General features: G+C 36.0%; 54 protein-coding genes and 1 riboswitch (2 of these 55 only partly in view). Of the genes, 29 read left to right on the top strand and 25 right to left on the bottom strand.

All coding sequences use genetic code 11. The features are described 5' to 3' along the window. Positions 1-320 carry the start of a DNA polymerase III subunit delta' gene (locus tag M2372_RS03420; RefSeq protein ID WP_115971157.1) on the bottom strand. It extends 799 nt beyond the left edge of the window, so 320 of the gene's 1119 nt are visible here — the first part of the coding sequence; the start codon lies at positions 318-320; its stop codon lies off the left edge, out of view. A 377-nt stretch (positions 321-697) separates the two neighbouring features. Here M2372_RS03420 and M2372_RS03425 point away from each other — a divergent pair, with 377 nt between their 5' ends. Genes M2372_RS03425 through M2372_RS03435 form a run of 3 tightly spaced genes read left to right on the top strand, consistent with a single transcriptional unit; the run spans position 698 to position 3645 of the window. Next, positions 698-1999: a hypothetical protein gene (locus M2372_RS03425; protein ID WP_123318337.1), complete on the top strand. Its 1302-nt coding sequence runs from the start codon at positions 698-700 to the stop codon at positions 1997-1999. A 1-nt stretch (position 2000) separates the two neighbouring features. Further along, positions 2001-2591, top strand: coding sequence for an LPS export ABC transporter periplasmic protein LptC (lptC, locus tag M2372_RS03430; RefSeq protein WP_115971155.1), 591 nt, complete (start codon positions 2001-2003; stop codon positions 2589-2591). Positions 2592-2601: 10 nt separating this feature from the next. After that, a complete protein-coding gene (locus M2372_RS03435) occupies positions 2602-3645 on the top strand; it encodes an anhydro-N-acetylmuramic acid kinase (protein ID WP_123318336.1) in 1044 nt (347 codons plus the stop codon). Between the two features lie 373 nt (positions 3646-4018). On the opposite strand, the gene M2372_RS03440 is transcribed toward M2372_RS03435, so the two are convergent. Next, positions 4019-4408, bottom strand: coding sequence for an SRPBCC family protein (locus M2372_RS03440; RefSeq protein WP_115971153.1), 390 nt, complete (start codon positions 4406-4408; stop codon positions 4019-4021). Between the two features lie 526 nt (positions 4409-4934). Between M2372_RS03440 and M2372_RS03445 the strand changes: the two genes are divergently transcribed. Next, on the top strand, positions 4935-5546 hold the full coding sequence (locus M2372_RS03445; protein ID WP_123318333.1) for an NUDIX hydrolase: 612 nt from the start codon (positions 4935-4937) through the stop codon (positions 5544-5546). Here the strand turns inward: M2372_RS03445 and murF are convergent. Next, complete coding sequence (gene murF / locus M2372_RS03450) at positions 5539-6810, bottom strand: UDP-N-acetylmuramoyl-tripeptide--D-alanyl-D-alanine ligase (RefSeq protein ID WP_123318332.1); 1272 nt, start codon at positions 6808-6810, stop codon at positions 5539-5541. The genes M2372_RS03445 and murF overlap by 8 nt on opposite strands. A gap of 143 nt (positions 6811-6953) precedes the next feature. Then, positions 6954-8555: a gliding motility lipoprotein GldJ gene (gene gldJ / locus M2372_RS03455; RefSeq protein ID WP_115971150.1), complete on the bottom strand. Its 1602-nt coding sequence runs from the start codon at positions 8553-8555 to the stop codon at positions 6954-6956. Between the two features lie 165 nt (positions 8556-8720). Here gldJ and porU point away from each other — a divergent pair, with 165 nt between their 5' ends. The 4 genes from porU (at position 8721) to M2372_RS03475 (ending at position 17130) form a co-directional block, all read left to right on the top strand. Continuing rightward, positions 8721-12617, top strand: a complete 3897-nt coding sequence (gene porU / locus M2372_RS03460; protein WP_123318331.1) for a type IX secretion system sortase PorU — start codon at positions 8721-8723, stop codon at positions 12615-12617. Between the two features lie 59 nt (positions 12618-12676). After that, the gene (porV, locus tag M2372_RS03465) at positions 12677-13825 is read left to right on the top strand and encodes a type IX secretion system outer membrane channel protein PorV (protein ID WP_115971148.1); all 1149 of its coding nucleotides are present in this window, start codon (positions 12677-12679) and stop codon (positions 13823-13825) included. Between the two features lie 247 nt (positions 13826-14072). Next, entirely contained in the window at positions 14073-16328 is a 2256-nt protein-coding gene (locus M2372_RS03470) for an FUSC family membrane protein (RefSeq protein ID WP_123318330.1), read from the top strand. Between the two features lie 73 nt (positions 16329-16401). Continuing rightward, a complete protein-coding gene (locus M2372_RS03475; protein ID WP_123318329.1) occupies positions 16402-17130 on the top strand; it encodes a hypothetical protein in 729 nt (242 codons plus the stop codon). On the opposite strand, the gene M2372_RS03480 is transcribed toward M2372_RS03475, so the two are convergent. Continuing rightward, positions 17111-17725: a 4'-phosphopantetheinyl transferase family protein gene (locus tag M2372_RS03480; protein WP_115971145.1), complete on the bottom strand. Its 615-nt coding sequence runs from the start codon at positions 17723-17725 to the stop codon at positions 17111-17113. The two genes, M2372_RS03475 and M2372_RS03480, sit on opposite strands and share 20 nt — an antisense overlap. A 143-nt stretch (positions 17726-17868) precedes the next feature. Between M2372_RS03480 and M2372_RS03485 the strand changes: the two genes are divergently transcribed. Beyond that, a complete protein-coding gene (locus M2372_RS03485) occupies positions 17869-19287 on the top strand; it encodes an aspartate/glutamate racemase family protein (protein ID WP_228455635.1) in 1419 nt (472 codons plus the stop codon). A gap of 94 nt (positions 19288-19381) precedes the next feature. On the opposite strand, the gene M2372_RS03490 is transcribed toward M2372_RS03485, so the two are convergent. Further along, on the bottom strand, positions 19382-19897 hold the full coding sequence (locus M2372_RS03490) for a pyridoxamine 5'-phosphate oxidase family protein (protein ID WP_123318327.1): 516 nt from the start codon (positions 19895-19897) through the stop codon (positions 19382-19384). Between the two features lie 166 nt (positions 19898-20063). Between M2372_RS03490 and ahcY the strand changes: the two genes are divergently transcribed. The 6 genes from ahcY to M2372_RS03520 all read left to right on the top strand — a co-directional run bounded on the left by ahcY (position 20064) and on the right by M2372_RS03520 (position 27073). Further along, positions 20064-21377, top strand: coding sequence for an adenosylhomocysteinase (ahcY, locus tag M2372_RS03495; RefSeq protein ID WP_115971143.1), 1314 nt, complete (start codon positions 20064-20066; stop codon positions 21375-21377). An 83-nt stretch (positions 21378-21460) separates the two neighbouring features. Beyond that, entirely contained in the window at positions 21461-22609 is a 1149-nt protein-coding gene (locus M2372_RS03500) for an acyltransferase (protein WP_123318326.1), read from the top strand. A 234-nt stretch (positions 22610-22843) separates the two neighbouring features. Further along, positions 22844-23626, top strand: a complete 783-nt coding sequence (locus M2372_RS03505) for a hypothetical protein (RefSeq protein WP_123318325.1) — start codon at positions 22844-22846, stop codon at positions 23624-23626. Between the two features lie 292 nt (positions 23627-23918). Beyond that, positions 23919-24689 carry a hypothetical protein gene (locus M2372_RS03510; protein WP_123318324.1) on the top strand — a complete coding sequence of 257 codons (771 nt, stop codon included), beginning with the start codon at positions 23919-23921 and terminating at the stop codon, positions 24687-24689. A 168-nt stretch (positions 24690-24857) separates the two neighbouring features. Beyond that, positions 24858-25250, top strand: a complete 393-nt coding sequence (gene yiaA / locus M2372_RS03515; protein WP_115971139.1) for an inner membrane protein YiaA — start codon at positions 24858-24860, stop codon at positions 25248-25250. Between the two features lie 146 nt (positions 25251-25396). Then, positions 25397-27073 (top strand): BspA family leucine-rich repeat surface protein, encoded by a 1677-nt coding sequence (locus M2372_RS03520; RefSeq protein WP_123318323.1) that lies wholly within the window; start codon positions 25397-25399, stop codon positions 27071-27073. A 52-nt stretch (positions 27074-27125) separates the two neighbouring features. Here the strand turns inward: M2372_RS03520 and purE are convergent, their stop codons facing one another. Continuing rightward, positions 27126-27629, bottom strand: coding sequence for a 5-(carboxyamino)imidazole ribonucleotide mutase (gene purE / locus M2372_RS03525; protein WP_123318322.1), 504 nt, complete (start codon positions 27627-27629; stop codon positions 27126-27128). A gap of 255 nt (positions 27630-27884) precedes the next feature. Here purE and M2372_RS03530 point away from each other — a divergent pair, with 255 nt between their 5' ends. Further along, the gene (locus tag M2372_RS03530; RefSeq protein ID WP_123318321.1) at positions 27885-28793 is read left to right on the top strand and encodes a DMT family transporter; all 909 of its coding nucleotides are present in this window, start codon (positions 27885-27887) and stop codon (positions 28791-28793) included. 79 nt (positions 28794-28872) lie between these two features. Here M2372_RS03530 and M2372_RS03535 read toward each other — a convergent pair whose 3' ends face one another. Next, positions 28873-29793 carry an alpha/beta hydrolase gene (locus tag M2372_RS03535; protein ID WP_123318320.1) on the bottom strand — a complete coding sequence of 307 codons (921 nt, stop codon included), beginning with the start codon at positions 29791-29793 and terminating at the stop codon, positions 28873-28875. Between the two features lie 150 nt (positions 29794-29943). On the opposite strand from M2372_RS03535, the gene M2372_RS03540 reads away from it, so the two are divergent. The 4 genes from M2372_RS03540 (at position 29944) to M2372_RS03555 (ending at position 34278) form a co-directional block, all read left to right on the top strand. Continuing rightward, entirely contained in the window at positions 29944-30507 is a 564-nt protein-coding gene (locus M2372_RS03540) for a hypothetical protein (RefSeq protein ID WP_123318319.1), read from the top strand. A 6-nt stretch (positions 30508-30513) separates the two neighbouring features. Further along, entirely contained in the window at positions 30514-32637 is a 2124-nt protein-coding gene (locus tag M2372_RS03545) for a cation:proton antiporter (RefSeq protein WP_115973216.1), read from the top strand. A 179-nt stretch (positions 32638-32816) separates the two neighbouring features. Then, the gene (locus M2372_RS03550) at positions 32817-33488 is read left to right on the top strand and encodes an SH3 domain-containing protein (protein WP_123318318.1); all 672 of its coding nucleotides are present in this window, start codon (positions 32817-32819) and stop codon (positions 33486-33488) included. A gap of 88 nt (positions 33489-33576) precedes the next feature. Beyond that, complete coding sequence (locus tag M2372_RS03555) at positions 33577-34278, top strand: SH3 domain-containing protein (protein ID WP_123318317.1); 702 nt, start codon at positions 33577-33579, stop codon at positions 34276-34278. Between the two features lie 73 nt (positions 34279-34351). On the opposite strand, the gene M2372_RS03560 is transcribed toward M2372_RS03555, so the two are convergent. Both M2372_RS03560 and M2372_RS03565 read right to left on the bottom strand, forming a co-directional pair. After that, positions 34352-35464: a 5-(carboxyamino)imidazole ribonucleotide synthase gene (locus tag M2372_RS03560; RefSeq protein ID WP_123318316.1), complete on the bottom strand. Its 1113-nt coding sequence runs from the start codon at positions 35462-35464 to the stop codon at positions 34352-34354. A 24-nt stretch (positions 35465-35488) separates the two neighbouring features. Next, a complete protein-coding gene (locus tag M2372_RS03565) occupies positions 35489-36040 on the bottom strand; it encodes a DUF1543 domain-containing protein (RefSeq protein WP_123319080.1) in 552 nt (183 codons plus the stop codon). 97 nt (positions 36041-36137) lie between these two features. Here M2372_RS03565 and M2372_RS03570 point away from each other — a divergent pair, with 97 nt between their 5' ends. Continuing rightward, entirely contained in the window at positions 36138-36968 is an 831-nt protein-coding gene (locus M2372_RS03570; protein ID WP_123318315.1) for a sulfite exporter TauE/SafE family protein, read from the top strand. Further along, complete coding sequence (locus tag M2372_RS03575) at positions 36968-37351, top strand: DUF1634 domain-containing protein (RefSeq protein WP_115973211.1); 384 nt, start codon at positions 36968-36970, stop codon at positions 37349-37351. The genes M2372_RS03570 and M2372_RS03575 overlap by 1 nt, the downstream gene beginning before the upstream one ends. Here M2372_RS03575 and M2372_RS03580 read toward each other — a convergent pair whose 3' ends face one another. Both M2372_RS03580 and M2372_RS03585 read right to left on the bottom strand, forming a co-directional pair. After that, positions 37352-37729, bottom strand: a complete 378-nt coding sequence (locus M2372_RS03580; RefSeq protein WP_123319079.1) for a VOC family protein — start codon at positions 37727-37729, stop codon at positions 37352-37354. A gap of 34 nt (positions 37730-37763) precedes the next feature. After that, positions 37764-38204, bottom strand: coding sequence for a nuclear transport factor 2 family protein (locus tag M2372_RS03585; protein WP_123318314.1), 441 nt, complete (start codon positions 38202-38204; stop codon positions 37764-37766). A 110-nt stretch (positions 38205-38314) separates the two neighbouring features. Here M2372_RS03585 and M2372_RS03590 point away from each other — a divergent pair, with 110 nt between their 5' ends. Further along, positions 38315-39397, top strand: coding sequence for an endonuclease/exonuclease/phosphatase family protein (locus tag M2372_RS03590; protein ID WP_123319078.1), 1083 nt, complete (start codon positions 38315-38317; stop codon positions 39395-39397). Positions 39398-39441: 44 nt separating this feature from the next. Here the strand turns inward: M2372_RS03590 and M2372_RS03595 are convergent, their stop codons facing one another. From M2372_RS03595 to M2372_RS03635, 9 genes are all read right to left on the bottom strand, one after another. Next, a complete protein-coding gene (locus tag M2372_RS03595; protein ID WP_115973209.1) occupies positions 39442-40497 on the bottom strand; it encodes a diphosphomevalonate/mevalonate 3,5-bisphosphate decarboxylase family protein in 1056 nt (351 codons plus the stop codon). Positions 40498-40624: 127 nt separating this feature from the next. Next, a complete protein-coding gene (locus M2372_RS03600) occupies positions 40625-42394 on the bottom strand; it encodes a long-chain fatty acid--CoA ligase (protein WP_123318313.1) in 1770 nt (589 codons plus the stop codon). Then, positions 42391-43404, bottom strand: a complete 1014-nt coding sequence (locus M2372_RS03605; RefSeq protein ID WP_123318312.1) for an NAD-dependent epimerase/dehydratase family protein — start codon at positions 43402-43404, stop codon at positions 42391-42393. The genes M2372_RS03600 and M2372_RS03605 overlap by 4 nt, the downstream gene beginning before the upstream one ends. 423 nt (positions 43405-43827) lie before the next feature. Further along, complete coding sequence (locus M2372_RS03610; protein ID WP_123318311.1) at positions 43828-44832, bottom strand: MvdD family ATP-grasp ribosomal peptide maturase; 1005 nt, start codon at positions 44830-44832, stop codon at positions 43828-43830. After that, positions 44825-45781, bottom strand: coding sequence for an MvdC/MvdD family ATP grasp protein (locus tag M2372_RS03615; protein ID WP_123318310.1), 957 nt, complete (start codon positions 45779-45781; stop codon positions 44825-44827). The genes M2372_RS03610 and M2372_RS03615 overlap by 8 nt, the downstream gene beginning before the upstream one ends. A gap of 93 nt (positions 45782-45874) precedes the next feature. Then, positions 45875-46093, bottom strand: a complete 219-nt coding sequence (locus tag M2372_RS03620) for a microviridin/marinostatin family tricyclic proteinase inhibitor (protein ID WP_115973204.1) — start codon at positions 46091-46093, stop codon at positions 45875-45877. A 114-nt stretch (positions 46094-46207) separates the two neighbouring features. Further along, positions 46208-46987 carry an alpha/beta fold hydrolase gene (locus M2372_RS03625; protein WP_123318309.1) on the bottom strand — a complete coding sequence of 260 codons (780 nt, stop codon included), beginning with the start codon at positions 46985-46987 and terminating at the stop codon, positions 46208-46210. Positions 46988-47006: 19 nt separating this feature from the next. Further along, positions 47007-47726 (bottom strand): pyridoxine 5'-phosphate synthase, encoded by a 720-nt coding sequence (locus tag M2372_RS03630; RefSeq protein WP_123318308.1) that lies wholly within the window; start codon positions 47724-47726, stop codon positions 47007-47009. Positions 47727-47880: 154 nt separating this feature from the next. Then, on the bottom strand, positions 47881-49149 hold the full coding sequence (locus M2372_RS03635; protein WP_115973201.1) for a mechanosensitive ion channel family protein: 1269 nt from the start codon (positions 49147-49149) through the stop codon (positions 47881-47883). Positions 49150-49325: 176 nt separating this feature from the next. Here M2372_RS03635 and M2372_RS03640 point away from each other — a divergent pair, with 176 nt between their 5' ends. Both M2372_RS03640 and M2372_RS03645 read left to right on the top strand, forming a co-directional pair. Beyond that, the gene (locus M2372_RS03640) at positions 49326-49817 is read left to right on the top strand and encodes a DUF456 domain-containing protein (protein ID WP_123318307.1); all 492 of its coding nucleotides are present in this window, start codon (positions 49326-49328) and stop codon (positions 49815-49817) included. A gap of 19 nt (positions 49818-49836) precedes the next feature. After that, positions 49837-50334, top strand: a complete 498-nt coding sequence (locus M2372_RS03645; protein ID WP_123318306.1) for a hypothetical protein — start codon at positions 49837-49839, stop codon at positions 50332-50334. On the opposite strand, the gene M2372_RS03650 is transcribed toward M2372_RS03645, so the two are convergent. The 4 genes from M2372_RS03650 to M2372_RS03665 all read right to left on the bottom strand — a co-directional run bounded on the left by M2372_RS03650 (position 50321) and on the right by M2372_RS03665 (position 52742). Next, a complete protein-coding gene (locus tag M2372_RS03650; protein WP_123318305.1) occupies positions 50321-50962 on the bottom strand; it encodes a uracil-DNA glycosylase in 642 nt (213 codons plus the stop codon). The two genes, M2372_RS03645 and M2372_RS03650, sit on opposite strands and share 14 nt — an antisense overlap. 260 nt (positions 50963-51222) lie before the next feature. Beyond that, positions 51223-51729: a GNAT family N-acetyltransferase gene (locus M2372_RS03655; RefSeq protein WP_115973197.1), complete on the bottom strand. Its 507-nt coding sequence runs from the start codon at positions 51727-51729 to the stop codon at positions 51223-51225. 16 nt (positions 51730-51745) lie between these two features. After that, complete coding sequence (locus M2372_RS03660) at positions 51746-52360, bottom strand: hypothetical protein (RefSeq protein ID WP_123318304.1); 615 nt, start codon at positions 52358-52360, stop codon at positions 51746-51748. Positions 52361-52385: 25 nt separating this feature from the next. After that, positions 52386-52742, bottom strand: coding sequence for a hypothetical protein (locus M2372_RS03665; protein WP_123318303.1), 357 nt, complete (start codon positions 52740-52742; stop codon positions 52386-52388). Between the two features lie 62 nt (positions 52743-52804). Between M2372_RS03665 and M2372_RS03670 the strand changes: the two genes are divergently transcribed. The 4 genes from M2372_RS03670 (at position 52805) to M2372_RS03685 (ending at position 57549) form a co-directional block, all read left to right on the top strand. Then, positions 52805-54952, top strand: a complete 2148-nt coding sequence (locus M2372_RS03670) for an endonuclease MutS2 (RefSeq protein ID WP_115973194.1) — start codon at positions 52805-52807, stop codon at positions 54950-54952. A 137-nt stretch (positions 54953-55089) separates the two neighbouring features. Then, a complete protein-coding gene (locus tag M2372_RS03675; RefSeq protein WP_115973193.1) occupies positions 55090-55752 on the top strand; it encodes a hypothetical protein in 663 nt (220 codons plus the stop codon). Between the two features lie 31 nt (positions 55753-55783). Beyond that, entirely contained in the window at positions 55784-56671 is an 888-nt protein-coding gene (locus tag M2372_RS03680; RefSeq protein ID WP_148060713.1) for a hypothetical protein, read from the top strand. A gap of 80 nt (positions 56672-56751) precedes the next feature. Further along, positions 56752-57549, top strand: coding sequence for a hypothetical protein (locus M2372_RS03685; protein ID WP_123318301.1), 798 nt, complete (start codon positions 56752-56754; stop codon positions 57547-57549). A gap of 35 nt (positions 57550-57584) precedes the next feature. Next, a riboswitch (cobalamin riboswitch) is annotated at positions 57585-57671 on the top strand; it runs 94 nt beyond the window's last position.

Consider the following 57671-nt stretch of genomic DNA (forward strand, 5'->3'; position numbering starts at 1 on the left):
CAGTCATCATAGCTTGCATACGGAGAAGCCAGAATCATTTCCCTGAATTCTTCAAATTTATTTTTACTTAAAGAGTTTTTATTATCTGTAAAAACAGGAAAACTGAAGTGCAGATCAAGGTGATTAAGATGTTCTACTTTTGAAGCTGCATGCTCGTTCTCCTGACTTAAAATCTCCTTTGCATAAGCCAATACCATAGGTAAAGTTCCATATCCTTCCTTTCCTACGAAAAGCTGGGCATGGCTTACTCTATTTTCGGTAATGCTTTCTCTAAGAAGTTTTTTCAGATTTTCCTGTCCGGCGATATTCTCCCAATTCATGTTTCAAAGATAAGAAATCGGGAATAAATTTGGGGTAAAGAAATTTATGAGTGAAGCAGATTCATTATTATCTATTTTTTTAAGTACTGTGAATGGTCAATTTTTGTTTCCCGAAGACAATAATGAATATATGGGAAAAGAAATTTACATGCAAAACTGATTCTTTATTCATCATTCATGTCAGTTTCAATAGTGAATTATTAATCAACAACATACAAGTTGACAAATGAAGCAAACTTGCCTTTCACAATTGATATTAATAATCTGTAAAGATTAAAAATTCCCCATGATACCAGCCCTTAACAAACTTTAACCACATATAATTTTTACAATTCATTAATATTTAAGATATTTGCGCATTGTTTTAAAAATAAAGAATGAAAAAAATCTTTGTAGTATCATTCATATCAGTTGGATATTTTCTAAATGCACAGAGTCTAAGTAACTCGCCCTATGCAAAATACGGAATTGGAGATGTAAAATATGATAATACGATCGAAACTGCTTCCATGGGAGGTATCTCAACCGCTTTTATAAGTGATTTTACGAGTAGTTTCAACTTTGCAAACCCTGCAAACAACGCGAATTTCGAACTTACAAGTATCAGACTGGAAGCTACCAACGAAAATAACTATTTCAAATCGAATTTTAACGATATGAAATCTACAAAGCATTCTACGTATCTTTCTAATATATCATTGGCATTCCCTATTTCCTCAAAAGTTAAAATGGGACTTTCCTATCAGCCATACAGCTCAAAAAGCTATGATATTCTGAATGACGAGGTAGTAACCAAAACAGAAGGGGACATTACCAATAGTATTACTTACCGAAACCAATTTAAAGGGAGTGGAAGTGTAAGCACTGCCGCAGTGGCCGTATCTTATAAAGTCAACCAGGAATTCTCTGTGGGAGCAAGAGCCAATTTATATTTCGGAGACCTTTATGATCTTACTGAGCTTAGCGCCAACAATTCGGAATATATCAATGGGTATGAAACGAAAAACAGAATCAGGAATTTCAACTTTACTTTAGGTACCAGCTACCAGAAGCTAAATACCCGTACCGATAAAAAATTAACCATCGGAGCAACGGCTACATTCGGGAATACCAGCAACATGGTAACTGAATATAACAACAGTACTTACAGATACATTGATGCAGCAGGTACTAAAGGAGATGAAATTTTTATTGATCATAAGGAAGCCAAATCTAAAAACCTTATTCCATTACAGGCATCCGTAGGGGTTGGATATGGAAGCGATAACCATTGGTTCCTTTCCGGGCAGATTGATTATAAAAAAGGAGAAGATATTTCTTATTTCGGAACCTCTTACAGCCTGCAGGATACTTACAGAATTTCTGCCGGAGGATGGTATCTACCCAATTACAATAACTTCAGAAATTACTTCTCAAGAGTAGTCTACAGATATGGAGCTTTCTATGAAAGAGGAAACCTAAAACTGGAAGGTAACAGTATTAACAAGTTCGGTATTTCTGCCGGTGTAATGCTTCCATTCAAAAACAGCAGTATCACAAGAATGAGTGGTCTTGAAATTGGAGTAGAACTGGGGAAAAGAGGTACTCTTAAGAACAACCTTATCAACCAGAACTTTATCAACCTGAAAATCGGCTTTAATTTTGCTGATAAATGGTTCAGAAAGTCTCTTTATAACTAGAATGAATTTTTCAAAAAAAATAGTATATAAAAATATAGCATGCCTTTTTAGTTGTGCTATATTTTTTATATTGACATCCTGTGAGGAGGATCTTACCAAAAAAAATGGTAACAACAGCAAGAACTTTCCCTCACAGATCATTAATAATGCCAATATCATACAGCGTGATTCAGGGTTTGTAATTCTGAAAGCCAAAGCTGCTATCATTGAAAAATATGAGCTGATCGACAGTCCTTATACTGTGGCCAGAAAAGGAATTGATATTGAATTTTTCGATAAGAAAAAACCAAAGCTCCCGGGAACCATCAAAGCCAAATATGCCAAGTTTTTTGATTATAAACAATTTTACGAAGCTAAAGGCAATGTAAGAATCACCACCAATGAAGGTCAAAAATTTGCCATGCAGAGCGTTTATTGGGATCAGAGAAAAAAACGCATCTATACCAAAGATACTGTGTATGTAACTATGGAAGATGGCTCAACCCTTGTGGGTGCTAATGGGATGACTGCCAAGGACGACTTTTCTGAATATACTTTTTATAACAATTCCGGAGACTTTAGCTCAAAAAGACTTTCCGAAAATAAAAAATAGCGTCTTCCCCATGAAAACTCTTGCCATTGGACTTATGTCCGGAACTAGTTTAGACGGATTGGATATCTGTCTTGCTGAATTTGAAAAGAAGGACAAATGGCATTTCCAGATCCTGGAAGCAGAAACCCTTCCCTATCCTGCCGATTGGGAAAAAAAACTCAGAAATTCTATCCATCTTCCGGCAGCAGACCTTTTGGAACTGCATTCTGACTATGGTTTTTATTTAGGCCAAAAAGCAAAGACATTTATTGAAAAACATCAGCTTGAAAACATTGATCTGATTGCGTCTCATGGCCATACAGTTTTTCATCAGCCTCAGAGAAAATTTACACTTCAGATTGGAGACGGCAGAGCCGTTAAAATGGAAACCAGTGTGCCGGTAGTCTATGATTTCAGGAGCCAGGATGTCCTGATGCAAGGAAACGGAGCGCCTTTGGTTCCTATAGGTGATGAACTTCTTTTTTCACAATATGATGCCTGTCTTAATTTGGGTGGTTTTTCAAATATTTCTCTAAAATCAGAGGAGAAAAGAATTGCTTTTGATATATCCCCGGTCAATATCGTCCTGAATCATTTGGCTCAACAACTGAATGAAAACTTTGACGAAAATGGTGATCTGGCAAAAAAAGGAGAGATTGATGAGGCTTTACTGAACCAACTTAATTCTTTAGATTTCTATCAGCGTCCTCATCCTAAATCGCTGGGCATAGAATGGTGCAACCAACATATATTTCCAAAGCTCAACGGCATACCTCCCCTGGATGCCCTGGCTACATTTACAGAACATATTGCACAACAAATCTCTGCGGTCATCAATAAATATAATATTCAAAATATATTGGTAAGCGGAGGAGGTGCATATAACACATTTTTAATCGAGAAAATAAAAGCTAAAACAGAAGCTGAGATCATTATCCCTGAAAAGGAAATCATCGAATATAAGGAAGCTCTGATCTTTGCCTTTATGGGAGTTTTAAAAATGAACAATGAAATTAATGTTCTTTCTTCTGCTACAGGAAGTATTGCTGATCACTGCTCTGGAATAATCGTTTAAACAGCTTCAAAATGACAGCAATCATTTGATCAGATCACATCTATAACAATTACTTGTGGTTCTCAACAGATAGTATGTAAGTATTTACAATGTGCAGAGAGATACCTATACAATCAGGTTTTTATCGGTTCAGATCTTTATTGGAAAAGAAATTTGTGAACGGCCGAAGTGTTGAAGCTTATTCAAAAATACTTAGTACCAGCTCTGGATTTCTTAATAAAATCTGCAAACAATTCTGTGGGTTGTCTGCCCAACAAATGATTCATTACAAGCTAATTTCAGAAATAAAGAAACAACTGTATCAAAATAAATCAACAAAAGAGAAAAGAACCTCTAGTCATAAAAAAACCTTCAGAAATGAAGGTTTTGTTTATTATTTATAAGCTTCTATCTTATCTGTCAATGTATTGATAAAGTTCTGTAATGGCTTTTCTACCATCATTTTGATGAACGGATTGAACTTCCCTTCAAACAACATCTGAACTTCTGTCTGGTTTTCATTGATAGGATTTAAAGTAGCTGTTAAAGAGAAATCCAGGCTTGAACTTGCAGATTTCAATATAGCTTTCTGATCAGTTACCTCATCTATCTTTAATGCGATTTCCGGCATTCCTTGTAATCCGAATTTAAAACCATTATCTCTTGTTTCAAATTTCTGAAGACCATCCGGCATGAAATCTTTGTAATTTTCAGGAGTTTTCAGTAATTCACTTAACTCCTTAGATGATTTATTGACAATAATTTTTCGTCCTTCTAAATTCATTTTTTTATTCTGTATTTAAATTCTTATAAAGATAAGCTTCTTTACATTTATGATAACAACAAAATTATAAAAAAAATAGACAAAGACGTTATCCAAAGCATACTTTTAAAGACCGAAGTATCTCCCTAAAAGAAATTAGTTACGAAAGGAGCATATTGTAGCTAAAAACTACTCATTTACCCTATTGAAATGCTATACTCATCATAATTGCGAATTGATTTTCATATTTTGAACTGTCACCAGGAAAAATACCTTTGCCTGAGTGATTTTTCCATAATTGTTCAAATTTTAAATCTATTAAAAAAGCTTCTTCAAAATAATACAATTCAAGAAAGAATATTATAATAAAAAACCAAACAATTGTTCTCATTAAGAAAAATAAAGCACTTAAACAGGTATATTTTGTTGCTATATTTTGATATATTTGCGTATAAATTGTGGTATAAAGCACGGTAAAAACCATCTGTTTTATCGTATATTAAAACCATTACTCCCTAAGGATCAATACTAACTATAACTATCTGAGATGTATAAAGTTTTTGTGAACGAAAAAAAATTATTGATATCTAAGCATCCCGAAGAACTTGAAAAAAAACTTGGGTATGAAAGTTTCACTACTTTAGAGATCGCATTGGATCTTTTAGAAAACACTTCTGTAAACGAACTTAATGTTTATGGTGAGAATATTGATGAGATCTGGCAGGAGTTCCAAAAACTGTTCAGAATTATAGAAGCGGCCGGAGGACTGGTGATCAAGCCTGAAGGTGAAATGCTTTTCATCAGAAGGCTAGGCAAATGGGATCTTCCAAAAGGAAAGATGGAAAAGGGAGAATCCAGGGAAGAATCTGCAGTAAGGGAAATTGAAGAAGAAACCGGTTTAAAGGATGTGGAACTTGTACAGTTTATCAATACTACTTATCACATCTATATTGAAAGAAACGGTGAGAAAATCCTGAAATGTACCCATTGGTTTGAAATGAACTTCAATGGTGAAGATACTTCAAAGCCACAGATCGAAGAAGGAATTACTGAAGTTGCCTGGAAAAACACTCCTCAGATTGAAGATGAAGTTTTCCCAAGCACATTCAAAAATATTAAACTTATTGTAAAGGAATTCTGGGCTTTAAAGGCTAAATAAAATCAATTACCTTTTCCAGTGCTATTCCTCTTGATCCTTTCAACAGTATATTTTCTGACTGAATTTTATTTTGCTGTAAATATGCCGTCAGTTCAGCGGTATTTTCAAAAGCCAGGTCTGATGAATTCACTCCTTTAAAGTGTTTCCCTACTGTAATGATGGTATCAAAACCAAGAGTTCTGGCCAATTCCAAGATATTCTGATGCTCTTTTTCACTCTCTGTACCCAATTCCAGCATATCACCGATGATAATGGTCTTACGGCCCTCAAACGTGATAAAGTTATTTAATGATGCAGTCATTGAACTTGGGTTGGCATTGTAAGTATCCAACACTAATGTTCTGTTCTCTTTTTTCACCACCTGCGAACGCATATTGGTTGGGGTATACTGTTCTACTGCATGCTTTATTTTTTCAAAGCTGATTCCAAAATGAAGGCCAAGACTTGCTGCAGCGCAAAGGTTGGTAAAGTTATACTCTCCGGTCAGTTTAGATACAGTTTTTTCTCCCTGATAAATCAGTCCTACAAAATGATCTTCTGTACACGGTTTAAAATCGTAATCTGATTCTGCTTTTCCAAAAGTGATCTTAGGTAAATAGTTTTCTGTTTTTTCAACCTGAACAGGGTCATTTTCGTTAATGATAATTGTCTGATGATTTTCTTTAAGATAATCATAAAGCTCAGACTTCCCTTTAATGACGCCTTCAAAACCGCCGAAACCTTCCAGGTGTGCTTTTCCAAAATTGGTAATATATCCGAAATCCGGCTGTGAAATGGTACAAAGGAATTCTATTTCCTTCTGATGATTAGCCCCCATTTCAATCACAGCCATTTCATGCTCCGGCTTAATGGAAAGAATCGTCAGTGGAACTCCGATATGATTATTGAGGTTTCCATACGTATACTGAACATTAAACTTTTCAGACAACACGGCATGGATCAGCTCTTTAGTGGTTGTTTTCCCATTACTGCCTGTAAGGCCTATAAAGGGAATATTCAGTTTACTTCTGTGGTAGATGGCCAATTGCTGCAGAAATTCGAGTGTAGACGGAACATAGAAGATATTTCTATCCTTATTTTCAAACTCAGACTGTTCAACAATGGCAGCCAAGGCTCCGTTATCAATGGCTTTTTCCGCCAGGATTGCTGCATTAAAATTATCACCGGAAAATGCGAAAAAAATGTCATTTCTGTCTATTTTTCGGCTATCAATCGTTACTTTACCGGCTTGTAAAAGCAAAGGATAAAACTGTTCTATATTCATGTGGAACTATATATATTTTCAAATAGAAATCGCTAAATCTGCATTAGTATTTCAGAATTTTTCAGTCAAGCGATTTCATGGTTCAAAAATAAAAAACCTTCCGAAAATCCGGAAGGTTTTTTAAAAGTATTTTTTGATAAATATTATCTTCTAGTTCTGTTCTTATCATTAGTTCTGGCATCCTGTGCAACACGGAAACCAATCCAACCATAAGCCCTGCCCTGATTTTTATATCTTCTTTGTCCCGGGTCCAGCCAGTACGCAGTATCTTGCCAAGAACCTCCTTTTACAACTCTAACATCGTTAGAAATTCCGGACGTTCTGTCTTTGGTATCTTTCTGCATCTTAACTCTACCGCTAGCATCTACAACAAAGCTTTTTTTAGGAGCATTGTACATATTAAATCCTGAAGCAGAATCTGAAGCTCTGTAATACTCTAAAGAAGATTGTCTGTCACCATCTCTATAGTTTCTGTAGTCAGCAATCGTTTCTCTTTCGAATTGTCCCGGAAGACCTTTGTAGACTAATCTACCATCCGCTAAAGTATCATACTTAATGGTACCTTCATCAACCATTTTGTAAGTTCCGTCTCCATTTTTTACGATAGCCTGAGGCATATTTCCTCTGTAGTAATTGAAATCGTTGTAATCTTCATCAATGATCGGTCTGTAAACATCGGCAGTCCATTCTGCAACGTTACCATACATTCCATAGATCCCAAGGTCGTTAGACGGATATTGTCTTACGTCTGAAGTCTGTGCAGACCCATCGTTTTTCCATCCAGCGATACCAGAGTAATCTCCTTTACCCATTTTAAAGTTTTCAAGGAACATACCTCTTTCTCTTCCTTTGGTACCTCTTAATCTTTCGATTTCTGGTTTTTTACCAAGGTATTGGTTATATTCTCTGTTTTTTGCCATTCCTAAAGCTGCATATTCCCATTCAACTTCTGTAGGAAGTCTGAATTTTTGAACCATTGCACCATTAGGAGCTCTGTTTGCCGACAATAATCTTTGGTTGGTAGTTTTCATACCAGATTTTTGCTGCATTCTTTTTTCGTTGATATATCCTTGCATTTCCGGATCATTCGCTTTGAATTTATCCATGTTAAATGCTGTTCCTCCCTGGTTATTGGATTCGTTGATATACATATCCTTAGCAATAATACCTGCCTGCATCAAAGCTTTTTCGTTTGCTCTGTCTGTCAGCCATTCACAGTATCTGTTTGCCTGTGTCCAAGAAACTCCTACTACCGGATAATAATCGAATTCCGGAGAACGTAGATAGGTTTCATTATAATCGTTTCTAGATAATTTGTTGTCCCATAATAAGGTATCCGGTAAAGCACCGTTATAGATCTCCTTAAAGCTAGGGTCACTTGGTGGGAATACATACTTCAACCATGTAAGGTATTCGCGGTATTCGTAGTTAGTAATTTCTGTTTCTCCGATAAAGAATGAACTTACCTGCATTCTGCGCGGCGTGTTATTCCAATCGTGCATAACATCATCTTTCACTAATCCCATTGTAAAAGTTCCTCCTTCTACATATACCATTCCCGGCCAACCCTTCTGCTTCTGTTGCTTTCCTGCAAAAAACCAACCCTGTTTTTCGTTTGGCTTCCAACCCGTTTTACTGACAAATTTTTTGGTACCGCCACCTTTGCTGGTTCCTGATCCGCCACAGCTGGTTAATGCAAGTGTAGAACTTAATGCTATTAATGAAAACAACTTTAGTTTTTTCATAGTCGATATAAATATTTTCAAGAGTACAAAGAAAAAATAAATTATTCAATAAATCAAATAAAGATTTGATTTTTTTGAACAACGATAACAAATTAATTTTATTGTATTGCAATTTAATTCTAAAATTTTCATTTATTTTGTAATTTAGCAATTTCAATAATAAACATGAAACGAAAAATCACGCTTTTATCTTTAATCGCTTTTGCATCAACACTTTACGCCCAAAGAAACACCATAGAATGGAATGGTTCTAAAATTCAGGATTTTGGTGAGACAAAATTAAATCTTCCCAACTTTAAAAATGAAGGTTTTTCTTTCAGCCAAAATAATGTTTTTATAGTAACCAAGCAAAAAATCGGAGAAAAGGAGCTGAAAATTTCGGATCTTGTCTGGGATGGAGTTTCCAACCAGGATTTATATGAACTCAAAAAAGGAGTACTTCCTGATCATGACATTGCTGAAGTAACCTATTATACATTAGATGGAGAAAGATATGCAGGTATCAGTGTAGGCTTGTTTAAAAATATAAATGGGCAGGTTCAGAGATTGTCTTCGTTTAATGTTTCAGAAGCATCTACTCCTATCAATACTTTTGGAGGAACCAGTAAAATAGGAACTACAGTCAATCCTCTTGCCAGCGGAAACTTTTACAAAATAAAGGTGGATAAATCCGGAATCTTCAAAATCACGGCACAGTTTTTAAGAGATAACGGAATTAATCCTGCTTCTGTAAATCCAAAAAATCTCAGAGTTTACGGAAACGGAGGAGTCATGCTGCCTGAATTCAATCAGGACCCGCGATATAATTCTTTACAGGAAAACGCTATTCAGGTAGCGGGTGAAGATGACGGAATATGGAATGATAATGATTATGCTTTATTCTATGCACAGGGTCCGAACGGTTACAATCTTTATGATACCAATAATGGAAAAGGCTTTAAGAGAAGAGAAACAAGATCCGATACAAGTAACAATCTCAAAAATATATATGATGACTCTGCCTATTATTATATCAACTTTGATAAAGGTGCAGGGAAAAGAGTCGCAACTATAGATGGGGATTTACCTGCTCAGATGATTACCCGTTACGATAGCTACCAGGTGATCAATAATGATCAGAAAAATTTATTGAAAGTAGGTAGAATATGGGTAGAAGATACTCCTTTCAGTACTGAAAAGGTTATTACTCTGACCACCAATTCGCCTATACAGCCTAATGATATCATAAAATACAGATCACAGGTAATAGGATACAGATCACAGCTGAATTCCATTGATATTAAAATCAATGATCTGAACCTGTACCATAATTCCGTTCCTACTGATGACCCAACCTATCAGTACAATTATTATCCGATGAGATATAATGGTTTTATTACCAACCAAAGCGGAAATCAGATCACATTGAAATACAATCCGGATATTTCTAAAAACCCTAACGGAACATTCTACTTTGATTACCTGGAGGTACAGTATAAAGAGAATCTTGCATTCAACGGTTCTCAGATGAACTTCAGGGATTATTCTATAATAAGCGGAAGTAATACGGATTATGGTTTCAGTATTTCTAATGCGTCTTCTATAGAACAGGTATGGGATGTTACTGATATCACCAATGCCAACAGAAGAGTCAATAAGACAGGAACAGGGTTTTTCAATTTTGCATATAAAGCTTCCAGTACAGATTTCAATAATGAATTTGTAGCGTTCCGTGCTGATGCTGCTTTTACGCCTCAGTTTGTAGGAAGAATTGCCAATCAGAACCTCTCTGCGATCTCTAATATAGATTATTTGATCCTTACTGTACCTGAACTGATGGGACAGGCACAAAGACTGGCCAACTATCATCAGACAAAAAACAATTACAAAGTAGAAATTGTAGATGTAAATAAGGTCTATGAAGAATTTGGAAACGGAAGTAAGGATATTACCGCAGTAAGGGATTTCGTTACCAAATTAAATACCCCGCAAGGCAGACTTCAGTATGTATTCATTTTGGGAGATGCTTCTTATGACTACAAGAACAGAATATCCGGTAATAACAATATTGTTTCAGCGTATCAAAGCGAGCATTCCTCAGATTATGTACAGTCCTACGTTACGGATGACTATATTGTAATGACTCAGCCGCAAACTGCCACTAATATAGGATACAATCTGCCGAACCTGCCTGTAGGAAGAATTCCTGCTACCAATAATACGGAGGCAGCTAATATGATTGATAAAACTCTGGCATATTACAATGCCCTTCCGGGACAATCAAGTCCTTTTGGAGACTGGAGAATGAAACTGGATTTTGTGGTAGATGATAATGAAGAAGGTGGCAGCCCTTTCCATGATGTTATGAATAAAGCACTGGTCGATATATTTGAACAGCCGGGTGTACCGGCTCTGAAAGAATATAATGTAAGAAAACTGTACCTGGATGCTTTTACCATGCAAAGTACTGCAGCAGGACCAAGATATCCACAGGTAAACCAGGCCATCTCCAACAGTATAGGAAACAGCTTATATTTATTCTATTTTGGACATGGAGGAGTCAACGGTTGGGCCCAGGAAAGGATATTAACCACTACAGAGGTGCAAAATTCCAATAACTTCACCAGTGTATACAGCAGATTCCCGTTGGTATCTACCATAACCTGTGAGTTTACATTGTGGGACGAACCTTCTACCAATTCTGCAGGAGAGCAGTTCATGAAGCTTAAGCAGGGAGGTCCTGCTACAATGGTCACTTCGAGCCGTGCCATAGATATTGGTTATGGACGTACTTTCACCGATATTTTTACCAGAAATATTTTCAAATTGGCCAATGATGACTTCAATACGTTAGGGTATGCCCATTTAAATGCAAAAAAGGAAAAAGGAGTTAATGAGAACCATTTAAGAGTAAATTTACTGGGTGATCCGGCGATGAAACTTAGCAGACCTCAAAGATTACTTACCATTGACAATATTGAAACACCTGTCCCGGGATTGATCCGTGGACTTGATTTTGTTAAAATAAAAGGACACATCAATAATCCTAACGGAACTTTGAACAATACTTTCAACGGAAGGGTTTCTATTAATATTTTTGATAAAAGACTGAATAAGAAAACGCTGAACAATAATAACTGGTCTCACCCTATACTTAATTATACAGAAGAAGGAAGTGCTATTGTAAAAGCATCAGGAATTGCAGTAAACGGTGTGTTCACTGCAGAATTTTATGTTCCGAAAGACATCAATTATGCTGTTGGAGAAGGAAGAATAATGGGCTATGCAGACAATAAAGCAACCGATGTATTCAATAATCAGGCTGTACAGATTGGAGACATCAATCCCAACGGAATTAATGATAACCAGCCGCCAAAAGTAAAGCTGTATATGAACAATACCAACTTTGCTGATGGTGGAATTACTAACCAGAACCCAATGCTTCTGGCATGTCTTACAGATGATACAGGAATTAATTCTGCAGGATCAGGGATAGGTCATGACATTACTGTATATTTAGACGGTCAGGTGATCAATACTGTTATTCTGAATGATTTTTATTCTCCCGGGGAAGGGAACGGATGTTTAAACCCGAGTCTTGCTGAGTATCAAAAAGGAAATGTAAGCTATCCTTTCAGGAATCTTCCGGTCGGACAACATCAATTAACATTTAAAGTTTGGGATATAAACAATAATTCGACAACTGCTACGTTAAATTTTGAGGTTAAGGATGAAGCTGACCAGCATCTGATAATCAACCGTCCGTTGAACTGGCCGAATCCATTCACCAATAAGACATATGTTCAGTTTGAACATAATTGCGATGATATACTGAATGTAAATGTGCAGATTTATACCATAACCGGAAGATTAGTAAGAACCTTATCTCAGGCAGTGGTTGCAGAACCGTTCCTACAGGGATTCAGAACTCCCCGTCAGGCTATAGAATGGGATGGAAGAGATGATTTTGGGGCAACTGTTGCAAAAGGTACATATATTTTTAAGATATTTGCAAAAAGTCAAAACCAAGAAAAGTGCAAAGGAAGTGCCACAGCTGTAGAAAAAATGGTACTTTTGAAATAATTATATAAAACATAGACAATAAAATTAATAAAAAACTGATAATATATAAAAGACAATATATGAATTTAACTACTAAACTGCTTTTAGGACTTGGGTTAAGTGCTGGTTTTCTGGGTTATTCACAAATAAACCCTGTACTTACCGGAGCTCCTTTCCTGAGAATTGCGCCAGATGCAAGATCGGGAGGTATGGGAGATCAAGGGGTAGCAACCTCTCCTGATGCATTTTCACAATTTTGGAATGCAGCTAAATATCCTTTCAGCAGAACAAGTTCTTCCATAGGTCTTACCTATACACCCTATATGGGAAAACTTACCAATGATGTATTCTTATTATATGGATCTTTCCATAAATTTCTTGGACAGGATGAAAGATCTACTATTTCCGCGAGTATCTATTACTTCAACATGGGGGAAGTAGACCTTACTCAGCTGGTAGGTAATGATGTTACTTCCAATGGGGTATCAAAACCTAATGAATTCTCCATTGATGTTGCCTATGGTCTTAAACTTTCTGACTCCTACTCCATGGCTGTTACAGGTAGATTTATCCGTTCAGACTTAGCCGGAGGATTCAATACAGATAATACCCTTAAAGCAGCAAACTCTTTTGCTGTAGATATTTCAGCATACTATACTTCCGAAAGATTCTCAAGTTTTGGAGGATATGACGGTAAATTAAATGCAGGTTTAGCCATCCAGAACCTTGGTCCGAAACTTGACTATACCGGAAATGAAGAATCAAGATCTTATCTTCCAACTATGGCAAGATTAGGGGTTGGATATGATATGTATATGGATGATATGAACAGAATCGGAATCTCCGTGGAAGGTTCAAAACTTTTGGTACCCGGATCTGAATACGTTGGATTAAATGCTTACAGAGAGCCTAGATACGAAATTCCGAATGTAGGTCCAATTGCCGGTATCGGAAAATCATTTAAAAATAAAAACAGTATCATGTACAGTGGTGCTTTAGAATATTCTTATGACAATGCTTTTTCTGTAAGAGGAGGTTACTTCCATGAAAGTGAAGAGCAGGGAGCAAGACAGTTTGCTACAGCAGGTATCGGATTAAAGTACCGTTCTTTCGGGCTTGATCTTTCTTATCTGATCAATATGTCTAAAATAAACACGGCATTGGATAACACACTCCGTTTCGGTCTTACCTGGAACATTGGTGAAGAAACATCCAACAACGAACGTTAACACATTTCAGCAGTTATACAAAAGCCTCATCCATTTGCATGAGGCTTTTTTATTTAATTAATCCCACCGCACCAGTCAATTTCTATACCTACCTATTCACTTGGTAAAACAAAAACTGACCATTAACAATACACCTATCCCCACTCCCCACACTTTCTCCGGCTTTATTAAAAAAATATAACATTTAAGTTCACAAAAGTCTTCCTTTTATGGCTATTTTTTTAAATTCAATAGCTATTTTTGTAGTATGAACTATTCGGCGGAACTAAAAAAATTTGTGACCAGTCAGTATCTGTATTCTGCAATCAGAATTACATTAGCTACTGTTCTCCCTTGTTTGGTTCTCGCTCACTTTGGAATTTTAAAAGAATACTTTCTTTTCCCACTCGGGACCAGCTTTGTTGCCCTTACCGATCAACCCGGCCCTTTTATAAGAAGAAGAAATGCGCTGGCATTTGCCATTTGCTGTTTTGTCTTTGTGGCACTCATTGCTAGTCTGGTGATGAATTTTAAGATATTGGTATTATTGGAGATTATCGTCTTCGGGATGTTCTTCTCCCTCATCGGGGTCTATGGCCAGCGACTGGCAGCAGTGGGTTCATTATCACTCGTGGTACTTGCCATCTTTATTGACGGGCATCTTACAGGAGCGGATATCTTTAAAAGTCTCCTCATTTTTGCCTGTGGATGTATTTGGTTTTTACTGATATTCCTTGTGGTAACAACTATCCGTCCTTATAAATTGGCTAGCCAGATGATTGGAGAAAATTATCTTCAATTGGCTGATTTTTTAAAGATCAAAGCCAATTATTATCAGAAGAATCCGGATTTTGATAAGCTTACTACCCAGGTTATTGCCAAACAGATTGAAATAAAAAACCTACAGGAAGATACCAGAGAAACTGTTTTTAAAACAAGAACCATCGTCAATGAATCTACGACGACCAGCCGCTTATTGATGCTGATGTTCCTGAATTCTATGGACCTTCATGAAAAGCTGATGACTTCTGAAAGCGATTATCAGAAGCTACAGCAGAGCTTTGAAGACAGCATGATCCTGGTTAATATCCATGATTATCTTAATCTGCTTGCTGAAGAGATCACCAATATCGGAATTGCCCTCCAAAGCGGAACAAGGGCAAAGCCTATGTTGAATCTTGAATTAGAATTAAAGAATCTCAACTATAATTACTTCGAACTTAGAAATAGGCAGCTATCACCTGACAGTCTGGAAAACTTCATGGTTCTGCGACAGATCCTGATGCGCATCAATGAAATCACCAAGGAGATCAATGAGATTTACAAAGTATTTTCACAGGATGTAAAACTGGCAAAAAGTTTATCCACGGGATTAGACTTAAAGAAATTTATGCCTAATGAGCCCAAACTGAACTTTAAGGTTTTAAGGAATAATATTTCATTATCATCTTCCCAATTCCGCCATGCAATAAGAATTACAACAGCCTTGCTGGTGGGATATCTTTTCTCTATGTTTGATTTTCTTGGCTTGGGGCATACGTATTGGATATTAATTACCATTACAGCTATTCTAAAGCCAGCTTACTCCATCACCAAACAAAGGAACCTCCTCCGTCTCTACGGAACTGTTACGGGTGCCACAATTGCCTATATCATCCTGCATTTCATACACATCAATAGTATTTTGTTTGCCATCCTGCTGATCAGCATGATTATGTGCTTCAGTTTCTTGAAGGGAAAGTATTTTTGGGCAGTCCTTTTCATGACGATCTATGTTTTTCTGAGTTTTAATTTTTTAAATCCCGGAAAAGTAAATATCATTTTTAAAGACAGAGTTGTAGATACAGCTATTGCCGGAATTATAGCATTTGCGGTTTCCTATATTGTGTTACCTGTTTGGGAACATACACAAAACCTGGATCTGATGAAAAAGTCTGCTGCAGACAATCTGATCTATTTTCAGAGTGTAATGTCTAAATTTTTGCAAGGGAACTTCGATATTGAAGACTATAAAGTAAAGCGAAAAAATGCCATCATTTCATTAGCCAATCTTTCTGATAATTTCCAGAGAATGATTTCGGACCCTAAAAATCAGCAGAAAAAGTTGGAAGTGGTTCACCAGTTTGTAGCGACCTCACATCTTGTCACCGCTTATACTGCTTCTTTATCTCAATACTCTAAAAGCAATGAGCAATATCCCGAAATAGATGCAGAAAGCTGGAGCCGAAAAATAGAGGCTGAAATGCAGCAAACCTCAACGTTATTAAATGGAGATGATATCACTGAAGCTCTTAGAATGGAAAGCCGCCTGGAACCTGAAGATTCATCCATTGAAGATATGCTTTTGAAGAGAAAGACCGAAATTGAGGAAAATGATATTATTGACCGAAGGGATCCCGATAAAATATCCCATTTAACGGAACTTAAAAATATTCATGATATTCTGGAACTGATCTATGATGTTGCCAAGGAGCAAAGAAAGGTGATAGAAAAATATAAAGCTGAAAAAGTAGAGGAATCCTAATCTCTTATTTTGTTTCTTGTCCTACGGCAATTTAATTTTTGACTGATTATAATATCTTAGTTAAAAATTAACCATGGAAAACCTTACTATTCCCATTTCATTACTGTTTGGAATCATCACTTTCGTGACTCTGCTGCTATTTTGTTGGGCAATAAAAAATTCTGCTTCAGCGATCATAAAATCCGGAACAGGAAAGATTTTTCTTATCCTTCTCTGTTGGCTAATCATTCAGGCAGCTTTATCTTTAAATGATGTCTATAATAGTCATTTAAATTCTCTTCCTCCCAAAATTGTACTGCTGGGTATCTTTCCTCCGATTCTGGTAATATTATTTATGTTTAATACACCAAAAGGGAAACTCTTTATTGACAGCCTCTCTCTTTTACATATTACTTACCTTAATATAATAAGGATCTTTGTTGAAATAGCCTTGTATAAACTGTTCTTATACAAAATGGTCCCGGAAATTATGACGTTTAAAGGAATCAACTTTGATATTCTGGCAGGTATTTCGGCTCCATTTATTGCTTACTATGGAATAAGAATGTCGAAAATAAGCAGAAACCTGATTTTGTACTGGCATATTATAGGGCTTGCATTGCTGCTCAATATAGTCATTATTGCTTTTCTTTCAGCTCCATCACCGTTACAGAGGATAGCCTTTGACCAGCCTAATATTGCTATATTGTATTTTCCTTTCAGCTGGTTACCTACTTTTATTGTTCCGGTAGTTCTTTTTGGACACCTGGTTTCAATACGGCAGCTATTCAGGCAGAAACAGCCTACTCCTCCACAATCGTAAAGCAGTAATCATCAAAAAATTCCACTCTTGCCTTGAATTCATCGGAAAACTGCTCGTCATACACACGGCAGCTTATCTTATGAAGATGCTTTAACTCAAAAGGTTTTACTTCATAATTTTTCTTCAGCGACCAGTATTTGGAATGGTGAATCTTATACATACTTTCCTTTACACTCCAGATGATCGTATAAAAAGTATCGGCTTTATCTTCAGGAATAAAACCTCTTTCATTTTCATAGGTGAATTTATCGATGACCCTTAAGATCTTAGGATTGAACTTTTCCACATCTATTCCTATTTTATTTTTAGAAATAGCTATGGCTGCAAAGGGAAAAGAATGGGTAATGGAAATCTCAGCATCATAGGGAGAAAGAAAAGGTTCTCTTTCTCTATATAGAATTTTGGAATTAGGTTTTAAACCTTTCAGAAGCTTACGAACCATCAATACCTCCAATAGTTTTTTAGGATGGTAATCCTTTACTTTTTCAGCATTCTCCGGTTCCAAAAGTTCATTGATGTCAAGTTCTTCACTTTCATCATACTTCCAAACAAGGATTATGGCACTATCATCTGAAAAATCTCGGTAAAGGGGCATTCTTTTTTTATTCGGTAAAAATAGTGAAAAGAAGCGGAAAGAGGAAATGATAAATTCTGGAAAAACAGGAAAACGGTTGGTACAAAAATAAGTACACCCCCAATTAAAAGCAGTAAATTTGTTGCCATCATAAAAGTATAGCATTGGAAAAAATTGCTGTTATCGGAGGTCTCGGTACATTGGCCGGGGGTGACTTATTTTTTAAGTTATTAAAGCATCAGCAGGTGTTGAAAAACCAGCTGCATTATCATTTTGTATTTGAGCAGCAGCCTTACAGCCAGATCAATCTGCCCTTATATCATGAAGAAGATATAAAATCCAGAAAATTTTACACTTATAATGTCTGCAAAAATTTTGAAACCCAATCTGTAACAAAGGTACTTCTTCCCTGCTTTGCCAGTCATTCATTTATTAAAGAACTTCAAAAAGAAATTTCTATTCCGGTAGTTCATATTTTCAAAGCACTGGCCAATTATATCAGTTTACGCTACAAAACAGGGATAAAAATCGGAGTATTGACGTCAGATTATGTAAAAGAAAATAAAATGCTCCATCAATATCTTCCCAATTATGAATTGGTATTCCCATCAGATCAGCAGATGTTGATGGAAGCTATTTATGGAGATCAGGGAATTAAAAACGGATATCTTGACGGTCTTTCTTTGGAATACATCTACGAAGCCTGTACAGAACTTTATGATAAAGGCTGCGATGTTATCCTACCCGGAATTACAGAATTATCTTTGGTTGTAGAACAATTATGGAAACGTGGCGTACACATACTTGATGTGAATCAAATCTATGCTGATTATGCTCTGGAATATGATAATGATATTACTGCAAAACAATTTAAACTTGGGATATTGGGTGGTGTAGGTCCTTCTGCTACAGTGGACTTTATGAATAAAATTATCCAAAACACACCAGCACAAAAAGATCAGGACCATATTAAAATGGTGGTTGAACAGAATCCTCAGATTCCGGATAGAACAGCCCATCTGATTCACCAGGAAACAGATCCTAGTATAGCCATGTTTTCCACCTGCAAACGTTTGGAAGCTGAAGGAGCAGATGCTATTGCAATCCCCTGTAACACAGCTCATGCTTTTGTGGAGGAGATTCAGAAGTATTTACATATTCCTGTTATCAATATGCTGTCGACAACCGCTGAATATATTGATAAAAATTTCGGACAATCTGTAAAAGTTGGATTACTTGCAACTAGCGGAACTATTGAAAGCAAAGTATATCATAATATCCTTGGAAAATCAGGTTTTGATGTGCTCATTCCTGATAAGGAGCATCAAGCCCATGTTATGGAAAGCATTTATGGCGAATATGGTGTAAAAGCAGGATTTACGAATGGTATTTCTAAAGAATATCTTCTTAAAGCAGCAGACTTGTTAATTAACAATGGAGCTGATGTTATCATATTAGGATGTACAGAACTTCCACTCCTTTTCCCTGAAGAGACAGAAATTGTCAGAAACGAAAAAAATATTCCTCTGCTTGATCCAACTTTAATTCTGGCAAAGAAAATAGTCACTATTGCAAAAGGCTAATATCTTTATCCACAGACTTTATAAAAAAACAGCTGCAAATTCTTATTGCAGCTGCCTATATCAGTTTGAATAGTCAATAGAAATATTCAATATTTTATTTAGATTGGTGGTTTGCATCGTTCCTGTGTTCTACAATCTCTAAATTCTGATCTACAAAATAAGCGCTTCCGAATCCGTTTACATAAGACCCTTTTGCAGGCTGTAAAGCAATTAAAATAAAATCACCCATTTCAGAAATAACATCCACTACTTTTCCGTGAGTTTCTTTTAATTTTGTCACTACATGAGTCCATGTTTCTGAGTCTCTTTCAATCTGGGAAGTGGCTGCTTCTATTGTTAAGCGTTCTCTTGCATAAATCTGTTTGGTAGCAGACTCATCTTCAATAAACATGATTGAAGTTTTTCTTCCTTCCGAAAGATTTTTAGTATGTCTTGCCATAAATGAAACCAGGATATAAAATGTATTGTCTACCTGCACAAACGGTGCATAGCTGGAATTAGGATTTCCTTCAGCATCTACAGTAGCCAGAATTACACTTTTGGATCTGTCAATAAGCTCCTGTACCTTGGGAGCTACAGGTTTTGTTTTTTTCTCTGTATGGGTATTCATAAGATATAATTTATAAGGGTAAAAATAATTATTTATATTAAGACTAAATAATATTAAGTTATGTTTAATCTCATGAAACTGAAATTGATCTGTTGTTTTTTTATCTTAATTATAAATTGTAATTTTGTCTTTCGTTATCAACTGAATTTAAATTTATTCATTACATATGAGTACAACAACACAATACGTTCCTTATAAAGTTAAGGATATCTCCCTTGCAGAATGGGGAAGAAAAGAAATTACCCTTGCAGAAGCAGAAATGCCAGGTTTGATGGCTATCCGTGAAGAGTATGGACCATCTCAACCGCTTAAAGGAGCAAGAATCGCAGGATGTCTTCACATGACGATCCAAACGGCTGTGCTTATCGAGACATTGGTAGCTTTAGGAGCTGAAGTTACCTGGTCATCTTGTAATATTTTCTCTACACAGGATCACGCTGCTGCGGCTATTGCAGCTGCAGGAATTCCGGTTTATGCCTGGAAAGGTTTAAATGAAGAAGAATTTGACTGGTGTATTGAGCAGACTTTATTCTTTGGGGAAGACAGAAAACCACTGAACATGATCCTTGACGATGGTGGAGATTTAACAAACATGGTGTTTGATAAATACCCTGAATTCACAAAAGACATCAAAGGTCTTTCTGAAGAAACTACTACCGGAGTTCACAGACTTTACGAAAGAATGAAGAACGGAACTTTGGTAATGCCTGCTATCAACGTAAACGACTCTGTAACTAAGTCTAAATTCGACAACAAATACGGATGTAAGGAATCTGCGGTAGATGCTGTAAGAAGAGCTACTGACGTAATGTTGGCTGGAAAAAGAGTGGTAGTTTGCGGATATGGAGACGTAGGTAAAGGTACTGCTGCTTCTTTCAGAGGAGCTGGTTCTATTGTTACTGTTACTGAAATTGACCCAATCTGTGCGCTTCAGGCTGCTATGGACGGTTATGAAGTGAAAAGATTAGATACTGTGGTAGATAACGCAGATATCATCATCACTACAACAGGTAACTTCAACATCGTAAGAGGAGAACACTTCCTTAAGATGAAAGATAAAGCGATTGTTTGTAACATCGGTCACTTCGATAATGAAATCGATATGGCTTGGTTAAACCAAAACTATGGTCAGACTAAATCTGAAGTGAAGCCTCAGGTTGATATCTATACTATTGAAGGTAAAGAAGTAATCATCCTTGCAGAAGGAAGACTGGTAAACCTGGGATGTGCAACTGGACACCCAAGTTTCGTAATGTCTAACTCTTTCTCTAACCAGACTTTGGCTCAGATCGAATTATGGAACAACTCTGCAGCGTACGGAAACGAAGTATACATGCTGCCTAAGCATTTAGATGAAAAAGTAGCAGCTCTACACCTTAAGAAATTAAGCGTAGAACTTGAAACGCTTTCTCCTGAGCAGGCTGAGTATATCGGAGTTGATGTAAAAGGGCCATTCAAGCCTGAATACTACAGATACTAAGAACTTTAATTTTTATAAAAAATTCCTTTGCATGTCATTGTAAAGGAATTTTTTATACATTATATTTATCGAAAATTTAATTAATGAGCATAGATAGCTACCTCTTTATATTAATTTGTTACTCATCGATATTTATTTCTGGATTTTTTATTTCCAGGATTGTCAATTTTAAGACTGCAACCAATCGTTTTGAAAGTATTGATGGTTTTAGAGGGCTTCTAGCAACTGGGGTTTTTATTCACCATTCTATAATTTGGAAAAATTATCTCAGCTCTAATACATGGGAATTACCTAAAAATCATCTTGCTGTACACCTTGGTGAAAGTTCTGTAGCATTTTTCTTCATGATTACCAGTTTTTTATTCACTAATAAACTTTTAAAATCAGGAAATCAGAATTTGACTTTTTGGAGAAACTTATTGTATTCAAGGATTTTCAGACTGTTCCCTTTATATTTTTTTGTGGTCACTATTTGTATATTTTTCGCATTAGCTATAGATCATTTTATTTTTAACTCAACTCTATATGTTTTTTTAGCACAATGCTTAAAGTGGTATATGTTCAATATTAAAGGGAAAGTAATTATTGGACAAACTTACAATATTGATTTTATGCTGGCTGGTGTGGTCTGGTCATTACCCTATGAATGGTTATTCTATTTTACCCTTCCAATTATTGGAGCTTTTATGTTGAAGAACAAAAATGTTATCTCTATAATTGTATCGATGCTATTTATTTTAGTATATATAAATCATAATACAATTAGCCTAACCCATGTTATTTCATTCTTAGGAGGTATGATTCCAGCAATAATTCATTACTTTCATCCTAATATAAAAGTAAGCAATAAACTATATGCCCTTTTAGCAATTTTGTGTTTAATTATAGGTCTGTCTTTTGATTCGAGTAGCCGTAATTATTTTTCTAAAACATTTTTAATCATAGCATTTACTATTATTGCTTTAGGTAATAATTTATTTGGATTTTTAAAGATCAATTTTTTGAAATTTTTAGGAGAGATTTCATATAGCACTTACCTAATTCATGGGATTTTATTATTCACAACTTTTTATTGTATTGGTTTTGATACTGTAAAAATTATGAACGGAAACACCTATATGTTTTTGATTTTTATCATTGCAATTTTTCTAAATATAATTTGCTCATTTACATTTTATTTAATTGAGAAACCATTTATAAATCTATACTATAAAATAATAAGTAAGAAGTAAGTATAACGTTCCAAAAAAGATGGTTTTTATTTAAAATATAACCACAAATACATAAGTCTTTAAGGATTAGAAAAACAATATCGGAGTAGATGTAAAAGGGGCCATTCAAGCCTGAATACTACGGATACTAAAATGCAAAAGAATATGATAAAACCCCACTAATCTGAAATAGTAGGATTTTTTGCTTCCCAACCTGTAAGGTATTCTTTACTTTTGCAGAAAATTTAAAATAGCATGAAAAACTACTTATTTCTTGGGATGATAAGTACAGCTGTATTCTTTAACAGCTGCAGCAGTAATGATGAAAATCAACCTACAGAAAAGAAATTATTACTAAGCAAAGTAACCACAAATTATTTTTATAAAGATACTAAAACCCAAATCTATATAGATAAATATGAATACAACGCCCAAGGGGAGCTTATAAAAATATCAAATAACAATGGATTTACCACTATTGAATATGATAAAGACAAACCAATAAAACTAAATTATCATTTTGATGACCAACATAAAGAAAACTATTATTCAGAGGTTTATTATAATGGAAATCAGATCAACAAAATAGAACAACATTATCCATTTATTACAGATAAATACATCACTTTAAAGTATACTTATAATACTAATGGTCAGATAGCCTCCAGTAGCGGCTGCTGGTCTCCGGATTGTTCCGAATCCAACACTACATTTTATACTTATTCAGGAAATAATATTTCTGTAAAAAAACTCTCATCTACGAAATTTGAGTATTTTTATGATAATAAATTAAGTCCTTATACCTACATGAACAAGTATATAAAAATTTGGTTAGAAAGATTTGGTTTAGATCATATAAATAACAACAACAATTATATAGCTCGTAAATCTACCATTAGTGGTGAAGTATCAGACTTTGTTAATACTCTTACTTATACCTATGAATATAACAGCTCAGGATTACCAGTTAAAGGCACAGGAAAAGATAGTGATCAATTCACTTTTGTTCAATACAATTACGAATATATTACCTTATAAAAACAATTATGAAAGCTCTCCAATTTTTGGGGAGCTTTTCTTCTTCAGTAGCTGATTCCTGCTATACGCTTATACTCCTCACTCCAAAGCTGGCTCACCTCAAGCCTTACAACTTCCTGATATATGTTCCTGCTATCGGGGCTAGAATAATAATTGTAAAAGAAAATTATGACTGAATACAATAAACTATAGAATGCAAAAATATGATTTAGTCCCAGTATTTTGAAATAATAAAACCTTTTATCTTAAAACCTCATTGTATTTTCTATTTTTGCCAAAAATTTAAAATTACATGAAAAAACACTTATTTCTGGGGATAATGGGAGCTGCTGTATTCTTTAACAGCTGCAGTAGTAATGATGAAAATGAACCTACAGAAAAAAAAATATTACTAAGCAAAGTAACCACAACTTACAGTGACCCTATTGTAAGTTTTCTAAATGGTACGCTAACACTGGAATACAATAGTAAGGGACAGCTTATAAAAATGCAGTCAAAAGAAGGAACCAGTATTTTTGAATATAAGAATGGCAAACCTATAAAATCAAATGATTATAATTCACAGCAGCAGTTGGAAAGCTATTCTGAGTTTAATTACTCTGGAGATCAGTTGGTAAGTAATAAAATTATATATACAAATTCTGAGAATAACAGAACTCATCAGTATGCTTATAACGCAGTGGGTCAACTCTCCTCTTACACATCCTGTAGATCCGTTAATTGCTCAGACCCTACTAAAGAAACCTATATTTATAATGGTGATAATGTATCACTACATACTCTTAATTTTAATGAAACAGATTTAAAAACCGAATACTCTTACGATAACAAATTCAATCCATACACCAATACCGATAAATATTTGAAAATATCATGGGGTAGAAATGATATTTTAAGTAAAAACAACTGTATAATAAGCAAAAGCGATTCACAATACAGTGGAAAGGATATTACTACATACAATTTAGAATACAATAGTGCAGGTTTTCCCACTAGAACTATAGGAAAAAGTATGAATGGAGAACCTTTTGTTCAGTATGATTATGAATATATTACCTTGTAAAAATATACAAACTCTCCAGTTTCGGGGAGTTTTTTTGTATTAGGCTACGGATTCCGAATGAAAATAATAGAGATTAATGCCTCCGTATTTTGCCCATATTTTCTCATGATTACAACAATGTTAATAAAAAATGAATATATTTAGCTTTTTAAACAAAACATTAAATTCATGAAAAAACAAAGAGTATCAAATGCATTTATTGCAGCCTCATGGGTCGCATTGGGAGCAGGAATGATTGGGTATATTGTAGGACTTGTAAGGGCAGAAATGCTGCTGAATGAGAAAGGTTACTATTTTACGATCTTATTATATGGTTTATTTGCTGTTGTTTCCTTACAGAAAGCTGTTCGTGATAAATTGGAAAATATTCCGGTAACGGATATTTACTATGGAATCTGCTGGTTTGCTACCTTGTCCTCCATCGTATTACTGGCCGTTGGACTTTGGAACGCCACCATCCTTCCAAGTGAAAAAGGATTTTATGCCTTTGCCTTCCTGCTGGCACTTTTTGGTGCTATTGCTGTCCAGAAGAATACAAGAGATAATATGCTTCAGGAATAATACAGAAACTCTCCCTATGCTGGAGAGTTTTTTATTTTACAGATTTCTAATCATATCATTTATAAAAACACCAAATACACTTTCGAATAGTTAATAAAATAAATATTAATTTTATTTTAAATATATTTATTTCATAAAATACTGATATGAGCAAAAAACTTTTACTATTTTTTCTTTTTATTGTATTCATTCAGATAGCAAAAGCTCAAAATGAGTTTATCTCAGTCTGGAAACCAAGCCTTCCTTCATATTCTTCTATAGGAATTCCATATAATTCTAATGAAAATCAGATCTGGTTTCCCGGAAAAGGAACTAACTATAATATCTATTGGGAAGAAATAGGCTACCCCTCCCATAATGCCACTATATCGAATCTATCTTCCGATTATCAGATACTTATTGATTTTGGGCATCCATTAAATCCTACTCCTTCAGATGCTACTTATCGAGTAAAAATAAGTAATGGGAATGGAAATTTCGATCAAATACAATTTATGAGTTCTCAGATAATCAACGGAAACCAAACTCTTGGTACCGTAGGAGATTCATATAAAATAGTAAATATTGAACAATGGGGAAATATCACGTGGAATTCTATGCAGCATGCATTTAATCGTTGTGAAAATCTGGATATTACAGCAACTGACACTCCTGATCTTTCTGAGGTAAATGATATGTCTAATATGTTTTATAACTGTCATAATCTGGTTGGGAATCCCACCATCAATAACTGGGACATATCCCATGTTACCTCCTTAGTAGGAACTTTTAATGCCTGCTATTTATTTAACCAACCTATAGGGAACTGGAATACTTCCAACGTGACTTCAATGGCAGCAACCTTCCTCATGGCACAAAATTTTAATCAGCCCATAGGAAACTGGAATACCTCTAAAGTAAAGACGACAACTTCTATGTTTTTTTATGCTTTGGAATTTAATCAGCCTATCGGTACCTGGGACATGTCACATAATCTTCAAATGGAACTGATGTTTGTAGGAGCCGGACAATTTAACCAACCTATAGGAAACTGGAATACATCCAATGTCACTGATATGCATGCTATGTTTCAATATGCAACAAACTTTAACCAGGACATCAGTGCATGGAACACAGGTAATGTGAAATTGATGAGGGATATGTTTTTTATGGCTGAGCAGTTCAACATTAATATTTCAAACTGGAATATAAGTAACGTAAAAGACATGTCTAATATGTTTAACGGTGCAAAAAAATTCAATCAAAATATTGGCGGATGGGATGTAAGCTCAGTAACCAATATGTCCAATATGCTTAATAATGCAAAAGCTTTCAATCAGGATTTAGGAAATTGGAAACTTAATTCATTACAAATAGCCAACAATATTATTGCAAATACTGCGATAAACTGTCAAAACTACAACAACACTCTTTATGGATGGAGTCAAAATCAATCAATATCTAATAATGTCAATATATCACCGGTTTCTTCTCTTGTTTACTCAACTCCCCAAGCGGCTACAGCAAGAGATTATCTGATGAATTATAAAGGCTGGACCATTACCGGAGATACCTATAATCAGGAATGCGAATCCCATCTTGGAACCTCAGATATAAAAACGGATAGTACAATAAGCATTTATCCCAATCCGGCTACAGATTTGGTCTATATAAAAAATACCCACGCAGAGCAATATGCTATCCTTGATCTGGCTGGCAGAGTTATTTTAAAAGGAATTCCTGTAAACAAACGCATTCATATCCAAACTTTAACTCCCGGCAACTACGTTTTACAACTCCAGTCAAAAGATACTGTCCAGAATTTAAAATTCATCAAAAAATAGAATAAAGAAAGCCTCACTTTTCAGTAAGGCTTTATATTTGGTTTAAACTTAATTATTTATCAAAATGATTAGGATGCTGCGATTTGATATCTTCTACTGTTCCCAATACTTTATCTTTCAAAGAATCCTGATATTTTTGAAGTTTTACAGCAACTTCTTCATTCCCGCTTCCAATAATTTTAGCTGCTAAAATCCCTGCATTCAATGCACCGTTTAGCGCTACCGTTGCTACCGGAATTCCACCCGGCATCTGAAGGATTGAAAGAACAGAATCCCATCCGTCAATAGAATTACTGGACAAAATAGGAACCCCAATCACGGGTAATGTTGTACAGCTTGCTACCATTCCCGGAAGATGAGCTGCTCCTCCTGCCCCTGCAACAATCACTTTAAGACCTCTCTCCTGAGCGGTCTTAGCATAATCGAACATCCTTTCCGGTGTTCTGTGTGCTGAAACTACAGTCAATTCATAAGGGATATCCAGACTTTTCAGGAAATTTGCAGCCTGTTCCATGATCGGCAGATCACTCTGACTGCCCATAATAATACCTACCATCTTCAATTTTTATTAGATGTTCAAAGATAAAAAATTAAAATTTAAGCTGGAAGTCAGGAAGCTTGAGGCTGGAAGTTTATTTCCGAACAATATAATACCTATTCATTTTATACTGCAATGGGTATTAAGTCTACCATAACTTCCCTCTTCCAGCCTCCCAGCTTCTCTCTCATCTGTATCATTAAAAATCTCCTCAACTGTACCCATTCAGATCACAAAGAAACACCTATATTTGTTTGTTACACTTCATTTACTTTGAAAGATTATAAACTTATTTTTGCTGTTCTTACCGTAGCTTTTGTCTGGGGAACCACATTTTTAGCGATCCGTGTTGCCGTGGAAACCATTCCTGCATGGTTTGTAGCTGGCATCCGTCAGTTTCTGGCCTCAATTATTATGCTGCTTCTGCTTCTTTCAAGAAATGAATTCAAATGGATTGGATGGAAAAGCCTTGGCTATCAGATTGTATTTGCCACCTTAATGCTGGTTATCGCTAACGGTATGACAACTGTTGCTGAAGAAACTGTATCAAGCAGTCTGGCATCACTCATCAGCGCCTGTTCTCCTATTCTTGTATTTTTAGGAAGTGTGGCTGTTGGTTTACAAAAGTTCAGCATCCGTGCCTTTCTCGGTGTTTTGCTGTGCTTCAGCGGAATCCTTTTTATTTTCTGGGACGGTTTACAGGATCTTGCCAACCCCGACTACAGAATGGGAATGATCTTTCTTTTCTGTGCGATCTCAGGATGGGCCTCAGGAACCATCTTCACCAAGAAGCTGAATATTCAAAGCGGAAATATCACCCTGAATTTATTTTACCAGTTTCTGTTTGCAGGGATTGTTCAGATTATCCTGGCTTTTATTTTCTCAGAGCATTATAACTTCGGAAACTGGACGTTAAAAAGTATTTCAGCTATGTTATATCTGTCTGTTTTCGGTTCTGTAGCTGCATTTTTTGCATTTCATTATGCTTTAACCAAAATTTCTCCCGTGCAGGTTTCCATATTGGCTTATATCAATACCATTATTGCCATATTTCTGGGTTGGCTGATTATGGATGAACAGATATCTTTCAAATTTATTCTTGCAGCTGCATTAATTATTTGTGGTGTGTTTATCATTAATTATAAACCGGAGATGTTTAAAAGGCAGAAGGTAGCTGCATAAAATAGTTTAGTATAAGAAAATGAATTTGTCTTTTCTCAATGTGCTTCAGTAAGAATTCTACAGTTGTTCAAACTATACATTATTTGTAGATTCCATTGATCTTTAACCAGTTTAAAAACAAATTTGTCCATTCACCGGTATTTGTATCTTTTTTACCTAATCCCCAGCCATGTCCTCCGGATTGAAACAAATGTAATTCTGCAGGAATTTTTTGGTCCTTCAAGGCCTGATACATAAGAATACTGTTTTCTACTGGTGAAATAGGATCATCTTCAGACTGTGCCAGAAAGGTGATTGGAGTTCGCTCTGTTACCTGCTTTTCAACAGAATATTTTATCTGATCTTTTGTCTCTGATGATTTTCCTAACAAAGATTTAAAAGAATGGGTATTGTTATTAGGTGGAAGCATAGATACCACGGGGTAAATCATAGCAGTAAAATCTGGCTTTGCTGAAATATGATCAATGGCATCCTGTGGTGGATAATATATAGTATCAAAAGTAGAAGAAATATATCCTGCAAGATGACCTCCAGCAGAAAAACCTAGAACACCTATTTTATCAGGATCAATTTTATATTTTCCTGCATCACTTCTGATGATTCGTAAAGCCCGTTGAGCATCCTGAAGAGGAACTGATCTGGTAACCCAACCTTCCCCAGGCAGTCTATATATCAATTCAAAAGCTGTAATTCCCTGTGATTTCAGCCACTCTCCTGTAGGATTACCCTCGGAACCAGATTCAATATGAGCATATCCTCCTCCACTTATCACCAAAACAGCAATGCCATTAGGGTTTGCAGGTTGATGTATAATTAATTTAGGAACATTGATATTGGTAAAAGAACCTTTCTGAGAAATTTTATTCTCACCCTGGGGTCCCGGCCCATCCGGAACTGTTTTCCATAGGGCAACAGAAGGCAATTGGCCTTTAACAGCAAAATCATCCCTCCCTAAGATAAGATGACAAAAAATAAAAAAAGAGAACAGAATATTTTTCATTTAATTTAAATGTGAGTATTCATCAAAAAAACGTTATAAATCTATAAAACTGCATTTCAATATATTAAAGATAACAAAAAACATATCCAGCCCAACCTTGTTTTTATATTCTCTTCATTTTTCTTATATTGTATACTCAACCTATACAACATGCTAAAAAACACATTTTTTGTACTTCTTGCGGCCTCTTTTATCCTGGTAAGCTGTGATTACAAGGAAAAGGAGAAGAGCCTTACAGACCGGGAAAAACAATTATTAGAGAAAGAAAAAACATTCGCGAAGAAAGAATCCGAATACCAGTCGCTTTTAAAAATGAGAGACAGTATTTTTGCTAAAAAAGATTCTGTAGTCATTGCTACATGGCCCGCAGAGATCTCCGGTCCATGGAACGGAAAAGTGATCTGTACAGAATCCAATTGCAGCGATTATGCGGTAGGCGATCAGCGTACAGATCTTTGGGAATTTGATAATGATTCCACCCAACCTATCACCAAGATCATCAATAATAACAACCTGGTAAGACTGTATTCCGGTAAATTTGAGAATAATGAGATCAGACTTTCTTTCAAAACAGATTCCACGGCTAAAAAAAATGTAGAAATGAGCGTTCTGCTTAATGATATTTCTGACAACAAGATCAAAGGGACAAGAACCATTACTTCTGATGGCTGCACCGCTAAGTTCTCTGTTGAATTAGTACGTTCCACCAAATAAACACCTATGATTTTACTGAGTATACACAACCTGAGCCTTCCCATAGAGGATCCGGTGCTGAAGTTCCTGTTGGTACTGATTATCATTCTTGCGGCTCCCTTATTATTAAATAAAATTAAAGTCCCCCATCTCTTGGGCCTTATCATTGCCGGAGCTATTATCGGTCCTAATGGATTTAATGTTTTATCAAGAGACAGCAGCATTGTTGTAACCGGAACTACCGGGCTTCTCTACATTATGTTCCTCGCAGGACTTGAGATCGACATGGGAGATTTTAAGAAAAACAAATGGAAAAGCCTCACTTTCGGCCTTTATACCTTTATTGTGCCTTTTGTATTGGGCTATTTGGGAGGATATTATATTCTTCATTTCTCAATGCTTACATCCATCTTATTTGCGAGTCTTTTCTCTTCTCATACCCTGATTGCCTATCCGCTGGTAAGTAAGCTGGGAATTGCGAAAAACAAAGCAGTGAATATTACTGTGGGAGGTACTATGATTACTGATATCCTGGCTTTATTGGTTCTTGCCATTATCGTCGGAATGTCACAAGGTGATGTAGGAACGGAATTCTGGGTTAAACTATCTGTGTCATTCATTGTTTTTGCATTAATTGTACTCATTGTTTTCCCTATTATAGGACGTTGGTTCTTCAAAAAAGTGGATGATAAGATCTCACAGTATATTTTTGTACTGGTGATGATCTATCTGGCAGCAATGCTTGCTGAACTTGCCGGAGTGGAAGCCATTATCGGAGCATTCTTTGCAGGGCTGGCACTCAACAGACTTATTCCACATACCTCATCTCTGATGAACAGAGTTGAATTTGTGGGAAATGCCATCTTTATCCCTTTCTTCCTGATCAGTGTAGGAATGCTGATCGACTTCAAAGTATTTTTCAAAAGCTGGGAAACCATTGAAGTAGCAGGAATCATGCTTGTAGCATCTATCGGAGGGAAGTATCTTTCTGCAATAGCAACTCAAAAGACGTTCAGACTGACTAAGGAAGAAGGAAAACTGATCTTTGGACTGAGCTCTGCATCTGCCGCTGCTACATTAGCCTCTGTAATGGTAGGATACAACATTATCCTTTCTGAAACAGAAACAGGAGAACCTGTAAGATTATTGAATGAGCATGTATTGAATGGAAGTATCCTATTGATCCTTATTTCCTGTACCATCTCATCTTTTATCTCTATGGCAAGCGCTCAGAAAATTGCTGAGTCAGATAATGAAGATACAGTCTCCGGAGACAGCCATGAGGAGGAAAATATCCTGTTAGCCATCAATCACGAAGAAACTGTAGAGAGAATGGTAAACCTTGGAATTCTGATTAAAGCACATTCCAATACGGAAGATTTATATGCCTTAAATGTCATCAATGAAGATAAAAATGAGTCTTCTGTAAAGAATGCGGAGAAACTTCTTCACCAGGCGGCTGATACAGCAGCAGCGGCAGATGTCAAATTACAGGCACTTAAAAGATATGACAATGATGTTATCAATGGGGTCAACAACGTCATCAAGGAACAGAAAATTACAGATCTGATCATCGGACTGGAGGATGAAAAAGGTTTTTCACCATCTTTTGTCTACAATCTGTACAATGGGTATCTTCAGAATGATGATGTTAACGTATTGGTGTATCATGCGGCACAGCCACTTTCCACCATTAAAAAATATGCTGTAATGATTCCTGAAAATGCTCATAAGGAAGCAGGATTCTTCCATGCGCTTTTAAGGGTTTGGAACATCGCCAGGAATTCGGGAGCTACGGTTGCCTTTTATGCACCTGAAAATATTCTGGACATTCTTCAGAAAATCATTAAAAAGGCCAATATAGAAGCTGAATTCATCATTATGAATACCTGGCAGGATGGTGAAAAAACCGCAGCTCAACTGAAGGATGATGAGGCTCTGATTATTTTAATGGCAAAACGCGGAATGCAGTCCTATATTCCTCGTATGAGGCTTATTCCGGAGCTGCTGAACAGAAACCTTAACGATAATAATTACCTCCTGATCTTCCCATTCTCCGAATATGATAAAAACAGTCCTGAAATACGTTCTGTAGGCAATCATGGAGATTTTGTGGAGATCGGAAATGTGATTCAGAAGATATTCAAATAAAAAATTACAGGCTGGAAGCTGGAAGAAGGAGGCTGGAAGTTAGTGATCAGCAAGGAAACTACTGACAGTAATCTTAAGGAAAATTATAAAGAGAAATTTTAGTTATTTATTAATCCTCCACAGCTTTCCACTTCAAGCTTCCAGCCTTTTTACCTATTTTTGTTCAAAATTAAAATTCATTGAAAACAAAGAAGATATTCCTTTTAACAGCAGCTTTAAGTGCACAATTATCATTTGCCCAGTTTGCAAAAGTGGTAGATCAGGAAGGCTATGTTAATATAAGAGAAAATGCAGATGCAAAAAGTACCATCATTGGAAAGATCAATTCGGATGAGATCGTATATGTATTTGAGTCGGATCCGTCCAATAAGAATTGGGCTAATGTAAGCAATGGGTACATCCATAACTCACGATTGAAATATATAGAGTCCTATCCAAAAGTTCCACCCACAGTGCGTGATGCCAACAAAGCGATTTTTAAGTCAGGAAATATTAAAGTAAATATCACTTCCGGAAAATTTAATTTTAAGGAAAATGAAAAAGATTTTACCTCAACACTACATGGCGATTACTATAAAGAACAGCAGGTATGGGGATTAGACGGAACTATTCCTAAGACTCATTATCTTTCCATTTCTGCACAAATTGGAGATAAAACCATTCAGATTCCATCTAAGGATATTGAAAATCTGTTTCAGGTCAGTAATAAATCTACAACCTGTTATTATGACCGTGAGAATGATACTTTATACATCTCAATGCTAAATTCTGAAGGTGCCGGTACATATGTTGCTCTTTTTACCATTGAAAAAGGTGAATATAAAGGAAGAACTCTGGAAATACCGTTTTAGTCCTGACTAACAACAACAACTAGTCTCCAAGCCTATCTATGAGGTTAAATAAAACTATTTTTTATTAAATTAAAATTACACAATAGCATTGAAAACAAAAAAGATATTTCTTCTAACAGCAATGGTAAGCATCCAGTTTTCTTTTGCTCAGTTTGCTAAAATTGTAGATAAAGACGGTTATGTAAACCTAAGAGAAAATCCGGATACAAAAAGCAAGATCACAGGAAAAATCAACTCTGATGAGATTGTTTATACTTTTGAAATGGACAAGGCCAACAAAAACTGGCTGAATGTTTATTATGATGATAAAACAGCTGGTTATATCAATAGTTCAAAAGTTAAGCTTATAGATTCCTATGAGGTCATTCTTCCTATAACCAAAGATGAAAATAAAGCTATTTTCAAATCCGGAAATATTAAGGTGGATATAATTTCCGAAAAGTTCAATTACAAGGAAAATAAAAAATTCTTTTCCTCCTCCAATTATAACGGACAAAAAACAGAAGATAAGTATAAAGGGAACCTTATATGGGGAACAGACGGAACCATTCCCAAAACTCACTATAAATCCATTACCGTTCAGGTCAAGGATAAAAAAATTCAGATTCCTAATAAAGAAATTGAAAACCTTTTTAATATCAGTAATGAATTTACAACATGTTATTACGATCGTAAAAATGACACATTATATCTCACTATGATTAATTCCGATGGTGCTGGAGCTTATGTAGCCCTTTTTAAAATTGTGAAAGGAGTATATAAAGAAAGGATCTTAAAGAGACCTTTTTAAACAAAAGATACCTATAAAAAAGAGAGCCATTTTAACATTAAAACGGCTCCTTTTTTATTATTTTAAGCTTAAGTTATTCTGAAATCACTCTCACCATTCCCTTCACCATCACCAGTTTTTCCATAAGCTCTTCTCTGCAATCTGCAAGAACATTAATGTGTCCCATTTTTCTTCCAGGTTTGGTTTCTGTTTTTCCGTATAAGTGAACGTAGGTTTCCGGTAACTTCAGAACGTCTTCCATTCCTTCGTATACTACCTTTCCAGCGTAGCCTTCTGCTCCTACCAGATTCAGCATTCCGCTGTAGGTAATAGCATCCGTATCTGCCAAAGGAAGATTCTTTACCACACGGTACATCTGCTCAAACTGTGAATTCGTATTTCCTTCCTGGCTCTGGTGTCCAGAATTGTGGAGTCTAGGAGCTGTTTCATTCACCCATACTTTTCCTTCTTTATCAAGGAATAATTCGATGGCAAAAAGTCCTGGGGAATTTACCGCATTTAAAAACTTCTCTGTAATAATATCTATCTGGTTCTGAACATCTTCAGTCAGAAGAACCGGGCAGACATTAAAATCCAAAAGATTAAGCTTAGGATCAGCCACCATTTCTGTTACCGGGAAAGTATTCGTTTCTCCTTTTTCATTTCTGGCAACGATTACGGAAAGCTCCTTATCAATATCTACCAGACTTTCAATCACTGAAGCTTCTTTCCATAAATGCTGATAATCATCTTCAGTTCTGATCACCTGTACTCCTTTTCCATCATATCCGCCTGTATTCATCTTCTGCACAAACGGCAAAGACATCATGATTTTTTCATCACTGTTCCATACCACCTGAAATTCCGGACTTGGGATATCATTAACTTTATAAAATTCTTTCTGAAGGATCTTCTGCTGAATCGTTTTGATGATACTTGCATTGGGAACCACTCTCACACCCTGCTTTTCAAGTTCAGCCAGAGCCTCTGCATTTACATGTTCTATTTCAATGGTCACCACATCCTTATCTTTTCCAAAATTCAGTACAGTTTCATAATCATTGAAATTTCCCTGTGTAAAATATGAGATATTGTGGCATGGTGCATCAGAAGCCGGATCCAGAGTATAAAACTCATCATCATACTTCAAAGCACTTTGTATCAACATTCTTCCCAGCTGTCCGCCTCCCAGAATTCCTATTTTCATTTTTTATTTTTATTAGATTTACGCTTATTGAATTTTATCAATTTTTAAATATCCCAGTCCCATAGGGTTTTCCTGATTTTCAGCATCAGACTTTACAAGGACAATAGAATATTTATCTTTCATAGCTGCCGGAAGAATATCATTGACATTAAAGATGTCATCAATATCCACTCCATGTTTGTCATCAATATGGCTTACTGCTCCTTCAAATCCCATTGTTTTATAGAACTCCGTAGCTTTTGCTCTCTTTACAATCTCTCCCATTGATTGCCCTACCATCAGATGCTGCTCATGAAATTCTTCAAAAAAACCAGGTTTATAACCTCCCAAATTAAGGAAGAACAACTGATCTTCTGAGGTGTTTTCACCTTTTTCAACGATCTTCACTTCATAACCATCAGCAAATTTCACTTCCTGATAGCAGTCTAAATGGATTTTACCTTCCGCTTCCTTCCAGAATGCTTTCATATCAGGAACCAGATCCTTAAGGTTTTCCGCTATTCCGAAAAACACATCGTGCTGTTCAATATTTCGTCCTTTGGGAGTGGCCCCAAGAATGACATAAAATAATTTCATCTCATTTTTCATGCATACAAAAATACGTTAAATTTATCTTTTTCAAATGTTTGGCAGACTACTACAATAATTTTATATTTGTAACATTAATTGTAGTATGTCAGAAATCATCATACTCTTCTTTGGCGCCATTTCTGCGGGCCTTTTAGGTTCACTTACAGGGCTTGGAGGAGGAGTTATCATTATTCCTTTATTAACGCTGGGGTTCGGCGTTCCAATGCATTATGCTATCGGGGCTTCTCTTATTTCTGTGATCGGAACTTCTTCGGGCGCAGCAGTTGCTTTTGTAAAAGAGGGCTTTACCAATATGAGAATTGGGATGTTTCTTGAAATTGCCACTACTGCCGGTGCCATTGTAGGTGCTTTGGTTTCGGGAATGCTTAATCCGAATACAATTGGAATTATTTTCGCCAGTATCCTGCTTTTGACCGTTATTTTAAATCTAAAAGGAAAGCCTGATCATCAGGAACCTCTGATTCATGGCAGCCTTGAAGAAAAACTTAAGCTTTACGGAACATTTCCGGATAAAGGAATACTGAAAAACTACTCTGCAAGAAATACGGTTCCAGGATTTCTGATGATGATGTTTGCAGGAGCGATGTCCGGGCTTTTAGGAATTGGCTCTGGAGCATTAAAGGTTTTGGCAATGGATAATATGATGAAATTACCTTTCAAAGTTTCCACAACAACCAGTAATTTTATGATTGGAGTAACGGCTGTTGCCAGTGCACTGATCTACTTCCAGAGAGGAGAAATTATCCCTGTCATTGCTGCTCCCGTACTGATTGGAGTGGTAATAGGAAGTTTTATAGGTTCTAAAACCCTTATGGTTTCCAAAACGAAAAAGTTAAAAGTATTTTTCGCTATTGTGATTACTATCCTTTCAGTATATATGATGTATAACGGTATCAACAAAAGCTTCAGGTAATGAAAAAGAATTTTACAGATGTAGATCTGAACCGTTCCGTAGGAAATCTTCTGAGGCTGGGTGTAATTCTGTCTGTGGCTACTTCCCTGATCGGTTTCATCAAACTGTTTACCGAAGGCTTTGAAATGCCTAAAAAATACACGAGTCTTGCTGTAGCTACTTCTTCAGATAAAGTATGGAGTCACTTTTGGAACTCATTATGCAAGGGAGAAGGAATGGCTATTATTCAGCTGGGCATCCTTTTACTGATCTTCACTCCCCTGATGAGAATTATCTTCGCTTTAATAGGTTATTTGAAGGAAAAAGATTACGTATATGTCTTCATTTCCTCTGTTGTTTTAGCGATTATGGCAGTGAGTTTCTTTGCAGGGTACGCACACTAATTACATTTCATAAAACTCTATCGGCAACTGGTCCGGATCCTGGGTAAAGAAAAATTCTTTTCCTGTGAACTCATCGATGCGGATCTCTTCACAATCGAGTCCCTTCCCTATCAGTTCGTTTCGTTTTTCGGTTACATTTTCAACGGAAAAAGCAAGATGTCTTAAACCACATGCTTCAGGACGGGAGGGTCTGGCAGGAGGGTTAGGAAAAGAGAACAACTCAATCACATAATGATCTCCTATCGCAAGATCTAATTTATAAGACAGCCTTTCTTCACGATACACCTCACGGACAATCTCTAAACCTATAATTTCTGTATAAAACTTCTTTGATATTTCGTAGTCTGAGCCAATAATAGCTATATGATGAATTTTCATTTTATTTTTAATTTCCTGAATCATTAAACCTTCTTTATTTTATTTCCCTGCACTTATCTTTTCTTCTGGTATCAATAATATACTGAATTTTCCATTCATTATTCTGTTTCACCAATTGAAAACTGTTGGCTCCACAATGGGAAAATACCCCTTTCAAATAAAAGGAATAAGGAGTGAAGACACTTGCCAGATTTCCATCCATGTGAATAGCTTCTACAACAATTTTTTCCTCAAGGTCACCTTTTGCGAACCTGGAAACAGAAGTTACAAAATCCTGAATACTGTCTGTTTTTACAGTTCCTTCTTTTGTAACCGTCTGCAGAATGGCATTTTCTGCAAAAACAGTTTTCATAAGTTCCGGATCTGCATTTTTCATAGCCAGAAAAAGATTATGAATAGGTTTTTCTACTTCCTGATTCTGCTGTCCGAAACAGAAGCCACTGAACAGGAGAATAATTGAGGCTATTTTGTTCATAGGGATAATTTTAAATAAAAATAGGTAAAATAAAATTTAAATTGATTATGAGATTTTTAAAACTCATTTTCTTAAATTGTAAAAAATTATTTCAGACAAAGATTTTTCATATGTGGATTATTTATATGACTCTGGCCATACTCTTACTGTTCTTGACTATATTACCCAGAATTCAGCATTCTCACTGGATATTCCGGGTTCCCGAATTTGCTAAAATACAGATCACTTATTTTATATTTTTCACTTTTTTATTAGGGCTTATAATTGATTCTACAAAATATTTATGGTACTATCAGGGCGTTCTGCTTGTTCTGTTTGCTTACCATAGCCATACTCTCATCAAATATACACGCCTCTATCCTGTAAAAAAGCACAGGCAACGTCACAAGTCCTCCGGAAAGCTCCATTTTGTTTCAGCTAATGTTTATCAGTTCAATAAGGAATATGAAAGATTTTCTAATCTTATTGAAAAGTATGATCCTGATTTTTTCATGACTATGGAAAGCAATAGCGATTGGGAAAAAGCAATGAGGAGTCTGGAAAAAGAATACCCCTATCAGCACAAGGTAACTCTTGAAAATACTTACGGAATGCATTTCTATTCCAGAATTGAAATTAAGGAAGCCAAAACTCATTATTTTGTAGCAGATGATATTCCCAGTATTGAAGTACATATGGAAACAGCCGATGGTTTTTCCTTTATTTTCTTTGGGGTTCATCCGCCGCCGCCGAGCCCTACAGAGGAAGAAACTTCTAAGGAAAGAGATGGCGACCTTCTAAGCACAGCCAAGCGTGTAAAAGATATTAAAAAACCGGTTATTGTAGTGGGAGACTTCAATAATGTTGCATGGTCAAAATCGTCTGTACTTTTCAGGAAAACAAGCCATCTTATAGATCCTAGAGTGGGACATTCTTTTGTTTCTACATTTCATGCAAAGTACCGCTTTTTAAGATTTCCTATAGATCTGATGTTTCACAGCGAAGATATTTTCATTAAACAACTGAAGACATTAGAAAATTTTGGTTCGGACCATCTTCCGGTATACTGTGAGTTTTTCATAGATCATCACAATGAGCAGCAGGCAGAACTTATAGAAACAGCAACTTCAGAAGAAAAGGCAGAAGCGGAAATCATGATAGAAGAAGGAAAACAGGAGGACGGAAACCGGGAAGCTGTTGTTACCGAAGATTAAACATAAAAAAGTGGGCTTGTAAACCCACTTTTCATATTATTTTATTAAAACCTCATCACATCCTTCACCACTCCATTCTTCTGGGTATGTTGTAATAGTTCAGTTTCTATAAATGTTTTGATCTGTTCTTCAGAGGCATCACTTGGGAACAAGAGGTGTACATTGGCACCTGCATCCAGCGTAAAGAACAACGGAAGTTCCGTTTCTCTTCTGAAATCCCAGATTTTATTGATAACCTCTAATGTACCGGTCTTCATCAGGATAAAAGCCGGATCACTCATCATCATCATTGCGTGAAGAGTAAGTGCTTCATGTTCTACCAATTTGATAAAGCGTTCCATGTCTCCACTTTTCAGAATTTCCTTCATTGGAACAAAGTTTTCCCTCGCTTCCTGGAATCTTCTTTCTGCATAAGAATTGGTCTTCATCAAACCATGTCCTACCGTTGAAGACACACTTTTCTGTCCTTCGTGGATCAACAGAACCCAGTCATTGAAACTCTTGAATACTTCATGAATTTCAGCATCCGGATAAGGTACAGCAAAGAGATCAGAACTTCCCTGGACTTCTTCAGTTTCTCCCCAGACAATAAGTCCGTTGTATAAACTTCTGCAAGCGCTTCCACTTCCTAATCTGGCTAAAAATGAAGCTTTTCTCAGAGATTCTTCTTCTGAAATTTTTCCTGTGAACGTTTCATCCAATGCCATCAGACATTTGGCAATAGCTCCAAATCCTGAAGCTGAGCTTGCAATTCCTGAGCTGTGTGGAAATGTATTTTCTGTTCTGATGATATATTTCCCTTTCAGAATCCACGGAAGGTATTGTTCAATATTTCTGAAATATTTTTCAATTTTTTCCGCAAACTTCACTTCTTCATTTCCTGACAAGAATGTTTGTACAGAAAAAGGTTCATCTGCCAAGAACTCCATGCTGGTATTCGTTTTACAATGATTTAAAGTATAACTGATACTTGGATTGGCAGGAATCTGATTGTCATATTTCCCCCAATATTTAATCAAAGCAATATTAGACGGACAGCTTTCTGAAACCGTTTGTGTATGAATGGTGAAATTTTCTTTTCCTATAAATTGTGTTGTCATAGTTTAATTTAAGTGATTGAGACTTGACCACCCCGCCAGAGGAGGAGAATTTTCACGTCTTCAATTCTAATAGTCGTGAAAATCAAAGATTTTACAAAACTTAAGCGACTTGTGGTTTACAAATCGATTAATACATCTTCTCTATAATATCTGCATATTTTTTAAGAACCACATTTCTTTTCACTTTCAATGTTGGAGTGATTTCTCCCGTATTGATGTCAAATTCTGCCGGCATCAGCGTGAATTTCTTCACTTTCTCATAATCGACAAGCTCATGTTGCAGTTCCTTGACTTTTTCTTTATAAAGGTTGGTTATTTTTTCATTTTTTACAACCTCCTCCCAGTTGGTAAAAGGAATATTATTCTTTTTGATATAGTCCTGTAAAAATTCAAAATTCGGAACAATTAAAGCAGAAACAAACTGTCTTCCTTCTGCAACCAGCATGATCTGCTGAATGAAATTATTATTCGTCAGAAGGTTTTCAATCTGTTGTGGGGCAATGTATTTTCCATTGGAAGTTTTCATCAGGTCTTTAAGTCTGTCTGTAATGATAAGATTTCCTTTATCATCCATTTTACCTGCATCTCCTGTTTTAAACCAACCGTCTTCTGTAAATACTTTTTCGGTTTCTTCAGGTCTGTTATAATACCCTTTCATGATTCCGTTTCCTCTGGCCTGGATTTCATCGCTTTCTCCAATACGGATTTCTACACCTGGTAATGGTTTTCCACTTGTAGCATGCTCAAAATGCGTTAAAGGGAAAAGGGTCAAAGTAGCAGTTGTTTCCGTTAAGCCATATCCAACAGTAACATGAATACCCACTGATTCAAAGAATCTGGTTACTTCAGGGGATAAAGAGGCTCCTCCACAAGGTAAAAACCAAAGCCTCCCACCCATTTTATTCTTGATCTTACTGAATACCAGCATATCTGCAACGGATTCTTTTAGTTTTAATCCAAAAGGAACAGGTCTTTCGCTTCTTCTTAATTCTGCAGTTTCCCATCCTGTTTTTAAAGCCCAGTCAAAGATCTTCTTTTTCAGTGGTGAGCCTTCTTCTGCCTTTTCCAGCACTCCGGCATATACTTTCTGAAAAAATCTCGGTACGGCACACATTGTAGTAGGTTTTACTTCTTCCAATGCTTTGGCTACGTTTTTCGGGTCTTCAAGAAAATAGACTCTTGCTCCTCCATAAAGACATAGTAAGCTCCAGCTTCTTTCAAAAACGTGACTTAGAGGTAAGAATGCGAGTGACAGCTCATCTTCAAAGTTTTTAAATTTAAAAAATTCAAAGTGAGAATCAAATGCCTTGATAAAATTTCCGTGGGTAAGCATTACTCCTTTTGGTGTTCCGGTAGTTCCGGAAGTATAGATCAGTGTGGCTGTATCATCATATTCTTTTTTACAGATCTCAAGTTCCGAAGAAGATTTTGCTATAAAATCCTCAAGATAAAAACTGTTGAGTTCTTTTTTGATCCAAACTGCTTTTTTAGAAATAATAATAGTTTCAAGATGGTTGTCTTCTTTATCTAAAAGCCCCAGACACGCATCATACTGTATCTGATTTCCAACTAATACCACCTTAGCTCCGGAATCTTTAATAATATATTCTGCCTGCTCAGCGTTATTGGTAGAATAAATAGGAACGGTAACCGCTCCCATAGCCATTGCAGCCAGATCCATAATCATCCATTCTGATGAATTATCTGAATAGATTGCTACTTTATCGTTTTCCTGAACTCCTGCTTCCTTTAATGCATTGGCTGTTTTAAAAACAATTTCACTGAATTTTTTCCAGCTTAGCTCTTTCCAGATTCCTTCTTTCTTTTTAAAGCCGATCGCCGCTTTTATAGGATGCTTTTCTACATTTTTAAGGATTATTGCCTCTGCAAGATTCATTTCTTCAGCTTTTTGTCGTTAATATAATTGTTCAGGTGAAAGTCTATGCTTTCTTTTATCGGAATAAACTGATAATTCAGCTTTTCCCTGACTTTGTGATTGGAAATGGTGTTGAATGAAGATATTGCTTCTATATTTGCTTCTGTAGCCATTTTCAGCTTTGGAATCAGCCATCCGAACAGCGTATTGGCCCATTTACCTATATTTAATTGAGACCTTGTAAGAATTCGGGCATCTTTAAGACCTAGCCTGGTTCTGATCTGTTTAGCCAGATCTGCATATCTGTTATTTTCAGAAACGATGATAAAGCGTTCTCCAAAAATGTTGTTTTCCATCAGCTCAATGGCTGTTTTAGCAACATCCCTCACATCTACATAAGTAGATCCGCCAGCAAAAGTAAAGCTGTTATCTTCAAAGGTTGAAAAAAGCTCACCACTGCTTTGGGTCCAGTTTCCGCTTCCTACGATCATTCCGGGATTGATGATGACTACATTCAAGCCTTCAGCAGAGGCTCTCCAGGCTTCCATTTCGGATAAGTGTTTGGAAATGGCATAGGCAGAATGCTCCAGTTTCGGATTAAAATCAGAATCTTCATCCAGCTCTCCTTTTTCATTATAGTTATCTAAAACGGCTACAGAGCTTACATGCAGGAATTTTTTAACATCTGATCCTTCGCAGGCAAACAATAAGTTTTCTGTACCTTTAATATTGGTATGGTACATTTCTTTTTCATCTTTGGGATGAAAACTTACTTTTGCAGCACAGTGATAGACCTCATCTACCCCTTTCAATGCATCTTTTAAGGAATCAATATCATCAAAATCCACATTGATCCATTCAATCTTATTGAAAAAATCATCTGGATTCTCCGTATAAAAGCTGTATGAATGCCTTACTTCGTTTAAATTGCTGCCCGGTCTTTTGGAAGCACGTACGTTTTTACCTCTTTTAAGAAGTTCCAGCACGATTATTCTTCCCAGAATTCCGGTTGCACCCGTTACAAAAACCATTAATTATGTTGCTTGATTGCTGACTAAAATATGACAATATTTTCTATCCGGCAATTCTTCAGGTTCTGGTAAAAGTTCCTTAAAAAACTGCTTTTGCAAATTTGCGATTTTTAAAGCAAAATTCAAGTTTATTTAACCAATATTATCATTCTCGAAATCACAAAACCTGAAACAAAAAAGAAAAACCTTGTTGTTTTAACCATAAAGGATACATTTTTTTTTGACCATTTTAGATTTTAAAGTTAGCTGCCTTATGTATGAGAAATTCATTTAAACTTTATGAAACCCTCCGATTCTGTGGTCTGGTAATGCATGCTTCAGTTGAAGAAACATCATTTAAAAAACATACAACATTACATAAAAAGTCCCGAAAGCATTCAAAAAACTTCCAGGACTACTATATAAAAAATTAATCATTTTAAATTAAACCATCACGATATTATCTCTTCTCGGAGCCTTATCACATAAGACATCTGCAATACTTCTGGAGATCAGATTGCCTTCAGTAAGATTATCCAGCCAGAAGAATTCTCCTGCCGCATTGATTTCTATGAAATAATATTCATCTTCGGGAGAAACAATAATGTCTATTGCCCCATAATCGACATTGTAAATATCCAGGAGTTCCAGAAGTTTTTCTTTAACATCCTCCGGTAATGTTGTCTGCGTCCATTTATCCAACAGATTAACACCATCTTTTCTCCAGTCGACCTTGGAATCTTCAAACTGTTGGGAATCTACTTCAAAGGCATAAACATCTCTTCCTACAATAGTAACACGAAGTTCTTTTTTCTTCTGGATCATTTTCTGAAACTGCATCGGGCAATACAGAAGCGTATCCAGCTCTTCAAGTTTATCCTCACTCACAACATTGGTAAACACAACATTTTCCACCCCATCTTCATAGATTGCAAAACCGGTCTGCATTTTGGCAACCACGTTCTGATGTTTCAGAATAAACTGTTTTGCTTCTTCAGGATTATTGGTCAAACATGTTTCGGGAATCAAAAGACCTATTTTATGAGCGAGCTTCAACTGTTCTTCTTTACTGTCTAGCCTTCTGTAAACACTGGGCTTTCCTAATGAATAGGCATCTACAGATTCAAGAAATCCAAATAATGTATTTCTGATTTCTCCCATAGCTGCCCCAAAAAATTTGGCATCCAGCTCCTCCTTTAAACCTTTACCGATATTATAAGCCCGGCGGTACCAGACTGCAGAAATATCATCCAGTCGATATTTTTTTTCAGAGGTTTCCAGGAAGGTCTTCCATTCTCCATCCTGGAAGACTGTTGATAATTTATTCTGTAAAGGATATAAATCAACATCAAAACGGATAACCTCACAATTGTTATCCTCAATGTATTCTGTTACTTTTTCAATTGAAAAATTATCTGCAGTATGTGTTATAATTAAAATTTTATTCATGGAAATTGATTCTTTTAATAAGATTGTCGGCAATTCTTTCTGCTATGGGAAACCCAAGTTCTTTTTGGAGCATTCCCCACTCTCCTTGTGGATTGACTTCCAGAAAGTAATATTTTCCATCTTTTCCACGGATCATATCAATAGCTCCGGTATAAAGTCCCATTTCTTGCATCATAGAGGTGAGATTTACTTTGACAGAGTCAGGCAGTTCATAAGCTGACCAGGAATAGTCTTTATGCCTTACTCTCCAGTCCGCATTCTGACTGTTATTGATCTTACCTGTGAAGAAAATTCCGTCTATATACATGATTCTCAATTCATATTCTTTATCAATATAAGGCTGAAAAATCATGGGACAATAAACTATATCTGAAAGATTCTCCAATATTTCCTCCTCAATAATCATTGTGGAGACCAATCCTTCACCACTCATTGTTTTCCTGATTACACTATGAAGCTTGGCAATAGCTTTTCCTGAACAGTGCTGATCAAAAAAAGCTTTTACCTTCTCTTCATCATTGGAAAAAAGAGTTGGAGGAATAATCAGATTATTTCGTTTAGCTAATTGCAGCTGAAGCATTTTATTGCCGTCGATTTTCTTTTCATTCTCATAGGGGTTGATCCAAGGAAGATGCTCCAGTTGGGTAAACAGGTTGTAACGGAGATTTGTATACTCATTCAGAAATATCTTTTCATACTCCTGATCCAGTTCTTCAGGCACCTGTATGCGCCATGCCTTTCTGTGCCATACTCCTTTAATCGCATCGGAATGTATTGTTGTTCCATACTCATCAGTGATCTCAAATGAGTTCTCGCTGATACTGATCTTCTGAAAATGGTTCAGCCGGTCGGAATTCAGTCTGAAATAGGGAATATTTTTAGAAGAAAGATATTGAAAAAAATGATCAATGGTATAAAAATCCTGTGAGTGGGTAATACAGAGAATCATTTGCCGGTTTTATTAAAAGGGGAAACTTAACATTTTAAGTTTCCCCTTTTGTTACAATTTTGTTAATATGTTACTTACTGTAAAACCGTTATTTTATAGTAAAATAGTATCATCATCACCATCAGAAGGATATTTCATCGTATGATCCATATCGCTAAGCTTAGAAGTTGCACCGTCTAAAGTAGGTAGTGTAACAGCATCTCTTTCCGGAATTGTAATAATGGATCCTCCTGTTACTGTTTCCGGATCTTTAAGTTGTTTTTCAAGGAATGATGCGAAAAATGGCTTCTTTTTTGATTTTTTGTTTTCCATAAGTTAATATTTTTATTTATTTGATAATCGAATATACAAATTTTTCAACTTACAGGGAAATAAATTGATATTTTAAGATAATTTTAACATATTATCAAAATTTAAAGAATATTTTTAACCAATACCAAGAAATCCTTTAACAACATTTGCGAAATCAACAGGATTTTCTGCCTGAACCCAATGCCCAGCATTTTTTACGGTTACGATTTTAGCTTTTGGAAATTGCTGCTTTATTCCATATTCATCCTGAGGTAAAATATAATTGGATTTTTCTCCTGCTATGAATAAGGATTCTCCTTCAAAAACACCGAATTTCACTGCATTAGATACAAATTCATTATATTTTTCAGATAATGTTTTAAGATTGAACCTCCAGTTCAGTTTTTTATTATCATCCCAATACAGGTTCTTTGTTAAAAACTGTATCGTTGATCTTTCCGGAATATACTGAGTCAAAACAGCTTCCACATCATTTCTTGAATTTACGGTATTAAAATCTACCGTTTCCAGAGCTTTGATGATTCCCTGATGGTGTGGCGGATAAGCTTTTGGTGAAATATCCACTACGATCAGTTTCTCTACTTTTTCAGGATATTTGATGGCAAATTGCATCACAGCTTTCCCTCCAAGAGAATGGCCTAAAACATGGGCTTTCTGAATTCCGTAATGATCCATATAACTGGCAATATCATTTGCCAGATCATCGTGAGACATATCGTCAGAATGAAAACTCCTTCCGTGATTTCTGAGATCAATAAGATGTACGGGGAGATATTCTCCAAGGTCTTTCCCGAAGCTCCCCCAGTTATCAAGCATTCCAAACAGCCCGTGAAATACTAAAAGCGGCGTAGCGGTTAAACCTTCGCCAAATATTTTTGAATTTAAGATTTCCATATTTTTAAAAAATAACAGATTACCATTTCGCCAATCTTTTCAAATAAGACTGAACTGTATTTTCCAATCCCATATAAAGCGCCTCAGAAACCAAAGCATGCCCGATAGATACTTCTAAAAGATTTGGAATATTATCTGAAAAATATTTCAGGTTTTCCAAACTAAGATCGTGGCCGGCATTGATTCCTAAACCGAATTCCGTAGCTGCAACTGCAGTATCATAATAAGGTTTAATAGCCTGTTCTTTATTAGACAGATAATGTTTTGCATAAGCTTCCGTATACAGCTCAATTCTGTCTGCACCAGTCTTTGCAGCAGATTCTACCAGCTCAGGCAAAGGATCAAGAAAGATAGAGGTACGGATTCCTGCATTTTTAAATTCAGTAATGATCTCTGTAAGGTAATCCAGGTGTTTTTTAGTATCCCAACCTGCATTGGAGGTAATAGCATCATCTGCATCCGGAACCAGAGTTACCTGCTCTGGTTTCACATCCAATACCATATCAATAAAAGACTGATGTGGATTTCCTTCGATATTAAACTCAGTCGTCACCAATGGTTTCAGATCATAGACATCTTTTCTTGTAATGTGCCTCTCATCCGGCCTTGGGTGAATCGTAATTCCCTGACCTCCGAATTCCTGAATCTTTATAGCAGCTTCCGTCACACTTGGTGTTTCACCTCCTCTTGCATTTCTTAATGTCGCAATCTTATTGATGTTTACGCTTAGTTTTGTCATTTTTTTATTTAGATGTTAGATAGGGAAAGTTAGAAGATGGAAAATTGGGGCTGGAAGTTTATCCAGCTTTGTACTTCTTTTTGCGTTCTAATTTCATTATCATTTAAAATTGAATTTATTTTTTGAGAAAGAGATACATTGTCTGCTTTCTGTTCTATACTTTAACACTTACCTGCATTACCTGAAGTTCAAACTCTTTGGATGCTACCAATAAATGGTCAAAAATATCAGCCTGAATCTGTTCGAAATGTTCCCATTTGGAATCATTCGCAAAACAGTACACTTCAAGAGGAAGCCCCTGCGGAGTAATTTCTAACTGACGAACCATTCTTGTGGCATTTTTTTCAACGTCCGGATCACTCTCTATATATTTCTGTGCATAATATCTGAAAACACCTATATTGGTAAGCTGTCTTCCGTTAATGGTTTTATCATTATTGCTCAGACTTTGCTTTTCTCTTCTGATTTCCACTCTTTTTTGTTCAAGATAATCAGCAATAAGATTAATTTCTTTTAAACGTTCAATATCCTCATCGGTAAGAAATTTGAATGAATTAATATTAAAATAAATAGATTTCTTGATCCTTCTGTTATTGGATTCAGACATGACCTGCATGTTTTTGATCTCCGTGGTCAGGAAATCATAAGTAGGAATAGTGGAAACTGTTTTGTCAAAATTGGTAATTTTGGTTGTCAGAAGACTTATTTCCGTAATATTTCCTTCTATACTGTATTTGGGAATACTGATCCAGTCACCTACTTTCATATTTTTGGAGGTCGCCACATGAATTCCGGTTACAAATCCCAGAATAGTATCTCTGAAAACGAGAACCAAAACAGCTGTAATAGCTCCCAGACTTCCAACAATGGTTGTTCCTTTAATTCCGAATACTACACAAAGTCCCACAACAGAAAAGACAAAGATTCCCAGAATTTTTACAGTTTCAGAGATCGCATTCAATGCCATGATCTTATAAAAATCCTGCTTGATGGAGAAATAATTTCTGAATGCCGTTAATGATCTGTACAGCATCCCAGCTAAAATCATTACTAATCCTAAGTTAACACATCGTATGATGAAAATGGTCGTCTTGGGTAACGCTCCTTCCGGAAAAATAGATCCCTGTATTCCACCCACAACAGTCAGAGCAGCAAAATGAGCTACTGAATTGGTAATTTTGGACTGATAAATGGATTTAAGTACCGGAAATTTTTCTTCGTTGTGAAAAAGACGGAAAATAAAATTGATAACAAATTTAAAAACAAAATCTACAATTAAAAATACCGCACACAGCAAAGCCAGTTTTACAATAATATGAATAATCCAATCCAGCCCGGATGGAGAGATCTGGGTGATATATAGGTATAACTGTTCGCTTATTTCCTGCAAATAGTTCTTGGTTTCCTGTAGGTCATCTTTCATTACAGCAAATTTATAAAATTAAGGATGATGATGTTACTATTCACAATCAATTTTCATCCCAAATTTTAAAACGGGTTATAAATTTCCTCTATATCATTCAGGAAACTCTTCTATTTTCATCATCAGCATATTTGTTGAATCACTGAGGTTTCATATCTTCGTTTATATTTTAAAGAATGGATACAACTGTCATTAATATTCTCTGTCTTATTTTATTGTTTGTCGGCATATTGGGAACATTTCTTCCCGTTTTACCAGGGCTTTTATTAAGCATCTGCGGCTTGCTGCTCTACAAATTCGGGACGGATGCTGATCTTCCAATGATCTATATCTGGGCTTTTGGAATTCTCACAGCAGCTTCTGTTGTTTTAAGCTATGTGATTCCGGCAAGAACCAACAGAAAATATGGGGGAACGCGCTGGGGAAGTATCGGATCTGTAATAGGAACCATTGTCGGAATATTCATTCCAATTCCTTTGGGTTTCCTGATTGGAATGTTTGCTGGAGTATTTATCGGTGAAATGCTTCATGACAGCAAGGATATGAACAAGGCTTTACAATCCACTAAAGGGGCCTTAATCGGGTTTATTTATGGTACGGGATTCAGCTTTGTAGTGGGTGTGGCAATGTTTTTGGTAGTACTTCTTAATATGTTTGATATTATTTAATCTAAAAAAATAAGAAATCATGTTCCATAAAGCCATCTTATTCAGTCTGGGAATTTTTGCATTAACAGGATGTGATGCCCAAAAGAAAGCCAAAACGGATTCAAAAAACTCTGAAATGACAAGCCATACAACGTCTAACGTCCAGAAAAACGGGATCATTTATCTGGACGAAGGAGAAAATAAGTTTCTGAAAGAATATCAGATGAATATTACCTTCAAAGGGATCTCAGAGGATAGCCGCTGTCCTGAAGGGGTAAACTGTATCTGGGCCGGAGCCGCTCTTGCTCAGGTTGAAGTGATGGGGATCTCTACCCGACCTGTTCTTTTAAATCTTGCCAGCATGGATTTCCCGAATCGTAACTATCATCAGTCTGCTGACTTCAATGGGTACACTATCACATTGCAGGAAGTCAATCCCTATCCTAAATCAGGAGGGACTACAGAATTAAACGGAAAATATAAAATAGGAGTCAGCATCAAAAAAGCCGGAGCTTCCTCTGATACTACCAGGAAATAGGCTTTTTTCCTTTGGAAACAAGATATTCATTAATCTTTGAGAAAGGCTTGCTTCCGAAAAAACCTCTATAAACGGAAAACGGTGACGGGTGCGCCGATTTCAATATAAAATGCTTAGCCGGATCAATAAGTTCGGCTTTTTTCTGTGCAAAAGCTCCCCACAATACGAAGACCACATTTTCTTTTTTATCAGAGATCTCCTTAATAATATAGTTAGTAAAGGTTTCCCAACCTAGATCTTTATGGGAATTGGGTGAATGGGCACGAACTGTCAGCGTTGCATTCAGTAAAAGAACCCCCTGCTTCCCCCAGTCATCCAGCTCTTTAGAAGTTCTTACGACTCCAAGATCATCTTTTAATTCAATAAAAATATTTTTAAGCGATGGCGGAGCAGTTACCTGTTCTGAAACAGAAAAACACAATCCGTTAGCCTGATAATCGTTATGGTATGGATCCTGACCAATGATAACCACCTCCACATCATCAAATGGTGTTAACTCCAATGCTCTGAAAATCTGATTTTTCGGAGGGAAAACTTTGGTAGTTGCATATTCATTCTTTACTTTTTCCCAAAGAGTTGTAAAGTATTCTGTACTTTTTATCGGGGTTAAAATTTCTGTCCAGGTCATAATGCAAAAGTAATTAATATTAAAATAAAAGCATAGGTCAGACTTTAAATATCTTGACTTTTCTTTCAATTAAAATAGAGGAAAAACAGGATAACACAATGGATAAAGCGATTAACAGAAAGCTGTTCCAAAGTTCTGAAGATACAAGATCAATTTTAAGTATCTCTCAAACCAGTTAAGGACTTTATTTCATTCTATATATAGTGTGTACTATCAATCTGTTTGTGGCTAAAGATAGAAAAAACTACTGGCACCGGTTACTAATACCTTCTTAAGCTAAAAATAATATTGTCGGGATGGCGTTCATCTTTTTGATATTCTTCAAAAATGAAATGATGTTTTAAAAGAAGCTGCTTAGAATTTTCATTGAATCTGCTTGTAAAAGCTAAAACCTCCTCCAGCTGCAGTTCATTAAACCCATAATCCAAAACAGCATGAAGAGCTTCAGACATGATTCCTTTTCGGTGATGCTCCGGCAGTAATTCATATCCAACTTCTGCGGTCTTTCTGTCTTCTGAAAAATTCCACAGGCATATCGTTCCGATAAGACTGAGATTGTCTTTATATGAGATTCCCCAGAAAATAATTTCTTTATTCTGAGTTTTTCTTTTGATGTGCAGGATAAATTCTAAGGCATCATAATTGGTTTTTGGAGAATTCCTTTTTACATATTGATTGATGACCTCATTGCTCCTGATACGCAGGATCTCTTCAGTATTAGCCTCATTGATAGCTTTTAAGACCAGGCGTTCTGTTTCCAGTTTCATTTATTCTTTCGTTATTTTATCCTTCTATTACAAAGACTGACTTACTTAAAAACTCACCTGTCTTGGCATCAAACAAATAAGCAAAGGCAGGGGCAAAATCAGCTCCTTTTTCAGGGTGAGGCCTGCACACAATTCTCCAAAAATACTTTCCATCTTTGTCAAAAGCATTCATCATATAAAGCTCGTCTTCTTTTTCAATGTTGATATTAAAATCCCTTTTCATAATCTTAGCCATATCTTTTCTGGTAAAAATACCTATTTCCCTTAATGACAAATCCTGATCAGTCTGCTCAATCAGCTTTCCATATTTTGAATATTTTTTATGAATTCCAACAGGTGTACCTTTACAATATAAACCTTCGTATTGTAAAGCATAAGTATATTGATTATAAAGAAAAGTTGTGGCATAAACACTGTTTTTTTTCTGTACATCTTCTCTATACTCTCCGCTGCTTTGTTGCCACAGAGTAATAACGTTACCCCCATTTTCATAGGTAAAAGTTCTGTTGCCTGTTATGTTTTCTTTATCTGTAAGACCTATATGTTTTCTAAACTTTTCAATATCCATTTTTTTAACCTGTGAATGAACCGCTGCAGATAGAAAAAGGGAAATAAACAATAAGTTTTTCATGATATATTTTTAAGATGGTGTCCTATCAGATTCCTCTCGTCATCAACTTATTATCTCTTAAAAAGCTATCCGTACCAGCATCTAAACCAATAAACAGATACATTCTATATCTTACCGAGGATCTTTCTTCATAAATTATTAATCCTCCGTTATCATTTTTCTTTACGATTTCTTTTTTAGAATTATCAGTCTGCTGACTGAGATTAATAATTCTCTTCACCTGATCATCTTTAGAGCTTTTTATACCATAATTTCCAGCTTTCTTATAGCTTTTAAAACGTTTTTTATTTTCAATATTACTTCGTTTTCCGGAGTCAGTTTTTTTAATCTGAGCCTGAATACCTACCGAAATGAAAAGCAGGATAAAGAATAATTGTTTCATGGATATAGTTTGTAAATCATTCAAATATACGTAATAATCAAAATTCTCACTAAATTTGCACTGTGTATATAGATAAAGAAGATTTAGACGAATTAGAGTTTCCGCAATTGCTCGCGGAAATCTCCCCATTTGCGTATTCTCCGAAAACAAGAGAAAAAATTCTTCAACTTCGTCCGATGGAAATTGACGAGGCAGAACTTTCACTGAAAAAAACGTCAGAATATCTGTCGAGTTTTGAAAGTTCAAATGCGATTCCGTTTGATGAATATGAAGATATTGAAGGTGAGCTGAAACTGATGCTTATTGAGAATTACCGTCTGGAAAACAGTGCTTTCATCAAAATAAAAACCATCACGGAACAGATCGGAAGATTACAGAAGTTCTTCCCTACCATGCCGGAAACATTTCCTACTTTACTGGAAGAGGTTTCTATCCTGGAATTCAGAAAAGAGATCATCGATAAGGTAGATAAGGTCTTCAACCGTTTTGGTGAAGTAAAAAGTGAGGCTTCTCCGGCCTTAAAAGGGATAAGAACTGAAATCCAGCATGCTAAAAAAGCAATTCAGGAAAATTTCAACCGTGCTTTGACCACCTACGGACAAAGTGACTTTTTGGATGATATACGGGAAACTATTATTGATGATCAAAGGGTTTTAGCGGTAAAATCAGGTTTTAAGAAAAGAGTTCCGGGAAGAACCCTGGGAATTTCAAAAACCGGTTCTATCACTTATATTCAACCGGACAGCGTAGTAAAACATTACTTTAATCTTCGTGAAAACGAGGAGGAAGAGAAAAAAGAGATTGATAAGGTTTTAAGAAAACTGACAGCAGAACTGGCAGAATTTCAACCTCAGCTGTGGAGGTATCAGATGTATATATTTGATCTGGACCTGGTAAGGGCTAAAGCTAAGTTTGCAGACCTGGTCAACGGAGTTCTTCCAAAGATCAACCGTCATAAAACATTAAAATTAAGAGAAGCCTTCCACCCTCTATTATGGTTGAGAAATAAGGTTGAGAACAAAACGATTCATTCCCAGACCCTGGCTTTAACGGAGCACAACAGAATTATCTGTATCTCCGGACCTAATGCCGGTGGAAAATCAATTACATTGAAAACAGTGGGATTACTGCAACTGATGATTCAGAGCGGTATTCTGGTTCCTGTACATCCAAAGTCTGAGATGTTTTTCTTTGAGAAGATCATGACTGATATTGGTGATAATCAATCTATTGAAAACCATTTATCAACGTATTCATCAAGGTTAAAGAAGATGTCCGGAATCATTCGTGAGGCTGATGCTAATACGCTTTTACTGATTGATGAGTTCGGAACAGGTTCTGATCCGGAACTGGGAGGCGCGCTGGCTGAAAGTTTCATGGAATTTTTCTATGATAAAAAGAGCTTTGCAATCATTACGACGCATTACACGAATATCAAACTTGTTATAGAACAGCTTCCGAATGCTCAGAATGCGGCAATGCTTTTCAATGAGGAAACATTGGAGCCTATGTATAAACTTGAGGTTGGCCAGGCAGGAAGTTCATTTACTTTTGAAGTTGCTGAGAAGAATAAAATCCCAAGATTTATCATTCATTCTGCCAAGAAAAAGGTAGAGCATGATATTGTGAATCTTGATAAAACAATTGTAAAGCTACAGCAGGAGAAATTTGAGGTTGAAAAACTGAAATCTGATCTTGCCGAAAGAAAAGAGTCTGTAGAAGACAAACGTGATAATCTTCAGAAACTGAATGAACAGCTGCAACAGAAACTGTTCAATTTCCAGAAACTTTATGAAGAGGAACACCGTAAGCTTCAGTTTGGAAACAAAATTGAAACTTTCATCGACAGCTATACGAAAGGGAAATCCAGAAAAGACGTTGTGAAGGATTTTGTAAAACTGCTTGAACAGGAGAAGTTCAGGAAGATTGGTGCTGATAAAGATGAAACCAAACGTCTTCAGGTGGTTAAAAGAAAGATCACCCAACAGCTTAAAAAGGAAGATGTGATTGAAAAAATTGCTGAAACGAACGAGAAGCTGGAAGAAAAGCGTAAGAGTGACCGTGCAGTCTGGATGAAAGAAGGCCAACGTGTCCGCATCACCGGAAGTACCAGCGTAGGAACCATTGAGAAAATTTCCAGAAATAAGGTTATTGTTAACTATGGAACCTTCAAGACAACGATCGATGCGGATGAATTAGAGAGAATCTAATCTATTTTCAAATGGATTAATTTCAGAATTTGAAAATTAACGGAATACAATAATGGAAGAGAGTGTCTGAGGATGCTCTCTTTTCTTTTGTACATTATCAATATAATTTTTCTTACTTTTAAGCAAAACAATAATTTATGAAACCATTAAAAGTACTTTCAGACCTTCTTCCTATACCGAGCTATACAGTTATCATCCTCTGTTTTTTCTTTCCTTTTTTCCTGATAAAATGTGGGGATACAACCTTAATGTCTATTAAAGGAACTGATCTGGTAACAGGGGTTTCCCAACAGGCAATGAATGAACGTATGAAGGAAAACCTTAAGCAGAACTCTCCTTTTGGATCAGCTTTTGGAAATGATTCAAGCGATAAATCATCAAACACTGATAGTGAATATTCTCCTCTAAATGATTCGAAGGATAAAAAAGGTAAAGAAAATATTCCGCCGAGCCCGCTTATCATCATTGCATTTTTAGCTGCTATTGCAGGAATTGTCATTCACCTGATCAAAAGTATTAAGAAAAAGTATATTTATCATATTTCCATTTCTCTGGTTGGGCTGATCTCTTTATTGGCCTTCTATCTGACTTTCCAGTCCAAGATGGAGGGATTGGGAAACAACCAAATAGGAATGGGATTGGGAGGTGAAATGACCATTAGTTATGGTTTTGGAACAGCTTTTTATATATGTGGAGCATTATTCCTGTTCCTGATGTTATTTTTCGGAGTCTTTTCATATTACCTGAAAAATGATCCGAAAGCTATTTATGATTCATCTAATCAAAGATCAGACTCTTAATACTGATTTGTAGATGAAAAACTATTCTAATATGGACAAGATATATCGATCATTATTTTTAATTGGAATTTTCAGTATTTCACCTTTTATGAGTGCACAGCAGAAAACACCCAATCCGGCACAAAAATTCAGTACGATAAAAATTGATGATATTTCAAAGGAAAACCTAATTATACCTACTTATGAGACCCTGGCTTCCTATGCCAAAAAAAAGCAGCCAGTCAATGGGACATTTTACAAAGTAGGACATGATAAAGACAACAATAAACATATTGCTGAGCTGAGAGACAAATCTGACAACCCTATTCCATTAACGACTTATGAATTCAAGGACGGAATAATCAGCCTTATTCTGACTGGTAAAAAAGATACACAGAAGTATTATACAAGAACAACTGAAAATACAGGATATACCCAGCAATTCTCTGACTCATTTAAGACCCAAGTTGACTTCTACAAAAATGGTTCAATTCATACCATAAAACATTTTGGATACGGAGTAAAAGCTTCCGGTTATCCGCGAGGAATATGGTACGCTTATTCTGAAGATGGTACATTACAACAGAAAATAGACCATGACTCTCATTTCAGGATGACTTTTTATGATCTTCTGACTATAGCGGATTCATATGGATCTCCCTTTATAGGTATTGATAGAGCTTTTAATGACATTCATTCCTATTGGTATATTTCACTTTCTCCACATCCAGAAGATAGAACGACAAAAGAGAGAACCCTATTGGTAGACGATAAAACAGGGCAAATAATATACCGTATCGTCGATGGACAAAAAAAATATTTGAAAACCAAAGCCTATGATAAACTAAATCTCAGTAAAGAATCTCTGGAATGGTTACAGGAGAATGACAAGTATTATATTCCTGATGATGAATTTTATAAATTATTCAGAGGATATTGATAATTTCAGTAAATACCTTTTTATTTTACCCATCCAAAAAGCATTTAATTTATATATTTGGGAATCTAAAATTTGTTAAGATGATTTCAGTAAACAAAGCATTGTACCTGTCTGCTTTCAGTATTTTTTCTTTAGCCTTCGTTAAAGGGCAAAACAAAGTTCCTTTTGGTGTTGTAAAAGCTGAAGAAGGCTACGCCAATGTACGTGTACATAAGGATAACTATAGGAAAATTGTAGATAAGATCCGTATGCGCAAAGGGGATGTTTTTGTTTATGTAAAGCCGGCTCCTGGAGAAACGGAATGGATCTGGATCAAATATCCTGAAAAGCAGGACGAAGATAAGCCTTTTGTACGCTATGAAACTCTTGATAAAGAAGGAATGGTAAATAAAGAGCGCATTGCTTTTATCGATCAGCTTCCTGCTTATACTCCGTCCAAATCTAAAAACGGAAGATCTCTAATCTTCACAGACAATTCTGATCCTAAAATTCCTACTGCTCAAAGAAGCAAAGTCGTCATTGATGTTTACCCATCCAATGCCGGTTACCGTAAAAAGGAAAAGGATGCTGAAGGAAAACTTCTTACTATTGATAAAGTAAAACCTTGGGGTATCGGAAATGATCTGCCTGAAGGGATGACGGAAATCAAATCGATCAGACTTCAGCAGCCCGGAAGAGGGTCTGTTTTCGTGAGAGAAGCTATCAAAAATATGTTCCAGCCTACTATGGATTTTAACAATGTAGGGGTAACTTCACTGGACAATGATAACATTTTCCTTTATATGATCAATGGTTCGGGAGAATACAGGTATACCACTCTGTGGACCATTAAAAAGGGAAGAGTAATCAGCCAGATTATTTATCATAATCCGGAATAAATTCATTAATTTTGCAGCCGAAAAAGTTTTAACGCTTATTCATCATAGAAACTGGTTCTGCATCACCGCAGATTAAAAGGGAACCGTGTGAAAATCACGGACTGTCGCGCAACTGTAAGTAA

The sequence above is a fragment of the Chryseobacterium sp. BIGb0232 genome (assembly GCF_024810195.1).
In the GTDB taxonomy this organism is placed as follows: domain Bacteria; phylum Bacteroidota; class Bacteroidia; order Flavobacteriales; family Weeksellaceae; genus Chryseobacterium; species Chryseobacterium pennae.

Excerpts from the sequence above, each read along its gene's own strand:
- M2372_RS03425 (WP_123318337.1), top strand. The coding sequence starts at position 698 with ATGAAAAAAATCTTTGTAGTATCATTCATATCAGTTGGATATTTTCTA.
- lptC (WP_115971155.1), top strand. The coding sequence starts at position 2,001 with ATGAATTTTTCAAAAAAAATAGTATATAAAAATATAGCATGCCTTTTT.
- M2372_RS03435 (WP_123318336.1), top strand. The coding sequence starts at position 2,602 with ATGAAAACTCTTGCCATTGGACTTATGTCCGGAACTAGTTTAGACGGA.
- M2372_RS03440 (WP_115971153.1), bottom strand. The coding sequence starts at position 4,408 with ATGAATTTAGAAGGACGAAAAATTATTGTCAATAAATCATCTAAGGAG.
- M2372_RS03445 (WP_123318333.1), top strand. The coding sequence starts at position 4,935 with ATGTATAAAGTTTTTGTGAACGAAAAAAAATTATTGATATCTAAGCAT.
- murF (WP_123318332.1), bottom strand. The coding sequence starts at position 6,810 with ATGAATATAGAACAGTTTTATCCTTTGCTTTTACAAGCCGGTAAAGTA.
- gldJ (WP_115971150.1), bottom strand. The coding sequence starts at position 8,555 with ATGAAAAAACTAAAGTTGTTTTCATTAATAGCATTAAGTTCTACACTT.
- porU (WP_123318331.1), top strand. The coding sequence starts at position 8,721 with ATGAAACGAAAAATCACGCTTTTATCTTTAATCGCTTTTGCATCAACA.
- porV (WP_115971148.1), top strand. The coding sequence starts at position 12,677 with ATGAATTTAACTACTAAACTGCTTTTAGGACTTGGGTTAAGTGCTGGT.
- M2372_RS03470 (WP_123318330.1), top strand. The coding sequence starts at position 14,073 with ATGAACTATTCGGCGGAACTAAAAAAATTTGTGACCAGTCAGTATCTG.
- M2372_RS03475 (WP_123318329.1), top strand. The coding sequence starts at position 16,402 with ATGGAAAACCTTACTATTCCCATTTCATTACTGTTTGGAATCATCACT.
- M2372_RS03480 (WP_115971145.1), bottom strand. The coding sequence starts at position 17,725 with ATGCCCCTTTACCGAGATTTTTCAGATGATAGTGCCATAATCCTTGTT.
- M2372_RS03490 (WP_123318327.1), bottom strand. The coding sequence starts at position 19,897 with ATGAATACCCATACAGAGAAAAAAACAAAACCTGTAGCTCCCAAGGTA.
- ahcY (WP_115971143.1), top strand. The coding sequence starts at position 20,064 with ATGAGTACAACAACACAATACGTTCCTTATAAAGTTAAGGATATCTCC.
- M2372_RS03500 (WP_123318326.1), top strand. The coding sequence starts at position 21,461 with ATGAGCATAGATAGCTACCTCTTTATATTAATTTGTTACTCATCGATA.
- M2372_RS03505 (WP_123318325.1), top strand. The coding sequence starts at position 22,844 with ATGAAAAACTACTTATTTCTTGGGATGATAAGTACAGCTGTATTCTTT.
- M2372_RS03510 (WP_123318324.1), top strand. The coding sequence starts at position 23,919 with ATGAAAAAACACTTATTTCTGGGGATAATGGGAGCTGCTGTATTCTTT.
- yiaA (WP_115971139.1), top strand. The coding sequence starts at position 24,858 with ATGAAAAAACAAAGAGTATCAAATGCATTTATTGCAGCCTCATGGGTC.
- M2372_RS03520 (WP_123318323.1), top strand. The coding sequence starts at position 25,397 with ATGAGCAAAAAACTTTTACTATTTTTTCTTTTTATTGTATTCATTCAG.
- purE (WP_123318322.1), bottom strand. The coding sequence starts at position 27,629 with ATGGTAGGTATTATTATGGGCAGTCAGAGTGATCTGCCGATCATGGAA.
- M2372_RS03535 (WP_123318320.1), bottom strand. The coding sequence starts at position 29,793 with ATGAAAAATATTCTGTTCTCTTTTTTTATTTTTTGTCATCTTATCTTA.
- M2372_RS03540 (WP_123318319.1), top strand. The coding sequence starts at position 29,944 with ATGCTAAAAAACACATTTTTTGTACTTCTTGCGGCCTCTTTTATCCTG.
- M2372_RS03545 (WP_115973216.1), top strand. The coding sequence starts at position 30,514 with ATGATTTTACTGAGTATACACAACCTGAGCCTTCCCATAGAGGATCCG.
- M2372_RS03560 (WP_123318316.1), bottom strand. The coding sequence starts at position 35,464 with ATGAAAATAGGAATTCTGGGAGGCGGACAGCTGGGAAGAATGTTGATA.
- M2372_RS03565 (WP_123319080.1), bottom strand. The coding sequence starts at position 36,040 with ATGAAATTATTTTATGTCATTCTTGGGGCCACTCCCAAAGGACGAAAT.
- M2372_RS03570 (WP_123318315.1), top strand. The coding sequence starts at position 36,138 with ATGTCAGAAATCATCATACTCTTCTTTGGCGCCATTTCTGCGGGCCTT.
- M2372_RS03575 (WP_115973211.1), top strand. The coding sequence starts at position 36,968 with ATGAAAAAGAATTTTACAGATGTAGATCTGAACCGTTCCGTAGGAAAT.
- M2372_RS03580 (WP_123319079.1), bottom strand. The coding sequence starts at position 37,729 with ATGAAAATTCATCATATAGCTATTATTGGCTCAGACTACGAAATATCA.
- M2372_RS03585 (WP_123318314.1), bottom strand. The coding sequence starts at position 38,204 with ATGAACAAAATAGCCTCAATTATTCTCCTGTTCAGTGGCTTCTGTTTC.
- M2372_RS03590 (WP_123319078.1), top strand. The coding sequence starts at position 38,315 with ATGTGGATTATTTATATGACTCTGGCCATACTCTTACTGTTCTTGACT.
- M2372_RS03595 (WP_115973209.1), bottom strand. The coding sequence starts at position 40,497 with ATGACAACACAATTTATAGGAAAAGAAAATTTCACCATTCATACACAA.
- M2372_RS03600 (WP_123318313.1), bottom strand. The coding sequence starts at position 42,394 with ATGAATCTTGCAGAGGCAATAATCCTTAAAAATGTAGAAAAGCATCCT.
- M2372_RS03605 (WP_123318312.1), bottom strand. The coding sequence starts at position 43,404 with ATGGTTTTTGTAACGGGTGCAACCGGAATTCTGGGAAGAATAATCGTG.
- M2372_RS03610 (WP_123318311.1), bottom strand. The coding sequence starts at position 44,832 with ATGAATAAAATTTTAATTATAACACATACTGCAGATAATTTTTCAATT.
- M2372_RS03615 (WP_123318310.1), bottom strand. The coding sequence starts at position 45,781 with ATGATTCTCTGTATTACCCACTCACAGGATTTTTATACCATTGATCAT.
- M2372_RS03620 (WP_115973204.1), bottom strand. The coding sequence starts at position 46,093 with ATGGAAAACAAAAAATCAAAAAAGAAGCCATTTTTCGCATCATTCCTT.
- M2372_RS03625 (WP_123318309.1), bottom strand. The coding sequence starts at position 46,987 with ATGGAAATCTTAAATTCAAAAATATTTGGCGAAGGTTTAACCGCTACG.
- M2372_RS03630 (WP_123318308.1), bottom strand. The coding sequence starts at position 47,726 with ATGACAAAACTAAGCGTAAACATCAATAAGATTGCGACATTAAGAAAT.
- M2372_RS03635 (WP_115973201.1), bottom strand. The coding sequence starts at position 49,149 with ATGAAAGATGACCTACAGGAAACCAAGAACTATTTGCAGGAAATAAGC.
- M2372_RS03640 (WP_123318307.1), top strand. The coding sequence starts at position 49,326 with ATGGATACAACTGTCATTAATATTCTCTGTCTTATTTTATTGTTTGTC.
- M2372_RS03645 (WP_123318306.1), top strand. The coding sequence starts at position 49,837 with ATGTTCCATAAAGCCATCTTATTCAGTCTGGGAATTTTTGCATTAACA.
- M2372_RS03650 (WP_123318305.1), bottom strand. The coding sequence starts at position 50,962 with ATGACCTGGACAGAAATTTTAACCCCGATAAAAAGTACAGAATACTTT.
- M2372_RS03655 (WP_115973197.1), bottom strand. The coding sequence starts at position 51,729 with ATGAAACTGGAAACAGAACGCCTGGTCTTAAAAGCTATCAATGAGGCT.
- M2372_RS03660 (WP_123318304.1), bottom strand. The coding sequence starts at position 52,360 with ATGAAAAACTTATTGTTTATTTCCCTTTTTCTATCTGCAGCGGTTCAT.
- M2372_RS03665 (WP_123318303.1), bottom strand. The coding sequence starts at position 52,742 with ATGAAACAATTATTCTTTATCCTGCTTTTCATTTCGGTAGGTATTCAG.
- M2372_RS03675 (WP_115973193.1), top strand. The coding sequence starts at position 55,090 with ATGAAACCATTAAAAGTACTTTCAGACCTTCTTCCTATACCGAGCTAT.
- M2372_RS03680 (WP_148060713.1), top strand. The coding sequence starts at position 55,784 with ATGGACAAGATATATCGATCATTATTTTTAATTGGAATTTTCAGTATT.
- M2372_RS03685 (WP_123318301.1), top strand. The coding sequence starts at position 56,752 with ATGATTTCAGTAAACAAAGCATTGTACCTGTCTGCTTTCAGTATTTTT.